Here is a 57,671-nt window from a genome sequence, read left to right as displayed (position 1 = left end):
CACACTGTCCGTCTCGACCGGGCTGTACTGGATGCTGTGGCTCTGGCACGCACCGTTCGTCTGGTGGGCGCTCGTCTCGGTTCTGCTCGGGCTCGGCTTCACCTTCTTCTCCGGCGCCGTGGAGGCCTGGCTCGTCGACGCCCTGACGGTGACCGGGTACACCGGGAGCCTCGAGGCGGTGTTCGGCCGCGGGTTGGTCATCGAGGGCATCGCGATGTTCGCCGGGTCGGTGCTCGGCGGCGTGATCGCCCAGGCGACGAACCTCGGTGTTCCGTTCCTGTTGCGTGCCGGGGTGCTGGTCCTCATGTTCGTGTTCGCCTTCGTGGTGATGAAAGACCTCGGCTTCACCCCGGATCACTCGATGACGCCGATGAAGGCGACCCGGAACATCCTCACCCAGTCGATCGACCACGGTCTCAAGCGCCGCTCCGTGCGCTACGTGATCCTCTCGGCGCCGTTCGCGTCTGGGGTCGGGTTCTACGCCTTCTACGCACTGCAGCCCTACCTGCTCCAGCTCTACGGCGACACGTCGGCGTACTCCATCGCCGGGCTCGCGGCGGCCGTGCTCTCGCTGTCGCAGGTGGGCGGCGGCATCCTTGCGCCGCGCATCCGTGGGCTCTTCGAACGGCGCACCACGATGATGGTCGGGGCGTCGCTCGCCAGCGTCGCTGCGCTCGTGGTGCTAGGGGTGACAAGCCTCTTCTGGCTCGCGATCGTGTTCCTGGTGGTGTGGGGATTCGTCTACGCCGTCGGCGGTCCGGTGCGGCAGGCGTACCTGAACGACATGATCCCGTCGAAGCAGCGCGCGACCGTCCTGTCGTTCGATTCCCTTTTCGGCAGCCTCGGCGGGGTGTTCATCCAGCCGGCCCTCGGTCGCTCAGCGGATGTCTGGGGTTACGGCACCTCGCTCGTCATCGGTGCCGCCGTGGAGCTGATCGGAATCCCGATCCTCCTCGCCAGCCGGCGCCAGCACGACCCCGCCGACACGAAGCACGTGCGTGAGGAGCAGGACTCGAGCGCTCCCGCGGCTCCGTGAGGGTCAACGCCCGTGAGGGGCCAGCTTTTCCCAGTCAATCGACGCTGCGACTAGGAAAAGCCAGCCCCTCACGCGGGTCCGCGTACCAGCGGATGCCGCTGGTGCTACTTGATGACGACGGTTCCGTCGGCCTCCAAGACCTCGAGATCGCCGCCCGTGGCACCCGATGTCTGGATGACCTTGCCCGCGAAGAACTCGGGCCGGACCTTGGCCATGATGAGCATCAGCACCACTCCGAGCAGAATCACGCCCATGCCCAGGATGAAGACCAGGCCGACTCCACCGATCTCAGAGCCGGAGCCGTAGTCCGGGTCAAGGGAGTCGTAGGCCGTCTTGCAGAACATCACGAGCAGGATGACCCCACCGACCAGCGGCGCGAGGAACGTGCACAGGAAAGCCCTCGCCCCGCTGAACGCTTCCGCACGGAAGTACCAGACGCACGCCAGCGCGGTGATGCCGTAGTAGAAGCAAATCATCATGCCCAGGGCGGTGATCGTGTCCCACAACGCATTCTCGGAGACAACGCGGGTGACGACGTAAAAGCCGGCCGCGGCGATCGCCGCCGCGACGGTGGCGTAGCCGGGGGACTGGTGGACCGCGCTGACGCGGCCGAACGTGCGCGGCAGCGCCCGGTAGTGCCCCATCGCCAGCAGCGTGCGCGCCGGGGACACGAAGGTGGACTGCAGTGACGCGGCGGAGCTGCTCAGGATGGCGAGCGACATCAGGATGGCGAACGGGCCCATCACCGGTCCGGCGAGGACCGCGAAGATGCTGGCCTGGTTGTCCGGGTTGCCGGTTCCCAGCCCCTCCGACCCCACGCCGGCGAACGCCAGGGTCGCCAGCGCGACCGTCATGTAGATGACCATGATGACCGCGACGGTGACCATTCCGGCCCGCCCCGGAGTCTTCTCGGGGTTTTTCGTCTCCTCATTCATCGTCAACGTCACGTCCCAGCCCCAGTAGATGAAGATGGACAGCGATACGCCGGCGGCGAATGCGGTGAAGGACCCGACCGCGAAGGGATTGAACCAGTCGGCGCTGATCGCGGTCGCGTCGAACGCGGTGCCGTTGGCCACATGGCTGAACGCCGCGACGGCGAACCAGCCGAGCACCAGCAGCTGGAAGCCCACCAGGATGTACTGGAAGGTCTTTGTGGTCTCCATTCCTCGATAGGAGATCCAACAGGCCAGCGCGATGAAGACCACCGTTGTCGCGATATTCAGCGGCACAATGGTGGTCAGGTCGGCAAGCTCCGGATTTCCCGTGAGCTGGGCCAGCATCAGGTAGAAGAAGTCCACCGCGACGGCGGCGAGATTCGACAGCACGATGATGGTTGCGGCGATCAAGCCCCATCCGCCCATCCAGCCGATCCACGGGCCGAATGCACGGGTGGCCCAGGTGAACGACGTTCCCGCGTCGGGCATGGCGTTGTTCAGTTCGCGGTAGCCCAGCGCCACCAACAGCATCGGGATGAATCCGACGAGGAAGATGGCCGGCAGGTGCACGCCGACCTCCGCGACCGTCGGCCCGAGGGCCGCGGTGAGCGTGTAGGCGGGGGCAATGCACGACACTCCGATGACCACGGCGCCGACCAGGCCGACCGACTCGGCCTTCAGGCCCTTGATGCTGAGGCCGGCCGCGGTCGACTCGCCCTCGGTCACCGCTGGCGCGCTCATCGGTTCACCCCGGCAGCAGCCATCACGCCGGCCGTGTTCATGTCGGTGTCGTCACCGGATGCGGCGGCCACGATCCGTGCGGCCGTGCGCTGTCCCATCCGCACCGCCCCGTCGACATGCTGGTAGCCCTCGGCGGCGAGGTCGGAACTGGACCAGTAGATCGGTCCGACGGGCTCGCGCTGGTCGGCACCGTAACGGTGCAGGCCTCCGAGGTCATAGCTCGAGGCGTAGGCGCCACGGGTCCATTCCTCCGACCCCCAGTCGGACTCGTAGTACACCACGGGGTTCAACGCCTCGTCGCCCAGGAATCCGGCCAGTGACTGCAGGATCTCCCGCCGGCGCTCGTCGCTGCTGAGCGAGAAGGCGTAGTCGGCCTTCTCGTCGGAGATGAAGCCCACGAGGGTGCCGCGGGAATCGTCGTAGTTGGTGTTGTCGTAGACCTCCTGCACGAGCGAGGAGGCGCTGAAGCCGGTGCCGGAGAGCCCGTCCGCCCGCCAGAACGGCGTTTCGTAGACGGCGTGCACCTTGATGACCAGTCCGAGCGACTGGTGCTGGTGCATCTGGTGCTGGCGCCTGGGCAGGGGCGGTTCGAAGGAGACCCGCGAGTACAGGTTCGGTGGCACGGCCATGATCGCGTAGCGCGCGTGGACCGTGGCCGAGTCCGAAATCGCTACGACGCTGCTGCTGCCGTCGCCGGCGTCCGCCGGGTGCCACTGAAGAGTGCGGACCGGGGAATTGAGGATGACGTCCTCGCCCAGTCGTCCGGCCAGGCGCTCCGAGACCTGCTGCATCCCGCCGATGACGCGCTTGTCGAGGATGAAGTCCTCGTCCACCAGGTTGGAGAACGAGCCGGCGGATGCGGCCATCAGCACCGCCTGCAGCGCCGAGAACGCGTGCGCCGGCTTGGTGAGCATGCCGCCGGCAATGAACAGTCCGATGTTGTTGCACGCCTCCTCATCGTCGGAGAGCTGGCGCAGCCAGTGGTGGAACGAGACGGTATCGAGTTCGCGCGCCTTGGGGTGTGCCCAGGGCTCTTCCGCCCCGATTTCCGCGGCCAATCCGTCCAGTTCCTCGATCAGGCGGCTCATCTCGGCGGCGGTGTGCGCTTCCACCGGGAACATCTCTCCCGTGTATCGCGTGCGGGTGCCGTCCGGAGCGATGTAGACGGAATCCCCGGTGCGATAGCGCTCATAGGTCTCCAGTCCGAGCTCATCGAGCAGGCCGATCAGCGCCGTCTGGTCGGGGGAAACCCACTGACCGCCGATTTCGAGCATTGCTCCGTCGATGTTGCTGGTCCAGGTGCGGCCACCGACCCGGTCTCGCGCTTCGAGCACGGCCACACTGAGGCCGGCCTTCTTCAGCTCCCAGGCGGCGGTCAGTCCTGAAGGCCCGGCTCCGATAACAACGATGTCACGTTCCAAGCTGTGCATGTTCAAGTCCTTCATCCGGTATGTGACCGGTTCACTAAATGAATGGCGTTCATTTCGTGAAGACTATAGTGGCATGAACGGCCGTTGCGGAAGTGCCAGCACAGATTTCCTCTCGGGCAATGCGAGAACCGCCCGAGTCCGCACGCAATACGCAGGAGAATGTCGATGGATGCAGGTGCGTCGTCCGCCAGGCGGGACGCGGCGGCGGGCCGAGCGCGCGACTCTCCCCGGCGCGCCGCGGGCCGGCCGCCCCAGGCCGTGCTGAGCAAGGCACAGATCACCCGGGCCGCACTGAAACTCATCGAAGCCGACGGATACAAGGGGCTGACCATGTCGGCCCTGGCCAAACGACTCGGCGTCGCGCCATCCGCTTTGTACAACCATGTCGCCGCGAAGCAGGACGTGCTGGTGCTCCTCGAGGACCACCTGATGGCCATGGTCGACGTGAGCGGTTTCGACGGCGGGCAGTGGGAGCCGGGCGTGCGGCGATGGGCCTGGTCGTACCGCGATGTGTTCGCGCGGCACACGCCGTTGATTCCCGTGATCGCCGTGCTGCCCGTCACCAACGCGCCGCAGACCGTGGCCATGTACGAGGCGGTCACCGCCGGATTCCTGGCCGACGGCTGGCCGCGCGACCGGATCGTGGACGCCATCGTGGCGCTGGAGTCCTTCATCTTTGGCTCCGCCTTCGACGTCATCGCGCCCCCGGACATCTTCGAGACCGGCGGGTTGGCCGCGTCCGCCCCTGAATTCAGTGCGGCCGTCGCCGACCGGTGGGGTGAGGGGGAGACGAGCCGAAGCGATTCGGCCTTCGGTATCGGGCTGGACGCCCTGATCTCCGGTCTCTCCGCACGACGGGCGAGCGGCGGCTTCTGACGAGCCGAGCCGTGCCGTCGTGGCACGCTGGGAGCATGGACCTGGAGGTGTCGCCCGCGCTCACGATTCCCGCGTCGGAACTGGGCTGGCGGTTCTCGCGGTCCTCGGGGCCGGGCGGCCAGCATGTGAACACGTCCGACAGCCGCGTCGAACTCTTCTGGAACGTTGACGAATCGGCGGTGCTCTCCGAAGATCAACGGATGCTGCTGGTCAGCCGCTTGGGGCGCCGGCTCGTCGACGGGGTCGTGACCGTCACCGCCTCCGAGCGTCGCTCCCAGCTGCGCAATCGCGAGATAGCGCTGCGCCGGCTCGCCGAGCTCGTGTCGGCAGGGCTGGCTCCGGGTGCGGCGCGCCGCCGGGCCACGCGACCGACCAGAGGTTCTGCCCGCCGCCACCTCGCCGCGAAGACGCGACGGTCGGAGACGAAGCGGCAACGGCGTCGGCCGAGCGCCGAGTAGCGCAGGCCGGGTCTGGCGCCGAAAGGACGTGGGCCTCCCGAAGGAGGCCCACGTCGAACGGATGCCGATTCCGCTATTTCACGTCGAGAGTCCAGTTTCCGTCCGCCTGAACGGCGATCACCGACGGGCCGGCGCTCAGCGGCACGGTGCCCGAGTAGGCGCCGATCTCGTTGACGAGCAGGCCCATGCTGAACGCTTCGCCGGTCTCTTCCATGACCACGAAATTCCCATCCCCGTCGTGCGAGGCAGCGAGCTTGGCGGCATCGCCGTCGTAGAGGTAGACGGCGTCGCCTGCACCGGAACTCGCGAGTGCCGGTGCGGAAGAGATGGGCGCGATGTTCAGCTTCCAGGCGCCATCAGCCGTGATCTGGATCGTCTTTCCCTCGCCGAACGCGTTGATGCCGTAGATGGTTGTACCGCTGTAGTCGCCGATTGTGTTCACCAGCAGCTCGCCTGTGGAGGCGTTCGAGGCGTCAAGGATGGACATCGAGAAGTTACTCGACCCGGTGTGGGTGGCCGTGACGATGCCGGCGGTCGCGCCAGCCGGAAGTGACACGATGTTGTCGCCCGTACCGGTTTCGGTGACGGGCGCGAAGGTGCCGAAGGTGTCGTCGGCCCACGAGTTCACCGTCGGCGTCTCGGCCTTGGGCGCTTCTGCTGGAGCTTCCGCCGGAGGAGCTTCGGCCGGTGCTTCCGCGGGAGCTGCGTCATCCTTCACCGGATCGGCGGCCGGCTGATCCTGCACGACGGGAGCCGTCGCCACGTTGCCCGTCGCCCCGTTTGCTCCGTTCACGGCCCCCATGACGATCGACAACACGATGACGGCTCCGGTGACGATCCAGGCGATCTTCTTGTGCTCCTTGTAGCCCATGAGGGTTCGTCCGTGTTTGTCCTTCTGGGCTCCGGCCAGCACGAGGATCACGTCGATGAGGGCCCACACGCCGAGGCCGCCGAACGTGATCAGTTTCAGGATGCCCGTGCCGACCTTGCCCAGGTAGAACCGGTCGGCGCCGAAGATGCCGAGCAGCCACGCGAAGAGCCACGTGACGATAAACGACTTGTCGGAGTGGAGTTCAGGGATATCGGTGCGCGCCTCGGTCATGGGAGCGCCGGCCAGCGGGATGCTCTGTTCGCGCTGTCTGTCGGGTGCGGTGAAGGTCGGGGGATTGGTGCTTCCGGTGTCACTCATGGTTGAGCTCCTGTTCTTGGTGCTGAGAGGGATGGATGATGATGGGAAATGCCAGGCTCGTGGCCTGTTACTGCACGACCTCGACGACCATGTCGAGCCCGTCGTCGGGGTGGTAGCCCCACGACGCCGAGAGGTCGTTCCACTCGGCGTTCTGTCGCCCGTCCAACGCGCGGGTGCTGCCCATCCGGCTTGTCACGCTGTCGGGCGTATCGAGCTGGTCGAGCACGCACACGATGTCCTCAAGGTCGGCGCCCTGCGACTCGGCGCCGTCACTCTTCATCGAAATGCTCTGGCCGTCGTCGCCCACGACGATCCAGGGACTGGTCTTCGGGATCTCGCACGCGGTGACGGCATCGTCCATTGGGCTGCCTGCTGCAAGCGACTGCGTTACGTTGACCACCGAGGCCGCGCCGATCGAGAGGACAACGCCGAGGATCAGGCCCAAGGCGGCACATGCGGCGCCGATGGCGACTTCACGTTTGCTGAAAGCGGGTGCGGCATCCGCTTGCCGGTGAGACGGTGATGGCGGCTCGGCAGGCGTTGGCGCCAGTGCGTCGACGTGTGAATCGGTCATGGAAAGGCTCCTTGCGGTGCAAGCTTGAGTGGTGACATGAAGGCGGCAGACGAGAGCGGAACCGCTCCCCCCGGGGGTTGCCGCTTCCCGTCTGCCTGGTGTGCCCGGTCTCGAGTCACCGAACACGACACTGACGGTAGGGTCAAACGCCTGTGCGGGGCGACTCGCACGCTGATAAGAGGGGTTATCGCTCGTGCTGCGAAACGAACGCCGCGCCATGCCCTAACCTGAGGTTCTGCGTGAGGAAGGGAGTTGTGCCGTGTCGGAGCCCTCCCTTTTGATGACGATGTCGGACATCGCGTCACTGGCCCAGGTTCAGCGCCCCGTTGTCTCGGTATGGCGACGCCGGGCCGCTGGCACCCCAGAGCCGTTCCCTGCCGCGGTCGTCCAGCGCGCCGGCCAGGAGCTGTTCGACTCGGACGACGTGGGACGGTGGCTGGCGGCGTCTGGCCGAGGCAACAACCCCGACGCGCGAGCGGATGCGGCAGCGCACGCTGCACTTCAGCTTTCCCTCGGTGGTACCGACGCGTTCCACGCATTGACGGCACTCGTCGCACTGCGCGGAGTTCTCGGCACGCCTCTGGCAGGGCTGTCACGTGACGAGCTGCTCGACGCTGCCGACGAGCGTGATCCGGACGACGACATGTTTTACGGCGAGGTGAAGCGCACCGACTCGGTTGCACTCGATCTGCTGTGCCGGTACGTGGACGCCCTGGTTGAAGCTGCGTACAACGAGCCGGCCGCCTTCGAGAAGCTCATTGCGACCGATGAGCGGCAGGGCGGTCGTGGCCACAGGCAGACCCGGCTGGCCGCAAACGCGCTGCAGCTCATTTCGCAGGTCGCTGCGGCCCTCGCTGCCACCCAGTCCGGTGAGCCGGTGCTCGTGGATGCAACCGGATGCGCGGGTGACGCACTGCTGGCCGTCGTGGAATCCATGCACGGGCTGATCGAGCCGACCGTGTTCACGGCCGGGTTTGACACGCCGGCCTGCCGCCTGCTCCGTCGGCGTCTTCTCGTGCACCGTATTGCCCGGCTGGATCTCGCTGTCGGCGGCGACGGTTCTTTTGCTGTCGATGGCAACGTTGTGCACGTCGTGCAGTACCCCACGCACGACGAACCGGCCATGTCGGGCGCGAAGATGCTCGCGTCGATCGAGAACATCGTTCTGCAGATGGACGACGACCAGCTCGGCGTGGTGCTGGCGCCGGCATCCGTTCTCAGCGACGGCCGGGTGGCGCGGGAGATCGACGACCTGCGCTCGGCGCTGCTGCGGTCGGGTCGGGTTCGTGCAATCGTGCGCTTGCCGACTGGCCTTGTGCCACGCAAACCGCAGCAGGCGCAGGCGCTGTGGGTGCTCGGGGCAGCGCACTCGCACGTGGACCTGGCCGACCGGTGGACGATGGTGGCCGACCTTTCGTCAATCGCCCTCGACGAGGTGGCCATTGATGATCTCGTCAGCGACCTCGTCGCTTCCCTCGGCGATCGTGCGACGGTTCGAGCCCATGCGTTCCGATTCGCACGCCTGGTGCTCACCCGCACACTGCTCGCCAGCCGCGGCTCCCTGGTGGCCGGAGCCCGGCCATCCGCCCACTCGCCGATAGCATCCGACCACGCTGCGCGCGCCGACGCGCTTCTGAGCGCGTTGAATGCTGCAACGGATGCATCGGCCGCGCTGGATCTCGCCATCGAACCCGGGCCGACCGCTGCCACCGCCGGCGCGGCGACGGTCGACACGCTGCTGGCAGACGGGAGCCTGCGCTACATCCCAGGCAACCGCATCGACGAGGCAGATATCGCAGAGGGCGGAACGGAGGCCGACGGCATCCGCCTCATCGGGCCGGCTGAAGTGCTCGGTGACCTCCGGCTTGGTGCTCGACGCATTGACCGGCTGCGCTACGCCGCGGACTACCCCTCGGGACGGGTGACCGAGCCCGGCGACGTGGTCTTCTGCACGGCTCCGCGGCCGTCTGCGGTCGTCGATGAGGAGGGGACCAGCGTGGTCGTCTTCCCCGCACGCATCCTGCGCGTTCATCGGCGTGAGCCGCGTGGATTGGTGAGCCGGGTGATGGCAGCGGATATCAACGCGCTGACGGCAGCCGATAAGACCTGGCGGCGATGGGCTCTTCGGCGGGTCCCGGCGGGGCAGGCATGCGCGCTGAACGACGCCCTCTCCGCCGTGTCGAAGCGTCGCCAGCACGCACTCGAACGACTCTTGCGGTTGGATGAACTGTCCGGCCTGCTCATGGATGGGGTGGCGAGCGGCGGCTTCACCGTCGCATCCGTTGACCCGACCCCACCCAGCCCGGAACGCCCCACGAAAGGAATCGCCTAGTGCCACCCAAGACCAAGGTCGCCCAAGCCCCCTCGACCATGAAGGAGCTGAAGGACACCCTGTGGAAGGCCGCCGATAAGCTGCGCGGCTCGATGGACGCCTCCCAGTACAAAGACGTGATCCTGGGCCTGGTGTTCCTGAAGTACGTGTCCGATGCGTTCGACGAGCGGCGCGAGCAGATCCGCGCCGAGCTCGAGGCGGACGGACTGAACGACGACCAGATCGCGCAGCTCATCGACGACGTCGACGAGTACACCGGCCGCGGCGTGTTCTGGGTGGGCGCCAGTGCCCGCTGGCGCTTCCTGGCTGAGAACGCGAAGGGGCTGCCCGCCGAGCCGGGGGAGGCGCCGAAGTCGATCGGCCTGCTCATCGACGAGGCCATGGACCAGCTGATGACCGACAACCCGTCGCTCGCCGCGACCCTGCCGCGCATCTACAACCGCGACAACGTTGACCAGCGCCGCCTCGGCGAACTGCTCGACCTGCTGAACTCGGCCCGGTTCACCGGCCACGGCGCCACCAAGGCGCGAGATATTCTCGGCGAGGTATACGAGTACTTCCTCGAGAAATTCGCCGCCGCCGAGGGCAAGCGCGGCGGCGAGTTCTACACGCCTGCCGGCGTGGTGCGGGTGCTCGTGGAGGTGCTGGAGCCCGACCATGGCCGCGTCTACGACCCGTGCTGCGGGTCGGGCGGCATGTTCGTGCAGACCGAGAAGTTCCTCGAGGCGCACAAAAAAGAGGGCTCGAACATCTCCGTCTACGGGCAGGAGCTCAACGAGCGCACCTGGCGCATGGCCAAGATGAACCTCGCCATCCACGGGCTGAACGGCAACCTCGCCGGGCGCTGGGGCGACACCTTCGCCCGCGACCAGCACCCCGACATGCAGGCCGACTTTGTGCTCGCTAACCCGCCGTTCAACATCAAGGACTGGGCGCGCAGTGAGAGCGACCCGCGCTGGAAGTACGGCGTGCCGCCGGCCGGCAACGCCAACTACGCGTGGATCCAGCACATCATCTCCAAGCTCGCCCCCGGCGGCAGCGCGGGCGTGGTCATGGCGAACGGGTCGATGTCGTCGAACTCCGGGGGCGAGGGCGACATCCGCGCGCAGCTGGTCGAGGCCGACCTGGTTTCCTGCATGATCGCGCTGCCGACGCAGCTGTTCCGCTCCACCGGCATCCCGGTCTGCACCTGGTTCTTCGCGAAGGACAAGACCGCCGGCGCCCACGGCGGCATCGACCGCACCGGCCAGGTGCTCTTCATCGACGCCCGCAACCTCGGCCACATGGTCGACCGCGCCGAGCGTGCGCTCAGCGACGACGACATCGCCAAGATCGCCGGCACCTACCACGCGTGGCGTGGCACCAAGTCGGCAACGGATGCTGCGCTCACCTACGCGGACGAGCCGGGCTTCGCCTACTCGGCGACTCTCGCTGAGATCAAGGCCGCGGACTACGCACTCACCCCCGGCCGCTACGTCGGCGCGGCGGATGTCGAGGACGACGGCGAGCCGATCGAGGAGAAGATTGCGCGGCTCAGCGCGGAGCTCTTCGCCCAGTTCGACGAGTCGGAGCGCTTGGCGGCGGTTGTCCGCGAGCAGCTGGGGCGCGTTTTATGACTGGATTCACACATGCGCCGCTATCTGATGTGGCAGATGTCAAGTCAGGTTACGCATTCAAGAGTTCTGATTGGAAATCAAGCGGCATACCCGTCATAAAGATCGCTAACGTCCACCCCGGGAACATTGATCTAACCGGCTGTTCGTTTGTAGATGAGACGGTCGCTATGTCGGCGAGTGCTTTTAGAGTCCGCCGAGGCGATCCCCTTATCGCAATGTCGGGAGCATCGGTTGGTGAAATCGGAAGAGTTCGATTCACCGATAAGGCCCTTGTGAATCAACGGGTCGGTGTTTTTCGTGTCAAGGATCCGAATCTACTGGACGAAGACTTTTTGTATCACTTCCTTCAACTGCCCGACACCGTGGGCTATTTCGTTTCCTCGGCGTATGGGTCGGCCCAGCCCAACATAAGTCCGTCCCTAATTTTGAGCGTGGACATTCCGTTACCTCCCATCGCAGAACAGCGGGCAATCGGGGAGGTGCTGGGCGCGCTCGACGACAAGATCGCCGCCAATTCCAGACTCGCAAATCAGTCATTTCATCTCGCAGAGTCCCTGTTCGCCTCGGTTCTATCCCGTGCAGATGCGTACGCAAGTCTGAGTGAACTTGCGATTACTGTGCTTGGGGGCACGCCATCAAGAGATGTCGCCGAATATTGGACGGGCGGGACAGTACCGTGGCTGAATTCCGGCAAGGCGAATGAAGACCGGATCGTCTCACCGTCGGAATACATAACTGAAACGGCGCTCGCGAAAAGCGCGGCAAAGCTTATGCCTGCCGGAGCCACGCTTATCGCCATCACGGGCGCTACTCTCGGCCAAGTTGCCCGGCTAGAGATTCCGGCGTCTGGAAATCAATCACTTGTCGGCATCTGGTCGGAAGACTCGAAGATGACTGATTGGCTGCACTTCGCTGTACGGGCCCAGATCCCAGAGTTGCTCAAGAGAGCGACGGGGGCCGCCCAGCAGCACGTGAACAAGCGGGATGTCGATTCATTGCAAGTCCCACTCGTCTCTGCTGTCGAGCTGGGATCTTTTTCTCGACGGGCCAGTCCTCTACTTGAACTGGCCGCTGTAGCCGACAGAGAAAACGAGAGTCTGGCCGCAACCCGCGACGCCCTCCTCCCGCAGCTCATGTCGGGCAAGCTTCGCGTGAAAGACGCCGAACAACTCGTCGAAAAGGTGGCGTAGCCAATGCCGTACGAACTCGACAACCGGCTCGTTATCGGAGTTGCGTCCAGTGCACTCTTTGATTTGGAAGAGTCGGACGCGTACTTTCTAGAGCACGGCGAGGATGCCTACCGTGTCTATCAAGACGAGCGCATCGACGACCAGTTGCGGCCCGGCGTCGCGTTCCCCTTCATTCAGCGCTTGCTCGGACTCAATGACCTGCGCCCCGAAGACCCACTTGTCGAGGTGATCGTCCTCTCAAAGAACGATCCCAACACCGGTCTGCGGGTCATGCGTTCCATCGCTTCGCACGGTCTACCGATGACTCGAGCGGTGTTTACTAGGGGAAGGTCTCCGCACGAATACATTCCCGCCTTCGACATGTCGCTCTTCCTCTCTGGAAGTGAGCGGGATGTGCGTTCAGCAATAGCTGCCGGTTTTCCGGCTGGTCAGGTCTTGCCCTCTGCAATGAACGATGACGAAGAAGATGGCGGCACCCTTCGCGTCGCATTCGACTTCGATGGTGTGCTTGGCGACGACGAGTCGGAGAAGGTCTTCCAGGGCGCGGGTGGCCTTGACGCTTTCCAGAAACACGAAGTGGAGCATCGCGGTGAGCCGGTCGGCCCCGGGCCGTTGAAGGAGCTCCTCGTCGACTTGACTATGATCCAACAGCTCGAGCGTCGGCGATTGGATTCCAATCCGCAATACCTGCCTCGGCTGCGGATTTCCATAGTTACGGCGCGAAACGCGCCCGCCCATGATCGCGCGGTCTTCACGTTGATGTGCTGGGGCGTCACGGTCGACGATGCATTCTTCCTCGGAGGGATCGACAAAGCGCGAGTGCTCAAGGTGATGAAACCGCACCTGTACTTCGATGACCAACATGGCCACCTCACCTCGGCCGCGCAGCATGCGGCCAGCGTGCATGTGCCGTACGGCATCTCGAATGCGGGGGAGTCGGACGTACCGGAGGCGCCCGCCCTTGAAGTGGACGCTGCCTGAACCAGTCGGTCCAGAACCGAGTGACTCGCATTGAGCAAGGTGACATCGAGCCCGCGCAGATGGACACGCTGCGCAACTACATCGAAGCTATCGGCGGCAAACTTCACATCGAGGTTGAGTTCGGCGACGAGCGATTTCGACTCGCTTGAACCTTCAGGCTCGGCGTCCGGCCCTTTCGGCAAATCGGTCGAGGGCCTGCAGTACGTCGTCGGCCCGCCACACCTGGCCGATCTTGTGCTCTGACTTCTGCTTGAGGATGCCGAGCTCGGCAAGTTTCCGTAGGTGCGGATATACGTTGGGCGCGGCGATCGCGAGCGCCGCGGCAAGGGTACCGGCGGTGAACACCGGCTGCCGCGCGGCATACGAAAGCACGCGTTCGAGTTGGGACCCGGGGCGCGGCTTTGCCCGATTCGCCCAGGCCGCCGCCGTCTCACGGAGTTCGCCGATCAGCACGTTGGAATTGCTGATCGCGTCGGCAGAAGCCTCGGCGAATTGCCGCACGATCGGTTCGAGGTCGCCGCGTCGGTAGGAGGTGAGTGCTTCGTGGTAGCCGCTCACGTCCGTCAGGAGGCCCGCCGATACCGGCACCGTCACGGCTCGCGTGAGGTCTTTTCCGCGCAGCATCGCCTGTACGAGGGCGCGGCCGGTCCGTCCGTTCCCGTCGCTGAACGGGTGGATCGTCTCGAATTGGGCGTGGGCGACTGCGATCTGTGTAAGAACGGGTAGGTCGTCACGACGCGCGAACACCATGAGATCTTCCATGAGCCCGGGAACGCGCTCGTGCGCGGGAGCGACGAAGGTCGCGCCCGCCGGGCTGCGAGCGCTGGTGCCTATCCATACGGGTTCCCCGCGCCACTGGCCCGGAGTGTGGTTCGTCCCCTCGAGAAGCACGCGATGCATCGCCTGCACCGAGTCGGTTGTCAGTTCGTTCGCAAGATCCAGCGCCGATTGCATGGCTCGTGTGTTGCCCACGATTTCTGCCGCGTTGCGTTTGCCCGTGTCGCCGAGCTCGGCGGTGAGGATTGCCCGGGCACTGGCGGTGAGGTGCTCGATTTGCGAAGACGCGGCGGCTTCCGAACGCAGCAGGAGAGGAGCGAATCCTGATAACTCGCTACCCAGTGAGGCGTCGAAGCGGATGAGATCGGTCTCGGCTGCGCGTGCGAGCGAGGCGACCTGGGAGCCGAGCGGCAGCATCCGCTGAGCAATAAAGGGGGGAACGGCAGCCTCGTACCGCGTTGGGCGTGACGTGAATCGGTCGACCGCGAGTCGTTCGGCATGGCGGCTGCTCCACTCGAGAGACTCGAATGCGATGGCGGGCCACTCCTCTGGGGTGACTCGCGGCGGTTGTGGGGCTGTCATTCCTTTCTCTCCTGATTCCAAAAGTCATAACTCGATGGCCGCGATTTATTAGTCGTGGCTTGTTTGCATAAACTATCGCATGTTTGTTATTGGATAACGTGTTTCTTCATAATTCCCGCGCAAAGACTTATGAAGAGAATGCGCCGCGGTCAGCACTGATAACACCGCTTATAGAGCCGGATGCCACGGTCGCTGGAATCCAACCCATACGATGCAAAGAGGCATCCGTCGTAGTCGTGACGGTCAAGGGGGAGACACATGACCGGATTCAGTGAGGCGCAATGGGAGGAAGTCGCCCTCGATCTGCTCGGCGAGCCGCTCGGCTGGCACCCGAAACGCGGCGACGAGATCGCGCCGGGCCGCGGCGAACGCGACAGCTGGGATGAGCTGCTCATCCGCCCCCGCCTGCTCGACGCGCTGCGCAAGCTGAACCCGACGGTGCCGGGGGAGTACCTGCAGCAGGCGCTCGCCGAGATCGCCGCACCCACCTCGCAAGACGCCATCACCGAGAACCACCGCATCCACGACTACCTCGTCGACGGCTTCCGCCTCAGCTACATCGGCGCCGATGGCAACGAGGTCAATGCGAGCATCCGTCTGCTGAGCGCCGAGCCGTCGGAGAACGACTGGCTCGCCGTCAACCAGGTCACCCTCGTGCGCGGCGACGACAAGCGCCGCTTCGACCTGGTGCTCTACTGCAACGGCATGCCGGTCAGCATCATCGAGCTCAAGAAGGCAGGCAGCCAGGCAGCGGATGTCGCAGCCGCCCACGCGCAACTCCAGACCTACCTGCGCGAATTCCCCCTCGCGTTCCGCTTCTGCGTTTTCACCCTCGCCAGCGACGGGGTCACCGCCAAGTACGGCACGCCGTTCACCCCGCTCAACCATTTCTCGCCCTGGAACGTCGACGAAGACGGCGAGCCGATGAAGCCAGGCGATGCCAACGACTGGGATGCGACCACCGCCATGGAGATCGCGCTCCTGGGCCTCTACAACCAGGAGCGCTTCCTGCAGCTGCTGCGCTCGTTCACGGCGTTCGACGAGAACGCCGACGGCCTCACCAAGCGCATCGCCAAGCCGCACCAGTACTTCGCCGTCACAAAGGCTGTCGGCAGCACCGTGCAGGCGGTGGAGAGTAACGGCAAGGCCGGCGTCGTCTGGCACACCCAGGGCTCCGGCAAGTCGATGGAGATGGAGCTGTACGCGGGGCTGGTGTCACGGCACCCGAAGCTCAAGAACCCCACGATCGTCGTCATCACCGACCGCAACGAGCTCGACGGGCAGCTCTACGAGACGTTCGCTCAGAGCCTGCTGCTGGCCGAGAAGCCGCGGCAAATCAAGAAACGCAGCGAACTGCGCGATGAGCTCACCAACCGCACCACCGGCGGTATCTACTTCACCACCCTGCAGAAGTTCGGCATCAGCCAGGCCGAGAAGCACGCCGGCACGGAGCATCCGCTGCTCTCCGACCGGCGCAACATCATCGTGGTCGTCGACGAGGCGCACCGCAGCCACTACGACGACCTCGACGGCTACGCGCGGCACCTGCGCGACGCGCTGCCGCACGCCACCCTCATCGCGTTCACCGGCACCCCGATCTCGTTCGACGACCGCAACACCAAAGACGTCTTCGGCGAGTACATCGACATCTACGACCTCTCGCGTGCCGTCGACGACGGCGCGACGGTGCCGGTCTACTTCGAGCCTCGCCTGATCAAGGTGGGTTTGGCAGCGGATGTCACGGAGGACGCCCTCGACGCATCCGCCGACGAGGCGACGGTCGGGCTCGATGACACGGAGCGGGCGCGCATCGAGGCATCCGTGGCCGTCGTCAACGCCGTGTACGGCGCGCCGGAACGGATCGCGGCGCTGGCCGAAGACCTCGTGTCGCACTGGGAGAATCGTCGCGCGCAGCTGACGAAGTTCATCGAGTCGCCCGGCAAGGCGATGATCGTGGGCGGCACGCGCGAGATCTGCGCGAAGCTCTACGACGCGATCGTGGCGCTCCGGCCCGACTGGCACTCCGACGACCTCGACAAGGGCGTGATCAAGGTCGTCTACTCCGGGTCGGCGTCAGACGTTCCGCCCGTCTCGAAGCACGTGCGCCGCGACTCGGCGAACGCGGTGATCAAGGAACGCCTGAAGAACGTCGACGACGAGCTCCAACTCGTGATCGTGAAAGACATGATGCTCACCGGCTACGATTCACCGCCGCTGCACACGCTCTACCTCGACCGGCCGCTGAAGGGCGCGCTGCTGATGCAGACGCTCGCGCGGGTGAACCGCACGTTCCGCGGCAAGGAGGACGGCCTGCTCGTCGCGTTCGCGCCGCTCGCCGACAACCTCGCCAAGGCACTCAGCGAGTACTCGAAGACCGACCAGCATGAGAAGCCGATAGGCCGCGACATCGATGAGGCCGTCGCGCTCACGCTGTCGCTCATCGACACGCTGCGCGGGCTCCTCTCCGGGTACGACTGGCGGGCCGTGCTGAACGCGGGCGGACCAAAGCGGTTCCTGAACGCGGTGAGTGGTGCCACGAACTACCTGCGCGACGTCGCGAACCCCGGCAACCAGGTCGCCGAGGGGGAGGAGACCCTGGCTGCCGCCTACCGGCGTTACTCGGGCCAGCTCTCGCGCGCCTGGGCGCTCAGCAGCGGCTCGGCGAATCTGGCGGAGTTGCGGCCCGAGATCCAGATCTATGAGGAGATCAGGGTGTGGATGGCCAAGTACGACGCGGCTGACCGGCAGGCGAAGGGGGAGCCGGTGCCGGAGGAGGTGCAGCGCCTGCTCGGCGAGTTGATCGCGTCCGCCACCGCCACTGGCGACGTGCTCGACATCTATGAGGCGGCCGGAATGCCGAAGCCGTCGCTCGACGACCTGACGCCGGAGTTCATCGCAAAGACCCAGAAGGCGCGCAACCCGCAGCTCGCGATCGAGGCGCTGCGGAAGCTGCTCACCGAGGAGTCGGCCCGCTCGACGCGCAACAACCTGGTGCGGCAGCGGGCGTTCTCCGAGCGCATCACCGAGCTGATGAACAAGTACACGAACCAGCAGCTGACCTCGGCGGAGATCATCGCCGCGATGGTCGAGCTTGCCCGCGAGATTGGAGCGGAGCGTAATCGTGGTGCCGCCTTCAAACCGCCGCTGAATCCCGACGAGCTGGCCTTCTACGACGCGGTGACGCAGAACGAGTCGGCGGTGGAGGTGCAGGGGCGTGGGGTCCTGGCCGACATCGCCCGGGAACTGGTCGCGGTGATGCGACGCGACGTCCGCACCGACTGGACGGTGCGCGACGATGTGCGGGCGAAGCTGCGGTCCTCGATCAAGCGGCTGCTCGTGAAGCACGGGTATCCGCCGGACCGTCAGCCGGTCGCGATCAAGCTCGTGATGGAGCAGATGGAGTCGATGGCGCCCCGCTACAGCGAGGAGCGCGCGGCGTAGCGGGGCCACCTGACTCGTGTCGCTATGCGGCAGCGGTCGTCGCCTTCACCTCGGCGCGTGCCGTGGCGTGGGCAGCCGGGCGGGCGATGGCGACGATGATCGGCGCGAAGGTGGGCGCAGGCCGATGGCGAGAACGGTCGGGCCGAGCGAGAAGCAGATGAGGAACACCAGCAGCAGCAGATTCGACAACGCAACGCCTGGATATCGTGAAAGAAGTCCTTCCCGAATTCGTATGCGTGTTCTATACTTGGGGTACAGAATCCACTCGTGCCGGGTGAATGTCTGGAGAATATCGGATGCCTTCCACATCCCCGCACGAAAAATCTGAATCAACTGAGTCTGGAACGAGCGATTCTCTTCTGCCGGGCGGGTCACCGCCGCGCGGGGTGCCGCAGGTTCCACCGGGAACGGCTGTTGCGACCGGCATGGACCTGATCGTCGACCGGCTCGACGAGGCCGCCATCGCGGAGGCCGACGCGAATCGCGCGCACGCCCGCAGCTGGACCGCGCTCGCTGAGGTGATGCGCCTGGCGCGTGCGAACCCGCACCTCTACCTGCGGCCCGCGGGGCTCGCCCAGCCCGACATGCTCGAGCTCGCCGAAGATGCGGCAGCGTTCGACGCAGGTCTTCGGCTGCACCTCTCCGCGAGGCAGGTGCGCAGTCGTGCGCACCAGGCACAGGCTCTCGAAGACCGGCTCCCACTGCTCCGGGCGGTCTTCGCGGCCGGCGGCGCGAGTGTCGCGCACGTGACGGCGGCGCTGGAACTTCTGGTTGGCTGGGACGACGACGCGGCGGTGCACGACTTCGACGCCGAAGTCGCGAAGTCAGTGGGCACCCTCATCCCGGCCCAGTTCCGGGCCCGGTCCCGTCGGCTGAAAGAGAAGTTGCTGGCCGAACCTTCCGAAATCCGCCATGCGCGTGCGTTCGCGGAGCGCCGAGTCGCGATGGAACCCGCCGAAGACGGCATGGCGTGGATCAGCGTGCTCGTGTCCGCGCCCGACGCGGTGAGGATCATCGCCCGGCTGAACGCCACCGCTCGTGCTGAGCAGAAGAAGACCAAGCACGGCGAGCCGGGCTGGCGGTCCCGTGACCAGCTTCGCTCAGACCTGGCGGCGGCCTGGTTGGCCGGCGACGGTACCCCCACCGCCGCCATCGTCCGTCCGGTGGTTCTGGTGCCTCTGCTGACGCTCCTCGGGCAGGGATCGGAACCCGTCGAGCTGCGAGGCTACGGCACTATCGATCCCGGCACCGCTCAGGACCTGTTCAGCCGCGCACCGTCATTCCGCCGCGTCGGCACCGATCCCTTCACCGGAGAGAAACTTGTCTACGACCGTACGCGGTACCGGCCCACGCAAGCGCAACGGGACTGGATCGCGATGCGGTTCGAGGAGTGCATCGACCCCACCTGCTCCAGGCCGGTCGACGACACCGACGTCGATCACCTCGAGGAATGGGTGCGTGACCAGGGCGCGACCAACGACGACAATCTCTTTCCGCTCTGCGAGACCAGCAATCGCCGCAAGAACCTCAGCACGCATGATTACCGACGAGAAGATGACGGTCGCGTGACGATCACCACGCCGACAGGGCTCACCGTCACCACCGAAGCGCCGCCGTTCTAACGCGCCGACGTTGCCCACGGGAACGCGTTATGCGAGCCGGGCTGCATGAACTCCCCTCGATCGGGGGAGTCGAGAGAAATTCAGCACCGGATACAATCGAGGTCACCCGAGCGACTGACTCGACAGTCGCTGTTTGACCGAACCGAGGCGCCATGGGTATTGCCCCAGTCAGCCGGGCGCCGGGTGTGCTCGCGCACGAGCACGAGCGTGGCCAGCTGAGGGCCACAGCTTCGGCGTGGGTGGTCGGTGCGGGTGTGACCGCGCTCATTCTGTGGACGCCCCTCCTTGTCGCCGGCTACCGGAGCCCACCGGCCCACCTCGCCCTCGATACGGTCGACGCCTGCGCCGCACTCCTGCTGGCGTATCTCGTCTTCGGCAGGTTCTCGAGAAGTCGCCGGCTTTCCGACCTGATCCTCGCCAACGGCCTGCTCCTGCTGGCCGTGCCCGGGCTGGGGCTGACCTTCGCCGCCGAGGCGCTCAGCGGCCCGCTGCCCGGCACCCTCGACATCTGGGTTCCGGTCACCGTCCGCGTCATCGGCGCGCTGCTGGTGGCTGTGGCGGCGATCGCCCATCTCAGTCCGAGCGATGGTGCTCGGCGGGGCGTCTCCTCTCTCGTCGTCCAGTTTGCGGTGAGCGGGCTCGTCGTGCTCATCTGCGTGGCGCTGTGGGCGGCCCGGCTTCACCTGCCCGTCGCGCTCGACCCCGCATACGTCCCGTCGTCGGCGACCTACGCGATCGGCACGTGGCATCCGCTGCTGCCCCTCGCCCAGGGCATTGCGGCAGCATGCTTCTTCGTCGCCTCGATCGCCTGCACCCTGCGGCCGGGCCACGGCGACGCGCTGCTGCGCTGGCTCGGTCCCGCCTGGGCGCTCGCCGCGTTCGCCCGCCTGAACTACATGCTCTTCCCGTCGCTGTACAGCGACTGGCTCTACACCGGTGACCTGCTCCGGGCCGGATGCTACGTGCTGCTCCTGGTGGGCGGGGCCGGTGAATTACGCCAATACTGGACAGCGCAATCCCGAGCGGCCGTGCTCGATGACCGTCGACGGCTGGCCCGGGAACTGCACGACGGCGTCATCCAGGAGCTGGCCTACATCCGGATGGAAAGCCACGTGCTGGGCGGCGACCCGGACGCGAGCGCCCGGCGCATCATCGCCGCCTGCGACCGGGCGCTCGACGAGACACGCGCTGCGGTCAACGCCCTCGGCCACGCGGATGACGAACCGCTCGGCTTCATGCTGCACCGCACGGCCCGGGAACTCGCCGAGCGCTACACGGTAAAGCTCGAGGTCGATCTCGACGACTCGGTCACGGCGAGCCACGAGCAGCGGCACGCGCTCATGCGGATCACGCGCGAGGCCGTGTCGAACGCGGTACGTCACGGCGAGGCGGAGAAGGTGTCGGTGCGACTGAGCCAGGACGGCGGGCAACGGCAGTTGACGATTCAGGATGACGGTCGGGGCTTCGACGTCGCCGCCACCGTCGGCGGTCATGCGGGATACGGCCTCGTCAGCATGCGGGAACGCGCGCGTGCCCTGCCCGGATCCTTCGCCGTGGCGGCCTCGAGCTGGGGCGCCGAGGTGAGGGTCACATGGTAGGGGAGAGCCGCATCCGAGTGGTGCTCGCCGACGACCACGCCCACGTGCGCGCGCAGATCCGGGCGGCCCTCGAGGCCGGCGGCTGCGAGATCTGCGGCGAGGGCGCGAGCGCCGCCGACGCTGTGCAGCTCGCGCGGGAGAACCGACCCGACGTGGTCCTGCTCGATATCCACATGCCCGGCAACGGCATCCGCGCCGCAGGCGAGATCAGCCGCGACCTGCCCGAGACCGCCATCGTCATGCTCACCCAGTCGACGGAGGACGACGACCTCTTCGACTCGCTGCGGGCGGGCGCCTCGGGCTACCTCCTCAAGAACACCGACCCCGCCGAGCTGCCGGATGCGCTGAGGCGGGTTCTGGCCGGCGAACCCGCAATGAGCCCGCGCCTGGTCACCCGCATTCTCGCCGAGTTCCAGGGGCCGTCCCGGCGGCACCTGCGGCGCTCCTCGGCGGCCGCGAAGCTGAGCGCCCGGGAGTGGGAGGTGATGGAGCTGCTCGGTTCGGGCAGCTCCACCGAGCAGGTCGCCCAACGGCTGTTCCTCTCGCCCACGACGGTGCGGGTGCACGTCTCGACCGTTCTGCGCAAGCTCGCGGTCAAAGACCGTGAGGCGGCCCTGCGGATGCTGCGCGACGAGTGACAGGGCTGGCGCGGCCGGCCGTCGGTCAGCGCAGCCCGATGTTGACGTAGTAGGTCTGTCCGTCATCGAGGGTCACCCCGATCCGCCAGTAGTTGCCGCTCGCGTTGCCGGTCTTCCAGTTGTACTGGTACTGCCGGGCGGTCGCGTCGTACTTGTAGGTGCTGCCGCTGTCGGCTGCGGTCGGGTACACCGACTCGTCCACCGGGGCGCTCATGGCCGCGCCCTTGACCGGCGTCACCCAGGCCGGCGCGGAGGCGGCCTGCACGACGCTCCCGCTCGCGTTCTTGAGCTGGAACTTCACCGGCACGTTGCTGCCGGCCTTGAAGACGCTCGTCGAGACACCTACCTGGTGTGCGGTGTCGTTGATCGGCTGCAGGAAGCCGTCGAAACGGTAGATCACGGTGAAGGTTCCGGTGATCACGGCGGTGTTGCCGGCCTTGTCGGCCGCTGTGGCCGAGTAGGTGAAGGTGCCGACTCCATTGGCGTTGCCGCCAGCGACCGTCACCGTGCAGGAGACAACGCCCGAGAAACTGTCGGTCGCCGAGCAGCCGGCCGCCGGGACGGCGCCGAGCGTGTAGATGGCGCCGGCCACGTTCACGTCCTTCGTGGTCAGCGTCGGCTTCTCCCGGTCGATGCGGATGCCGTCGACCACCGCCTCGGCCGTGTTGCCCGCGTTGTCGGTCGCCGTGCCGCTGGCCGTGTTGGCGCCGTTCGCGGTGAGAACCATGGGGTCGGGGCAGGTCGCGATGCCCGACAGGCCGTCGGCGCAGGTGAACGTCACCGTGACAGGCCCGTTGTACCAGCCGCTCGCGGTCAGGGTTCCGCTCGTCACGGCGCCGGTGATGCGCGGCGCCGTCTTGTCGAGTCTGACGGTGACGGCGTCCGTGCCCACGTTCCCGGCGGTGTCCTTCGCCGTGCCGGTGACGACCCGGCCCGAGGTCTCGGTGGACACTGTGACCGGTGCGGTGACCTTCACGACGCCGGAGCCCTTGTCGTCATCCTTCGCCGTGAAGGTCACGGTGACGTCCGCCTTGTTCCACTCGGCGGCGTTGGGCTTCGGGGACAGGGCGTGGTCGACGGTCGGGGCGATGTTGTCCCACTTGAGGGCCACACCGTTCGCGCTCTCGACGTTGCCGGCCTTGTCGACCGCGTAATACCGCACGCTGCCGGCGCCGCTGCCGGTGAGCGGAACCGCGACCGTCGCCGTTGTTCCCGGCGCCACCTGCTCGGTGCCGCCGTCGACGCTGTAGTGGATCTCCTTCACCCCCGACAGCCCGGCCTGGTCCGTCGCCGTCAGCAGCACGGTGGCCGTGTCGCCGGTGCAGAAGTCGTTCACGGCCGAGCATGTGTTGTTGCTCGTCGTGCTGGGCGCAGTGCCGTCGATGTTGATGCCGGAGACGGTGGCGCCCGCGCTCGCGTTGCCCGCGACATCCGTCGCCGGGTCGCTGGTGACGCTCTGGTTCGCGCCGTCGCCCGCGACCAGCCGGCTGGTCGGGCAGCTCGCGACGCCGGAGAGCGCGTCGGTGCAGGTGAAGTTCACCGTGACGTCGCTCGTGAACCAGCCCGCGCCGTTGGGGCGCTGCACCGGGGCGCCGGTGATGGTCGGGGCGGTGCGGTCGATCTTCACGCCCGAGACCCTGGCCTCGGCGCTGATGTTGCCGGCGTTGTCGGTGATGGTCACCGGGCCGGCGCCCAGGTTCGCACCCTCGCCGGTGATCAGGCTCGGGCCGGGCTGGGAGGCGGCGTCGATACCCGACAGGCCGTCGTCGCCCACCCAGGTGACGGGCACATCGTCGTTGTGCCAGCCGGCGCCGTTGCCGTCGGCGGGGACGCCGGTGAGCGTCGGCTTGGTCTGGTCGATATTGACCGGCCCGTAACTGGTGCTGCTGCGGTTGCCCGCAACGTCCACGGCGTCGCCGCGCACGCTCTGGCCGGCACCGTCGTTGCTGAGCACGGCGTCGCCGGCGCAGCCCGCCACCCCGGACGGCAGGCCCGAGCCCACGTCGTCACAGCTGAAGGTGACGGCGACGTCGGTGTTGTTCCAGCCGCGGCCGTTGGCGGCCGGGCGCGCCGCACCCGAGATCGTCGGGGCGTCGGTGTCGACGTTCACGGCGACGGTGTTGGTGCTCTCGCGCGCCTCGCGGTTGTCTGCGAGGTCGACGCTCCAGTAGCTGATGGTGTGCGTGCCCGTCGAGAGATCGGCGGTGAACGGGCGGCCGTAGACCTGGGGGGCGCCGCCGTCGATCGTGTAATAGGTGGCGGCGACGCCGGAGCCGGCGTCGGCCGCGTCGAAGGCGACCGGGATGCCGCTTGTCACGAACCAGCCGGTGGCGGGGGTCGTCGGGTCGACCAGGGTGGTCGTCGGGGCCACCGTGTCGACCTTCACCGTGAGCGGCGCACCGGCCGTCTCCATGTTGCCTGCTGCGTCGATGCTCCAGAACACGATGCGGTGCACGCCATCGGCGCTGAGCGTGAACGGGCCCTTGTAGGTCTGCGGGTCGCCGCCGTCGATCGTGTAACGGGTGGTCACGGTTTCGGAGAGATTGTCGCTGCCGGCGAGGGTAACCGGAACCGCGGCGCCGTGCCATCCGCTGGCCAGCGCGGCGGGGACATCCGCTGTGGTGGTGGGCGCGGAGCGGTCGATGCGGATGCCGCTGACGGTCTTCGTGGTGACGTTGCCGGCCCGGTCGGTGCAGCTGGCGGTCGCAGACAGGTTGTCGCCCTCACCGGTCACGACGTCGTCGGCGGGCTGGTCGGCAGGACCGGACAACACGTCGGTGCAGGTCCACGCCACGGTCACGTCGTCGGTGTGCCAGCCGTCCGGCACGGTCGCCGTGAGTGTGGGCGGCGTCTTGTCGATGTTGATGCCGGTCACGCCCGCGGTGGCGGCGTTGCCGGCCGCGTCGGTGGCGGTGGCGCTGGCCGCCTGACCCGCGCCCTCGCCCAGGGTGTCGTTGTCCGGCGCTCGGGTAACGCCGGACACGTCATCGGTCGCCGTGTAGGTCACGGTGACGTCGTCGTTGTACCAGCCGGCGGCGTTCCGCACACCGGAGGCCACGGCGCTGATGCTCGGCGCCGTCTTGTCGATCCGCACGCTCACGCTGTCGGTGGCGGTATTGCCGGCGCCGTCGGTCGCGGTGCCGTTCACCGTGCGGGTGCCCTCGGCGCTGGTGGTCACCGGGGCGGTGCAGTCGGCGACGCCGGAGCCGCCCTGGTCGGTGCAGGTGAAGGTCACGGTGACGTCGGTGTTGGTCCAGGCGCCATCCCGGTAGCTGGTCGGGGTGAATTCGTGGCCGATGCCCGGGGCGGCGCGGTCGATGCGCACCTGGGCGCTCTGCGTGGCTTCGGCGTTGCCGGCCTTGTCGACGCTGCGGAAGGTGATGGTGTGGTCGCCGTCGTCGGTGAGGGTGAAGCGGCTGCCGGCCTGCGTGGCGCCGCCGTCGACGGTGTACTCGGTGCGGGCGACACCGGAGAGGTTGTCGGTGGCCGAGAGCTCGACGGTGACGGAGCCGTTCACCCAGCTGTTCGACGCGCCCGTGATGCTCGTGGCCGGCGCGGTGCGGTCGATGTTCACGGCGGTGCTGGTGGCGGTGGTCGACAGACCCGCACCGTTTGCGACCGTCGTCGTGCTGGTGAGCCCGGCGCCCTCGCCCGTGATAACGGTGTCGGCGACGGATGCGGGGATGCCGGATTCGGGGTCGGCCGCGCTCCAGCGCACGGTGACGTCGCCGGAGTACCAGCCGCCGCTGCCCGGCGCCATGGTGGGAGCGCCGCTGAGCGTGGGGGCCGTGGTGTCGCCCGCCGCGACGGTGACGGAGGTCTTCGCGACGTTGCCCGCGGCATCCGTTGCCGTGCCGCCGACGGTGGTGCCGGGCTGGACGGTCTTCACGTTGGTGGTCGCGCCGTCGGCGAGGCAGCTGCTGATCCCGGAGCCCGAGCCCGGGTCGGCGCAGGTGAAGGTGACGGTGGTGGTGCCGTCGGCGTTCTTGGCCTGGCTGCCGGTGATCGTGGGCGCCGATTTGTCGATGCGCACCGTGACGGAACCCGTGCCGGTGTTGCCGAGCCGGTCGGTGGCCGTGGAGGTGCGGGTCACCGTGCCGTTGGCCGACTCGGTGGAACCGGACGGCGTGGGACCGCTCGCCACGCCGGAGCCGGCGTCGGCGGCGGTCCAGGCCACCGTGGTCGTGGCCTTGTTCCAGCCGGCGCCGTTCGCCACCGGCGTGAGGGCGGCCGTGACGGTCGGGCCGGTGTTGTCGAGCGTGTAGCTGCCCTGCAGCGACCGAGACGGCCCCGTGCACGCGTCGTTCTTGTTGAACGAGGCGGCGGCGAGGGCCGTGATGCCCTGCGCACCGTCGCCCGTGCCCGCCGTCGTGGTGAACGTCCACACGGACTTCGCCGTCGCCGACGTCTGGTGGCCGGCGAAGGCGCCGGACACATCGACGCACTTGGTGTCGCTCGACGTGGTCACCGTCAGTGTCACGGCCGCGCCGTTCTTGGCGTAGAGCGTGCCGGCGACCGACACGGTACCGGCGCCGCCGGAGAAGCTCGTGCCGGTGACGTCGGCCGCCAGGGCGGCCGGGGCGTTCACACCGCCCACGATCACGGCCAGGACGGCCGCCAGGGCGGTCCAGGCCAGGCGCCTGCTCGGGTGCAGGGCGCCGCGCGCGGAAGCCGGCTGGTCGGGGAGTGAACGGGCGGGCAAGGCGTTCATCGGGTGTCCTTTTGTTGCTGCATGGCGCACAAGGCGGCGGGTCCACGTCTGACGGTAAATGCGGCGGTGCACCGGCGACTAGGGCCGACGCGTTCAAATGTCTGAACACCGGCCGATTCGTGTCTTATGATTTCCCTGACATCACCGATGCCCTCGCACCACCCGTCCCTTGGGGCTCTCCCGCGGACCGTTAGAAAGATCAGCTCGCCCGTGGACATCACCGGTCTCCTCACCAACGGCATCGGCTTCGTCGCCACCCTGTTCTCGATCGTCATGTGGATGCCGCAGGCGCGCATCACCTGGCGCAATCGAAACGACGCGGTGCGGCTCGCCGGGGTCTCCGAGACGACGCAATGGCTCTCGATGATCGGCTACCTGCTCTGGGGCGTCTTCGGCATGCTGATCGGCTCGTTCTGGGTCGCCGCGCCGAGCGTGGTGAGCTTCCCGCTGTCGCTCGCCACCATCGTGGTGGTGAGGCGGGCCCGGCGCATGTCGGTGCCGGCGGCATCCGTTTCGATCATCAGCATGTCGGAGCCGCTGTCGGAGACCAACCCGACGGATGCCGTGCCGATCCTCACCACCGGATCCATTCCGGTCATCGCCGCCGGCAGCGACCACTCGACCGTCACGGTGCCGATCCTCTCGTCGCCCGCGACCCCCGACACCGCCGGCGCGCCGCGCCATGTCGCCGACGAACGCACCCCGACGACGCCCGTTCCGGTCCTCGCATAGCGGCACGGCATCGCCGCTTCGCCGGCGGTTGTGCCCCTGTCGGCGCCCGGCACGGCGTGGGTATCATGCGGAAGGGGGGCGGCGCCCGGCGCCAGCAGATCGACGACATCGACGAACAGGCTGGAGACACCACATGCTTTCGACAGGCACGACCGACGCACCCACGCTGGCCACTCGCGTGCTCGGCGGCCTCGCCGCCGGCGCCGCGGCGACGACCGCGCTGAACCTCGCGACCTACCTCGACATGACGGTGCGCGGCCGGCCGGCGAGCCAGATGCCCGCCAAGACCGCCGCCGACCTCGCCCACAAGGCCGGGATCGACCTGGGCGAGGGGTCCACCGCCGACAACCGCAAGACCGGCCTCGGCGCCGTGATGGGCATCGCGACGGGCATCACCGTCGGCGTCGGTTATGCCCTGCTCATCGGTGGCCGGCGGCCGCCGCTGGCCCTGGCCGGCGCAGGGATCGGCCTCGGCGCGATGGCCATGGGCGACGGCCCGATGACCATGCTGGGCCTCACCGACCCGCGCAGCTGGAAGCCGGTCGAGTGGGCGGCGGACATCGTGCCGCACCTCGTCTTCGGACTGGTGGCGGCCTCGACCTACCGGCGATTCCGCAACCGCTGACCGCGGCGGCCGCAGGCACCGTTCAGGCGGCGCCCGGGCCGAGCCAGGCGAGCGCGGCGACCACTGCGGCGGCGGTTCCCGTTGTGAGGGTCGGCTCCATCACCCGACTCAGCCTGAGGGCCGACGGATGCGTACCTCTGTTGGGAGAATCCACCGGTAACGCCGGGCCAGCAATGAGAGCCCGGCGCCGCTCAGGAGCGCGGCCGCCGACCCGATGGCCGGCAGCCCGAGTTCGCTGAAGATCACCATGACGACGCTGGCGAGCACGGCACTCGTGGCGTAGAGCGTGTTGCCGCCGAAGATGGACGGCACGCGCAACAGGAAGACGTCACGCACCATTCCGCCGCCCACGGCGGTGATGACGCCGAGCATCACGGCCGGAAGCCACCCGAGGTCCGCCTCCAGCGCCTTCTGCGCGCCGACGGCGGCCCAGCATCCGACGGCCAGCGCGTCGATGAGCGTGAGCACGCGGTGGGTCCAGCGCCCCCGGATGTGCACCACGAACGCGATGGCGGCACCTGTGACGGCCAGGATCAGGTAGTACGGGTCGGTGAGGGCCACGGGCGTTCCGCGCTGCAGCAGGGTGTCGCGGATCATCCCGCCGCCGAGGCCCGACAGAATCGCCAGGCAGACGAACCCGACGAGATCGAGTTTGGCGCTGCGCGCCGCGATGCCCCCGAGGGTGGCGTTGCCGAGGACACCGGCGAGGTCGACCACCCGGATGACGTCGTTCACGGTCTCGGTGGGGTCGGTCACGATGCCACGATACTCGTCGCCGCACCGTGGCCGGCGTGCGCCGCAGGCCTGTTTCCGCCGCGTGATCCGGGGTTAGTGTCGATGAAGTGAGCACGCCTGAACTCCCCGCCGACGACGCGCCGGATCCCCGCCGCTGGCGGGTGCTCGCGGTGCTCATCGTGGCGCTGTTCATGTCGCTTGTCGGCGTGAGCATCGTCAACGTCGCCCTGCCGTCGATCCAGTCGGCACTCGACGCCACCCAGTCCCAGCTGCAGTGGGTGCTCTCCGGCTACGCCCTCACCTTCGGTGTCGGCCTGGTCGCCGCCGGGCGCGCGGGCGACATCTTCGGCCGTGGCCCGCTCTTCATCGCCGGCGTGGCGTTGTTCACGGCGTCATCGATCGCCGCGGGGCTGGCTCCCGACCCGCTGTCGCTCAACATCGCGCGCGCCGTGCAGGGAATCGGCTCGGGCCTCCTGAGTCCGCAGGCCGTCGGCATGATCCAGCACTACTTCCGCGGAGCGGAACGGGGCAGGGCCTTCGGCATCTTCGGCAGTGCCGTGGGCGTGTCCGTCGCGGTCGGGCCGCTCCTCGGCGGCCTGCTCATCGAGGCCGCCGGGCCGGAGCAGGGGTGGCGGTGGACCTTCCTCATCAACATCCCGGTCGGCGTCATCGCCATCATCCTCGCCTGGGTGTGGATCCCGCGTCCGCTGTTCAACCGGCACCTCCCCGACGGCCCCGGCCTCCCGCGCCCCCGCCACGACCTGGACCCGGTGGGGGCCGTGCTGCTCGGCCTCGCGGTGCTCGCCGTCCTCCTCCCGTTCGTCGAGGCGGAGAGCCACCCGGCCGTCTGGTTCGCGCTCCCGCTCGGCATCCTCCTGGTGGCGCTGTGGCTCTGGTGGGAACGCCGGTACAAGGAGCGCGGCAACAGCCCCATGGTCGACCTCGCCATCTTCCGCACACCGAGCTTTGCCAACGGATCCCTGTTGATCACCTTGTATTTCATGGGTGTCACCAGCGTCTGGGTCCTGGTGGCCCTCTACATGCAGGACGGCCTGGACCACAGCGCGTTCGAGTCGGGCTTTGTCGGCCTGCCCAGCTCGGTTCTCGCAGCCGTCACCGCGCTCTGGAGCGGTCGCAATGTCGCCCGGCTCGGCCGAAAGGTCGTCATCGCCGGCATGTACAGTGCCATCCTGGGGCTGCTGCTGAGCATCCTCGTGGTCTGGCTGCACGCCGGCGGCCACGCCAGCGAATGGTGGCTGCTGCTCTCCCTCTCCTTCGTCGGCATCGCCCAGGGCTCGGTGATCAGCCCCAACCAGACGCTCACTCTCGCCGACGTTCCGCTGCGCTACGCGGGCAGCTCAGGCGGGATCATGCAGACCGGGCAGCGGATCGGGACGTCCGTCGGCATTGCCGTCATCACCGCGGTGACGTTCGGCGTTCTGAGCGCATCGAACTGGACAGTCGCCTTCAGCACCGGGTTCGCCGTGATCATCGTGGTCGTGATGCTCGCCCTGCTGATCGCCTACGCCGACCTGCGCCAGCGCCGCCGCTGAGCGGTTTCGCGGCGAGGAACGACGGATGCCGGAAAGGAGTCGCTCAGCAGCAGGCCTCGCCTCCGCAGGGTACGACCGAGGGCAGCGGACGCGGATGCGTCGTCCACCGTGTGACGAGCACCCGGCGGGCCCGCTGGAGGGCCGCCCTGGCGCGCCGCGAGGCTGGGGGATGCGACTCCGACCGCTCACGGGCGACGCGCCTGCGCTCGAGCAGCAGGGCATACCGGCGTTCCTCTGCCTCACGAAGCGAGGGAAACAGGGAGGGGTGGATGTACATGGCCGTGCTTTCGTTCGTGAACGGATGGGACACGACCAACGTTAGGGACGCTCCCACCCCACGACCAGTGGCAGGAATAACGCGCTTCGCGCATATTCTGCCACAGCTCGGCCGGCGGTTCAGAGCGCCCCGGCCGCTGACCGATTCGTCCGTTCCCGCCCTCGGAAAAGGCGGCGGTACGCAGCGGGACTGGTTCCCAGGGCTCGCTGGAAGTGGTGGCGGAGTAGGACTGCCTGCCCGAAGCCGGAGAGGCGAGCGACCTCGTCCACGCTCGCCTCGGTGTCTTCGAGGAGGCTTCTGGCCCTGAGGAGTCGTTGCGAGACCACCCACGCGGCCGGCGTGGCCCCGGTCTCGGCCTTGAACCGCCGCGCGAAGTTCCGTTCTGACATGTGCATCCGGTCAGCGAGTTCCGCGACGCCGAGGTCTTGGGTGAGGTGGCCGGACATCCAACTGAGCAGCGGGCCCATGCCGGCGTCGCCCGGGGCGTGGACCGGGCGGTCGATGAATTGCAGCTGGCCGCCCTCCCGGTGCGGAGGAACCACCATGCCCCTCGCGATCGCCGACGCAGCCTTGGTGCCGAACTCGCTTCGAATGAGATGGAGGCAGGCGTCGATGCCGGCGGCCGTGCCCGCACTGGTGATGATGTTGCCGTCTTCCACGTAGAGCACGTTCTCGTCCACCTCGATGAGCGGGAAGTCGGCAGCCATCCGCTGTGAGTGCATCCAGTGCGTCGTCGCGCGCCGCCCGTCGAGGATGCCGGCGGCGGCGAGCGTCAGCGCCCCCTCGCAGACCGAGAGGATGCGACCGCCCCGGGCATCCGTCTCGCGCAATAGGTCGATCACGGGCTGTGGCGGCGGTGACGCGGTGTGGAACGGGGCCATGACGAGGAGGTCGACGCCGCGGGCGGCCGAGAGGTCATGCTCGACCGACACCGAGAAGCCGGCACTGGTCGGCAGCAGCCCCGGCTCCGGTGTGCACACCCGGAAGTCGAACGCGGGAAGTCCCACACCGAGGCCGGAGCGGTCGAGGGCGAAGACCTCGCAGACCACGCCGAACTCGAACGGCGAGAGTCCGGGTAGGACTATGACGGCGACAGAAGTGATCACCCGGCCAGTGTGGCAGATAATGAGCGCTTATGATCAAGTCTGCCAGCAGTGTCCTGCGGCGTCGTTTGCGGAAACGACGTGGGGGAGTCGGTGCGGGACATCGTCATCGACGGCGCTCCGCGACGCCGTCGACCGGCACGGCGACGCGGCGTCAGTGGTCTCGCCCGGAATGAGAGAATGCCGACATGACGATGTACCTCACCGGCGACCCGGCCGCCGACGCCCTGCTCGCCGAGGACGATCTCGCCCTGCTGCTCGGGATGCTCCTGGACCAGCAGGTCACCATGGAGTCCGCGTTCGCCGGACCCGCCAAGATCCGGGACCGCACCGGCTCGCTCGATGCCGCGGCGATCGCCGAGTATGAGCCCGAGGCGTTCGTGGCGGTCTTCCGCGAGGCGCCCGCGGTCCACCGCTTTCCCGGCTCGATGGCCGCCCGGGTGCAGGCCGTCTGCCAGGCGGTGCGGGACGACTGGCACGACGACGCCACCGCGATCTGGACCGAGGGCGACCCCGACGGCGCGGAAGTGCTGCGCAGGCTGAAATCACTGCCCGGCTTCGGCGAGCAGAAGGCCCGCATCTTCCTGGCCCTGCTCGGCAAACAGCGGGCGCTCGCGGCGCCCGGCTGGCGCGAGGCATCCGCCCCATACGGCGAGGAGGGCAGCCTGATGTCGGTGGCCGACATCGTCGACCCGGAGTCGCTCGCCCGCGTGCGGGAGGCGAAGAAGGCGGCGAAGGCGGCGGCGAAGGCCGCACCGCGCCCCAAGACAGCGAACTGAGGCCGGGGTCATCGGGCGCCGCGGAACACCTGCAGGACAAACGCACAGCCGCCGTGCAGGATGTGTGGAACACCCGGCACCACAATGGGGTTGTACCCGACGCGGGCTGAGCTGCTCAGCCCGGACGAGACGAAGGAGACCATGATGACCGCTGCAACGGAAACGGCAATTCTCGCCGGAGGCTGCTTCTGGGGCGCGCAGCAGTTGCTGCGCCGGCGTCCGGGCGTGATCTCGACCCGGGTCGGCTACTCAGGCGGGGAGACGCCGAACGCGACGTATCGCCACCACGGCAATCACGCCGAATCCGTCGAGATCGTGTTCGACCCCGAGCAGATCTCGTTCCGCGACCTGCTCGAGTTCTTCTTCCAGATCCACGACCCGTCGACGAAGAACCGGCAGGGCAACGATATCGGCGCCAGCTACCGGTCGGCCATCTTCTACACCAGCGACGAGCAGAAGCGCGTGGCGGAAGAGACCATCGCCGATGTCGACGCTTCCGGCCTCTGGCCCGGCAAGGTCGTGACCGAGGTCGCCCCTGCCGGGGACTTCTGGGAGGCCGAAGAGGAGCACCAGGACTACCTCGAGAAGTACCCGAACGGCTACACGTGCCACTTCGTGCGACCGGGCTGGAAGCTGCCCCACCGCGTCGGCTCCGCCAGCTGAGTTCTCGGCGAGCCCAGCCGTGAGAGATTGATTGGGGGAATGGCGGCTCACACCCGTGTAATGTTGCGCCGTGCTCGGTCTCCGTAACACCAGCCGTCTTACACGGCCGACCCTCCGTCTCCATCCCGCGCAGGTCATTCTCGCCGGTTTCCTTGCCGCGATCGTCGTGGGCACCGGGCTGCTGATGCTGCCCATGGCGAAATCGGGCCCGGGCGGCGCCCCCCTGATCGACGCGCTGTTCACCGCGGTTTCCTCCGTCTGCGTGACCGGGCTCGTCGTGGTCGACACCCCCACCTACTGGACCGGCTTCGGCGAGGCCGTCATCCTGGTGCTCATCCAGGTCGGCGGGTTCGGCGTGATGACCCTGGCCTCCGTGATCGGCCTGGCCGTGATCAGGCGGATGTCGCTGCGGTCCAAGCTCACGACATCCGTCGAGGTGAAGAGTGCCGGGCTCGAAGACATCGGCGTGCTGCTGCTCGGGGTGGTGCGCGTCTCGTTCGTGATCGAAGCCGCGGTGATGCTGCTGCTCACGGCGCGGTTCTGGCTCGGTTACGGGCGGCCGCTGCCCGAGGCCGCCTGGCTCGGTCTCTTCCACGCGGTGTCGTCGTTCAACAACGCCGGGTTCGCGCTCTTCAGCGACAACATCGTGTCGTACGCGACCGACCCGTTCATCTGCCTCCCGCTGTGCGCGGCGACGATCATCGGCGGTCTCGGGTTCCCGGTCATCAACCAGCTGCGCAAGCACGCCCACAACCCGCTCCGATGGACAATGAACACCCGGCTGGTGCTGTGGGGGACCGTTACGCTGCTGACCCTCGGCACGCTCTACATCACGGTGCTGGAATGGAGCAACCCGCAGACGCTCGGGCCGCTCGACTGGCCGTCGAAGATCCTGGTCGGCTTCTTCCAGTCGGTGCAGACGCGCACCTCGGGCTTCAACAGCGTCGACATCGGCCAGCTCGACGGCGCCACCCTGCTCGGCATGGACATCCTGATGTTCATCGGCGGCGGCCCGGCCGGCACCGCCGGCGGCATCAAGATCACCACCTTCGCGGTGCTCTTCTTCATCATCCTCGCCGAGGTGCGTGGCGAAGCGGTCGTGAACGTGTTCGGCAAGCGCCTGTCGCGCGCCGTGCACCGCCAGGCCATCGCTGTCGCGCTGCTGTCGGTCGCCGTCGTCGTGGCCGCGACGGCCGGCATCATCCTCATGACCGACTACGACCTCGGGCCGAGTCTCTTCGAAGCGATCTCGGCCTTCGCCACGGTGGGCCTGTCCACGGGCATCACCCCCCACCTGCCGATCGGCGGCCAGCTCATCCTCATCGCCCTGATGATCGTCGGGCGGCTCGGCCCGACCACGTTCGCGACCGCCCTCGCATTGCGGGAGCGCCAGCTGTCCTACCAACTCCCCAAGGAAAGGCCGATCATTGGCTAAGTTTCACATGTTCGGGGGCGACCCCACGCGGGTCGCCGAAGCGAATTCGGTCGCGGTGATCGGCCTCGGCCGGTTCGGGCAGTCGCTGGCCCTGGAGCTGATGGCGAAAGGCACGGAGGTGCTCGGCATTGACGGCGATGAGGAGATCGTGCAGAGCCTCAACGGCCAGCTGACCCACGTCGTGATGGGCGACTCCACCAAGGAGCAGACCCTGCGACAGCTGGGGCTGCCCGAATTCGACCGCGTCGTGGTGGCCATCGGCAGCGACATCCAGGCCAGCATCCTCACGACCTCGCTCCTGCTGCGATTCGACATCGAGCACGTCTGGGCCAAGGCCGTGAGCGACGCGCACGGCACCATCCTCGAGCAGCTCGGGGTGAAGCACGTCATCTACCCGGAGAAGGACATGGGCAAGCGCGTGGCCCACCTCGTGCGCGGAGCCATGCAGGACTACATCGAGATCGGCGAGAACTTCGCGCTCGTCAAGACCCGCCCGGGCCAGGCGGTGATCGGCAAGCCACTCGGCGAGGCGCAGATCCGCTCGCGGTACGGCGTCACGATCACGGCCTACCGGCCCGCCGGCCAGGACTGGAACTACACCACGGCCGACACGGTGATCCAGGCGGACGACACCATCCTCGTCGCCGGGCCCACGCAGAAGGCGGAAGCGTTCAGCCAGCTCACCTAGGAGCGCGCCGCCGCGGGGGCGAGGCGTTCGACGGCTCGGCGAGAGCCGGCGCGCCCGAGACTTTGCCGGTAATGGGCGGTAACAGGAATACGGGCCGGAGCCGGGCGCTTGTTAGCCTGTGCAAGCTTTCGGCGGCCAGCCGGATCCGTTCACCAGAGGAGCACGATGAAGACCAGACTTGTTGCAGCAGGAGTACTCGCGGCGGTAGCCCTCGCCCTGACCGGGTGCTCCGCCGACAACGGGTCCGGCGCAGCGGATGCCGCGAGCTCGGCTCCCGCATCCGGCGACGCCCTCGCCGCGGTGAAGGACGCCGGCGTGCTGACGATCGGCACCGAGGGAACCTACCGCCCGTTCTCCTACCACGAGGGCGGCTCCGGCCCGCTGACCGGCTACGACGTGGAGGTCGCGCGCGCCGTGGCCGACAAGCTCGGCGTCAAGGCCGAGTTCAAGGAGACGCAGTGGGACGGCATCTTCGCGGGCCTCGAGGCCGGGCGCTTCGACACCATCGCGAACCAGGTGTCGATCACCCCGGAGCGCAAGGCGAAGTACGAGTTCTCCGAGCCGTACACCGTGTCCAAGGGCGTGATCGTCGTCAAGGACGACAACACCTCGATCGGCTCCTTCGCCGACCTGAAGGGCAAGACCACGGCGCAGTCACTCACCAGCAACTGGTACACGCTGGCGCAGGACAGCGGCGCCACCGTGCAGCCGGTCGAAGGATGGGCGCAGTCTGTGGCCCTCGTCGAACAGGGCCGCGTGGACGCGACGATCAACGACCAGCTCACCTACCTCGACTACAAGAAGCAGAAGGGGGCCGAGGGGCTGAAGGTGGCCGCGACCACCGATGATTCCTCCCAGAGCGCCTTCGCATTCGCCGAGGGCAGCAGTAGCCTCGTCGATGCAGTGAACAAGGCGTTGGACGAGTTGCGTGCGGACGGAACTCTGGCCAAGCTGTCCGAGAAGTACTTCGGAGCCGACGTCAGTAAATAGGCCGGCCGGCTGAGCAAGCGGGGAATCGATGAATCCAACCGGATGGGACCTGTTCCTCAGCTCCCTCTGGCCGATCATCGGCGGGGCCATCGCCGGCACCATCCCGCTCGCGGTGGTCTCGTTCGTCATCGGCCTGGCCATCGCCGTCGTCATAGCGCTCATGCGCCTGTCCAAGGTGCGCGCGGTGTCGGCCGTCGCCGGCGTCTACATCTCGATCGTGCGGGGAACCCCGCTCCTGGTGCAGTTGTTCGTGATCTTCTACGGGCTGCCTTCGATCGGCGTCGTGATCCCGCCATGGCCGAGCGCCGTGGTCGCCTTCTCGATCAACGTCGGCGGTTACGCCGCCGAGGTGATCCGGGCGGCGATCCTCTCGGTGCCCAAGGGGCAGTGGGAGGCCGCGTACATGATCGGGATGTCGCACGGGCGGGCCCTGACCCGCATCATCCTGCCCCAGGCCGCGCGCGTCTCGGTGCCTCCGTTGTCGAACACCTTCATCAGCCTGGTCAAGGACACGTCGCTGGCATCGCTGATCCTCGTCACCGACCTGTTCCGGCAGGCGCAGAAGGTCGCGGCATTCAGCCAGGAATTCATGCTGCTCTACCTGGAGGCCGCCTTGGTCTACTGGGTGATCTGCCTGGTGCTCTCGTCGGGCCAGGGACTGCTGGAGAAGCGATTGGACCGCTATGTCGCCCACTGACGCATCCGCCCTGCTCACCGTGCGCGGGCTCCAGAAGAGCTTCGGCGACAACTCAGTGCTCGCATCCATCGACGTCACCCTCGGCGCGGGCAATGTCCTGGCGCTGATCGGGCCGTCGGGCTCGGGAAAGACCACGCTGCTGCGCTGCCTGAACGGGCTCGAGCTGGCCGACGGTGGCACCATCGATGTGGCGGGGGAACGGCGCCTGGACTTCGGCTCGCCGGTCGGCAAGAAGGACCTGCTCGCCCTGCGCGACCAGTCCGCCATGGTGTTCCAGCACTACAACCTGTTCCCGCACAAGACTGTGCTCGAGAACGTCATCGAGGGTCCGGTTGTGGTGCAGAAACGGCCGCGTGCCGAAGCGGCCGCCGACGCTCTCGCGCTCCTGGAGCGCGTCGGACTCACCGAGAAGAAGAACGACTATCCCTTCGAACTCTCCGGCGGGCAACAGCAGCGGGTGGGTATCGTGCGGGCGCTCGCGCTGAAACCCCGGCTGCTGCTCTTCGACGAGCCCACGTCGGCCCTGGACCCCGAACTCGTCGGCGATGTGCTGGGGCTCATCAAGGAGCTCGCCGGCGAGGGGTGGAGCATGGTCATCGCCACCCACGAGCTCGAATTCGCCCGGGAGGTGGCGAACGAGGTGGCCTTCGTCGACGGCGGCGTGATCGTCGAGCGTGGCGACCCCGAGCAGATGCTGCGCCACCCGCGGGAGGAACGCACGCGCCAGTTCCTGCACCGGCTGCTCTTCCCGTTCTAGCCCCCGTTTCTGCACTGTCACCGAAACTGTGCAAGAATGCACTCTATGACGGATGGTGCAACGGGCGGGCTTCGTGAGCGACGGATGGCGGACACCCGCCGCCAGCTGAGCGACACCGCGCGGCGCCTGACCGCCGAGCGCGGACTGGCCGGCTTCACCGTCGAGGAGGTCTGTGAGCACGTCGGCGTATCCCGGCGCACCTTCTTCAACTACTTCCATTCCAAGGAGGAAGCCATCGTCGGCCACGCCGACGACATGCTCGACCAGGCAGCCCGCGACGCGTTCGTCGCCGGGGGAGGCGGTGAGCATGCCGGCCTCACACCCACCCTCCTCGACGACCTCGCGGCTCTCGCCGTCTCGCACGTCGAACTCGTCGCACACGACCCGGAGCAGATGCGCAGCCTCGCCGCGGCCATCGGCAAGGAGCCGCAGCTCCTCGGCGTGTTCATGCGCTCGGGCGCCGAGAACGAGCGGATGCTGCGTGAGCTGGTGACCCGCCGCGAAGGCCTGGCCGAGGACGACCCGGCCGCCGCCATGGCTGTTGTCGTCTTCCTGGCCGTCGTGCGCCACACCTCCCACCAGTTCTTCGCGGCCGGCAATGCGCATCCGTTCGCCGACCTGCTCCACGCCAACCTCGACGCCCTGCGAAGCGTCTTCGCCGCTGAGCGCCCCGCGCGCCCCTGACCCACCCCAAGCCAAGGAACAAACCGTGAACTCCTCACTCGGCACCATCGAGCCCGCCGCGCCCCAGCTGCTGCTGACCCAACGGCGTATCTGGATCATCTTCTCGGCGCTCATCGCCGGCATGGTGCTCTCGAGCCTCGATCAGACCATCGTCTCCACCGCCATGCCCACGATCGTCGGGCAGCTCGGCGGCGTCGAGCACCAGGCCTGGATCACGACGGCCTACCTGCTCGCCACCACCATCGTCATGCCGATCTACGGAAAGTTCGGTGACGTGCTCGGCCGGCGCACCCTGTTCCTGGTGGCGATCGCCCTGTTCACGGTGGCTTCGGTCGGCTGCGCCTTCGCGGGCGACTTCTGGGCGTTCGTCGTCTTCCGTTCCATCCAGGGCCTCGGCGGCGGCGGCCTGATGATCCTGTCGCAGGCGATCATCGCCGACGTCGTGCCGGCCTCCGAGCGCGGGAAGTACCTCGGCCCCCTCGGCGGCATCTTCGGGCTGTCGGCCGTCGGCGGCCCGCTCCTCGGCGGCTACTTCGTGGACCACCTCACCTGGCAGTGGGCGTTCTACATCAACATCCCGGTGGGCATCGCGGCGTTCGCCATCGCCTGGTTCGCGCTCACCCTGCCGAACAAGCGGGCCACGAGCCGTATCGACCTGGCCGGGGTGCTGCTGCTGTCCACGGCCACCGCGTGCCTGATCTTCTTCACCGACTTCGGCGGCAACGCCGGCCACGGCTGGGGCGCCGTCGAGACCTGGCTGTGGGGCGCCGGCCTGGTGGCCGCGGCATCCGCGTTCGTGTGGGTGGAATCCCGGGCCGAGGACCCGATCATCCCGCTCGGCCTGTTCCGCAATCGCATCTTCGTGAACGCCACCGCCATCGGATTCACCCTCGGCCTCGGCATGTTCGCCGCGATCGCCTTCGTCCCTACCTTCCTGCAGATGTCGTCCGGAACCTCGGCGGCGGTCTCGGGCCTGCTGATGCTGCCGATGATGGTCGGCCTCATGGGCACCTCGATCTGGTCGGGCATCACCATCAGCCGCACCGGGCGGTACAGGCTCTACCCCATCGTCGGTACCCTGGTGACGGCCGTCGCGATGCTCGCCATGACCACCCTCGCCGCCGACACCCCGATCTGGCTGATCTGCGTCTACCTGTTCGTCTTCGGCGCCGGTCTCGGCCTCATCATGCAGGTGGTCGTGCTCGTCGTGCAGAACGCGGTGGACCCGCGCATGATCGGCACCGCCACCAGCACGAACAACTACTTCCGCGAGGTCGGGGCGGCGCTCGGCGTCGCGATCTTCGGCGTGATCTTCACCAACCGGCTCTCCGACAACCTGATCTCGGTGTTCACCGCGGCGGGCGCCTCGGCCCAGGACGCCGGCGCCGCGACCGCGACGCTCGACCCGCAAACCATGAACGACCTGCCGGAGTCCGTGCGGCAGGGCATCGTCACCGCGTACGCCGACTCGCTGGCTCCGGTGTTCTGGTACCTGATCCCGTTCATCCTGCTGGCATTCCTGCTGGCGCTGTTCCTCAAGCAGATCCCGCTCTCGGACACGGCCGGGATGGTGGCGCGCGGCGAGGCGATCGGTGGCGAGGAGGCCGAAGCGCTCGAAGCGGCCATGCGGCCGAAGACGTCCCGGTCCGCGCGCGACACGGCCGCGCGCGAGACACGCGACTGAACCAACGGGCGGTGTCGTGCCCCTCACTGGGGGGAAGCGCCGCTGGATGCGTGCTCCTGTGTGCAGGTAGCGTGGGCGGTAAGCGGATTCCTCGACACGACGAAGAACCAGGCCGAGGCATCCGCGCTGCACCAACCTCATTGTAAATAGCAAACCCGGCGCAAGCCGGGGACGCAAAGCCACGGGACCCTCTGGGTTAGCCGGGTTGCCGAACCGAGAGAAGTAGCACCCATGCGTACTCACGCCACGGGACGCCCTGTGTCCGCCGATGCCCGAGGCATCGACGCGAACGCGCCAGGCCGAGCCCACATCACCGTCGTCACGTCCGCCGCCCAGGCCGTGATGGGCTCGCGCCTCTCCTGACGCCCACCCACCTTCACCCGCACTGCATGGCGGCCGCGCCGGCACTGCCGGTCGCGTAGCGACCCGGCCAGACGTCGGTCGACCGTTGCGGGCGAGGGCGGGGTCCGTCGGACCTGCCGAAGACACCACATCATGCGTACCTTGCGTGAGGGAAGCACACAGGCGATCGTCGCGCCCCTGACAGCGGATGTCGTGGCGCGCGCCGGCACCGACAAGCTGCGCGCCCTGCAGGGCGCCGCCGGTCTCCTGGTCAGCGCCGGGACGCTTGAGGACGTCCTCGACCGGATCGTCGCCGCCGTCGATGACGCGGTCCCCGCTCCCGGCCATGTCCTCGCCGTGCAACTGCCCGGCGGGTCGACGCACACGCGCTGGCGCGGAGACGCCGAGGCGGCCGCGGAAGCGCTCGTGAGCGGTCGACGGGAGGCCCTCGCCGAGGCCTGCGGCGGGAGGTTCCTGGCCGCGCCGGTCGCGTCACAGACCCGGACCTACGGCACCTTGGTCGCCCTCGCCCCGCAGCGCGGTCATTTCACCGCCGACGACGCCGCGATGCTCACCGCCTACGCCAACCATGCCGCCGCCGGCATCGAGATGAAGCTGTTGCTCGCGGAGGCACGCGAACAGTACGAGACGGCGCAGTTGCTGCTCGACGTCGCGCGGGCGCTGTCGGGACAATGCACCGTCGACGCGGTCTCCCAGGCCGTGGCGGAGGCGGCGCTCACGCTGTCCGGCGCCGATCGGTCCGGGGTGGCCCTGTGGGACACCGCGAGCGGTGAGCTGCGGTTCAACGCCTGGAGCGGATGGGACGGCGTCCTGGCCCGGAAGCTCGCTGACTTCGTGCTGATGGAGCACGAGAGTCCCGAATTGCGGGACCTCGTGGCGAACCGCTCTCCGCTGCTCATCAACGCCGACTCCTCCGAGTGGGCGCAGGGGATGCTCGAGCACTTCGAGCTGGAGGCATTGGCGGCCGTTCCCATCGTGGTGAACGGCGATCTCGGCGGCCTCGTCGTCGTGCATTGGGGGCAGGATGCCCCCAATGCTGTCGAGGAGGCCCTGTCGGAGCGGCTCTCCGGCCTTGCCGGCCTCACGTCCGTGGCGTTGGAGAACGCCCGGTTGATGGAAGAGGCTCGCTGGAAGAACCTTCACGACCCCCTCACGGGCCTGGCCAACCGCACCCTCTTCGAGGAGCGACTCCAGGCGGCCCTGTACGGCGCCGTCGACACCCGGGATGCCGTGGGCGTGCTGTTCTGCGACATCAACCGGTTCAAGCGGGTCAACGACAGCCTGGGGCACGGCGCGGGCGACGAGGTGCTGCGCCAGGTCGCTGCCCGGCTTCTCGCGGCGGTCGGCGACGACGAGACGGTGGCGCGCATCAGCGGCGACGAGTTCGTCATACTCGTTCCGGGCGCGGAGGTGCTCGACCGCATCGACGCCATCGTGGGCCGGGTGCGGGAGCAGCTGGCGCATCCGCTGCTCATCGCCGGCGAGAAGCTGTTCGTCGACGTCGCCATCGGCGTGGCCACCAGCGACGGCCCGTCGAGCGAGGAGGCCGGGGCCTTCGGCGAACCCACCAAGCGGATGATCGAGCTGGCCGACCTGCGCATGTACCAGTCCAAGGCCCGCATGCTCGGCCGGCTCGGGAACGAGGCGGTCGGCGTCGACACCCTCCGGCTGGAGACCGAGCTGCGCGGCGCGGCCGGCCGCGGCGAACTGCGCGTGCACTACCAGCCGCAGTTCGACCTCGGCACCGACCGGATCGTCGGCGTCGAGGCCCTCGTGCGGTGGGCGCACCCGGAGATCGGCATGATCTCCCCGGCGACGTTCATCCCCCTCGCCGAGGAATCCGGGCTGATCCGCGAGGTCGGCGCATTCGTGCTCGGCGAGGCCCTCCGCGTCGGGGCCGGCTGGCACGCCGTGGGCTTTCCCATCGACGTCGCCGTCAACGTCTCGGTGGCGCAGCTGAGCGACCCGGAGTTCCTCCCGCAGCTCAAGGGCGTCCTGGCCGATAGCCGCTTCCCCGCGGCGTCGCTCACGATCGAGCTCACCGAGAGCCAGGTCGTCACCGACCACACCGTCATCGCCGGGCTGCTCCGCGAACTGCGCGGGCTCGGCGTGGCGATCTCCATCGACGACTTCGGCACCGGGTTCTCATCGCTGGCACAGCTGCAACGGATGCCGGTAACCGAGATCAAGATCGACCAGGCCTTCACCGCGGAACTGACGAGCACGAGCACCTCGCCGTTCGTCTCCGGAATCGTGGGGCTGGGCCGCGGGCTCGCCCTGCGCGTGATCGCCGAGGGCGTGGAGACCGACGAGCAACTCCAGGCCCTGCGGCGCGCCGGATGCGATCGCGCCCAGGGCTACCTGCTCGGCCGCCCCACCGATGCCGCCACCATCCTGCACCGACTGAAGGAGTCAGCATGAGCACCGCACGCACTCTCACCGGCCGAGCCGGCGCGAAGGAACGAGCGAAGGCTGAACCGACGTGCGGCCGATGCGGCTACCGCACCCGACTGGTGCCGAACCCGTACTACGGCGCCGGGCTCGCCGTGCACCGTTACCTCCGGGTGTGCCGACGCTGCCCATGGACGGTCATCGTCAAGGAGAACCCGCTACCGCTCACGGTGCCCGTGAACGTGACCGAGGAGACCATCGACGACAAGCCGGTGCAGCAGCCGTCCCGGCGGTGGCCGTCGCTCTGGTCGCATCGCGAAGCCAGCTGACGCGGGGCGTATGCCCCCGAAGGTGGTGCATCGCGCGTGCGCCGGTTCCGCTAGTGTCTCGATCATGAAGTCATTTGCGTGCGGTGATGTCGTTCCGGGCTGCGAAGCCCGCTGGGTGTGCTCGACCGACGATGAGATCCTGTTCGAGGTGATGGCGCACGCCGCCTCTGTGCACGGCGTGACCGAGGTCCCGCCGTCGATGGCCGACGCGGTGCGCGGCGCCATCGTCCCGGTCTCCTAACCGGTGCCCCCGGCCCACGCGCCCGAAACCGGGCTCGACTGGCCGGGAATGCTCGATTCGGCGTGCTCGGGGGCGGGCGTCTCGAGCGTCTTCCAACCCATCGTCGACACGGCCCGTGGTTCCGTCGTCGGATACGAGGCGCTGGCCCGCTTCGACGGCTACCCGGAGCGCAACCCGGAGGCCTGGTTCGCCGCCGCCCGCCGGTACGGATGCGCCGAGCAGCTCGAGGTCGTCGCCCTGCGTTCGGCGCTCGCGGCACGCCCCGACCTGCCGCAGAACTGCTTCCTCACGGTGAACGTGTCACCCGACCTTCTTGTCACCGACAGCGTGCGCGCGATCTGGCGCGACCAGGGGGACCTGGGCGGACTGATCATCGAGCTCACCGAACAGACCCCGATCGAGTCATACCTGGCCCTGGAGCCCGATCTCAACCGGCTGCGCGCCGCCGGGGCGCTCATCGCCGTCGACGACGCGGGCGCCGGATACGCGGGCCTCGGACACCTGCTCGCGCTGCGACCGGCGCTGATCAAACTCGACCGCGCCCTCGTGCAGGACGTCGACCGTGATGAAGCCAAGCGGGCCCTCATCGAGATGATCGGCACGTTCGCGAGCCGCATCGACGCGTGGCTGCTCGCCGAGGGCGTCGAGCGCGTGGACGAGCTCGACACCCTCGTGCAGCTCGGCGTACCGCTTGTGCAGGGCTACTGCCTGGCCCGGCCCGCACCGGCCTGGGCGGGCATCGACCCGGATGTCGGTCTCCGGCTGGCCGCCCGGCTGGATCAGGGGCAGAAACTCACGATCCGCGACATCGTGGAGCGCGTTCCGACGGTGGCGGACACCGCCGAGGCATCCGCCGCCTTCGTCGCCGACCCGAACCTCGCATCCGTGGTGCTCATCGACCGGCATCACCGGCCGCTCGCGGTGCTCGAGAGCGACGCGTCGCACCTCGGCGTCACGAGCCCCGGCCTCCGAGCCAACCTCGACACCGGGATCGCCGACGCGCTGCGGCGGGCCCTCACGCGCGAGCGGGGCAGTCGCTTCGAGCCCGTGCTCGCCACAGACAACGCCGGGCGCTACGTGGGCCTTGTGCGCCTGGAGCGCATGATCGAGGCCGCCTTGGCGGCAAACGGCGCGCCCGGCGCCTGAGCGGGTCGCCGCGAGGCGGGGTCTACCCTCGAAGAGCGGAACGAGGAGGAACAGGTGCGCACTGCGGTCACCGGGGTCCTGCTCATCGTCGTCGGGGTGGTCGCGATCCTGTCCGGCGTCCTCACGCCCGGTGCCGCCGCGGCGCTCGGGGAACGCGTCTGGCCCATCCTCGCCTTCGTCGTCGCCATCACCGTGGTCACCGAACTGGCCTCCGAGGCCGGGCTCTTCCGGGTGCTCGCGGAGCAGGCGGCGCGGTGGGGCCGGGGGAGGGCGTGGCTGCTCTGGTTGCTCGTCGTCGTCCTCGCCGTGCTCAGTACCGTGTTCCTCTCTCTCGACACCACGGCGGTGCTGCTCACGCCCGTGGTCATCGTGCTGGCTCGGCATGTCGGGCTCAGCCCGCTCCCGTTCGCGCTGACGACGGTGTGGCTGGCCAACACCGCATCGCTGCTGCTGCCGGTGTCGAACCTCACGAACCTTCTCGCCCAGCACCGGCTCGGCGGCCCGAGCCCGCTCGACTTCGCCCGCCTCACCTGGGCGGCCGCCCTCGTCGCTGTCATCGTGCCCGTCGTCGTCATCTTCGTGCTGTTCCGGCGCGCGCTCCTCGTGTCGTACCAGCCCGAGGTGCGGGCGCCCGTCGACGACGTGCCGCTGCTCGTGTTCACGGCGGCCGTGGTCGCCCTGCTCCTGCCCGCCCTGGTCTCAGGCCTGCCGGTGTGGATCCCCGCGAGCGTGGCCGCCGTGCTCCTGGCGGGCGCGTTCCTGATCCGGCGGCCCCGCGCGCTTGCGGTGTCGCTCGTGCCCTGGCAGCTGGTGCTGCTGGCCGCCGGACTGTTCCTCGTCGTGGAGGCTGCCCACGCCCTCGGCCTCGAGGCCCTCCTGGCCACCGTGGCCGGCTCCGGCGAGGACACCGGCGCCCTGCTGCGGCTGGCCGGTGTCGGGGCGGTCGGGGCCAACGCGATCGACAACCTGCCCGCCTACCTCGCGGTGGAGCCGGTGGCCGATTCGCCGGCGCGTCTCGTCGCACTGCTCATCGGCGTGAATGCGGGCCCGCTGGTCACGCCGTGGGCGTCGCTGGCGACCCTGCTCTGGCACCAGCGGCTCACTGCGATGGGCGTCGAAATCTCCTGGGCGCGCTACATGCTGCTGGGCCTCGTCGTGGCTCCGGTCGTCGTCACCCTGGCCACCCTCGCATCCGTGCTCTGACGCGCCGGCCCCGCCCGGGTGGAACGGCGGGGACGTGGGGCGTCGGCCGCATCGGGCGCAAGATGGGGGAATGGACCCCGTCGACGCACTGAACGAGATCGCATTCTGGCTGGAACGGGAGCTCGCCCCCGTGTTCAAGGTGCAGGCGTTCCGCAAGGCCGCCGCCGCGATCGGCAAACTCGACTCGGCAGACGTCGCCGACCGTGCCCGCGACGGACGGTTGAAGGCCATGAAGGGTATCGGCGGCCGCACGTTCGAGGTCATCAGCGAGACCGTCGACGGGCAGGTTCCGGACTACCTGCTGGCCCTCCGGAAACGCGGCTCCGCGCCGCTGGCCGAGGGGACCGGTGATGTGCTGCCACTGCTCCGCGGTGACCTGCACAGCCACAGCGACTGGTCAGACGGGGGAACCTCGATCGAACTCATGGCCGACGCGGCACGGCTGCTCGGCCGGGAGTACCTGGCACTCACCGATCACTCGCCGAACCTCACCGTGGCCAACGGCCTCTCCGCAGAGCGCCTGGCCGAGGAGCTCGACGTCGTGGCCGGAATCAACGCCGGCGAAGGCGCTTTCCGGCTGCTGGCCGGCATCGAGGTCGACATCCTCGAAAGCGGTGAACTCGACCAGACGCCACAGATGCTCGACCGGCTCGATGTCGTCGTCGCGAGCGTGCACTCCAAGCTCCGGTCCGACTCGCGCACCATGACCCAGCGGATGCTCCGGGGCATCGCCGACCCGCACACCAACGTGCTCGGGCACTGCACCGGCCGCCTCGTGCAAGGGTCGCGCGCGCCGCGGCCGCCCTCGGACTTCGACGCCCCGCGCGTGTTCGCGGCCTGCGCCGAGAACGACGTCGCTGTCGAGATCAACTCCCGTCCCGAGCGGCAGGACCCGCCCGACGAGCTCATCGCGCTCGCGCTCGAGGCGGGGTGCCTGTTCAGCATCGACACCGACGCGCACGCGCCGGGACAGCTCGACTTCCTGCAGTACGGCGCCGCCCGGGCGTCGCGGAACGGCGTGCCGCCCGAGCGCATCATCACCACATGGCCGCTGGACCGGCTCCTGGACTGGACGCGCGCCAGGCGGTGACGACTACCGCTTCTGGAAGTCCTCCGGGAATCCGTTGAACTCGTCCGGGTGGAAGCCGGTGCGCTCGCCGCGGTCCAGCCCGGCGATCTGGGCCATCGCCTGCTCGTCGAGCTCGAAATCGAACACGTCGATGTTCTCGGCCTGGCGTGCGGGTGTGACCGACTTCGGAATCACGACGGTGCCCAGCTGGATGTGCCAGCGCAGCACGACCTGGGCGGGGGAGCGGCCGAGTCGCTCGGCGATTCCGACGATCACCGGGTCGTTCAGCACAGCGCCCTGGGCCAGCGGGCTCCACGCCTCGGTGAGAATGCCGTGCTCGGCGTGGAAGGTTCGCAGCTCCTGCTGCTGAAGGTAGGGGTGCAGCTCGATCTGGTTCACCGCCGGCACCGTGTGCGCGTTCTCAAGCAGGCGCTCCAGGTGCGGCACGAGGAAGTTGGAGACGCCGATCGCACGGGCTCGTCCGGCCCGGTGGAACTCCTCGAAGGCGCGCCAGCAGTTGAGGTACTCGCCGCGCTTGGGCGCCGGCCAGTGGATGAGATACAGGTCCACCGCGTCGAGCCCGAGCTCCTCCAGGCTGTCATTGAACGCGACGTGCGCCTGGTCGTACCCCTGGTCGTCGTTGGCGAGTTTGGTCGTCACGAACACCTCGTCCCGTGGCACGGACGACTCGGCGATCGCCTCGCCCACGCCGGCCTCGTTCTGGTACCGCGCCGCCGTGTCGATGCTCCGGTACCCTGCCGAAAGACCGGCTGTGACCACGCCGCGGGTGTCCTCCGGCGGCACCTGGAAGACGCCGAGGCCGAGCTGGGGAATCGACGCCCCGGTGTTCAGGGTGAGGCGGGGGACGGTCGCACCGCTGGTGGAGGCAGGGGTCATGTCGTGTGCTCCTTGGTCGTCGACGGGTGCCGGCGTCAGCCGGACTCCTGCCAGCGTACGGCGACCAGTCGTAACAGGCGACCAGTCGTAACAAACGAGAACGCGGTCGTGAGTCGGTGAAACAATCAACGGATGCTGACCTCACTCCCCATCCTCGACCTTTCCCGCCTCGACGCCGGGCCCGCGGAAGCTGCCGCCTTCCGTGACGAGCTCCGCGAGATCACCCACGACGTGGGCTTCTTCTACCTGGTGGGGCACGGGGTGGAGCAGGAGCTCATCGACGAGATGCTGTCGATCTCGCAGCGCTTCTTCGAGCTGCCCGCCGAGGAGAAGCTCGCGATCGAGAACACCCGCAGCCCGCAGTTCCGCGGCTACACCCGGATGGGCGGGGAACGCACCCACGGCGACGTCGACTGGCGGGAGCAGATCGACATCGGCGTCGAGCGCGAGGCCGTCGAGCCCGGCCCGGGCGTGGCCGACTACTGGCGGCTGGAAGGGCCGAACCTGTGGCCCGCTGCCCTGCCCGGCCTCGAGGCCGCGGCCAACGAGTGGACCGAGAAGCTCTCCGCGGTGTCCCTGCGCCTGCTGCGCGCCTGGGCCCTGTCGCTCGGGGCGCCCGAGGACGTCTTCGACGACGCATTCGCGCGCAGTCCGTTCCCGTCGATCAAGATCGTGCGCTACCCGGGCGAGACCGGCTCGGAGGAGCGGCAGGGTGTCGGTGCGCATCGCGACGGCGGCGTGCTGACCCTCCTGCTCGTCGAGCCCGGCAAGGGCGGCCTGCAGGTCGAACACGAGGGGGAGTGGATCGAAGCCCCGTCGGTGCCCGGGGCCTTCGTGGTGAACGTCGGCGAGATGCTCGAGTTGGCCACCGGTGGGTACCTGAAGGCGACCCTGCACCGGGTGGTCTCGCCCCGGGTGCGCACCGACCGCATCTCCATCCCGTTCTTCTTCAACCCGGCGCTCGACACCGTGATGCCCGCGCTGCAGCTGCCTCCGGAACTCGCCGAACGCGCCAGGGGCCTGTCGGTCGACCCGACGAACAGCCCGATCCTGCAGACCTACGGCGACAACGCGCTCCGGTACCGCCTCCGCGCCCACCCGAACGTGGCGGCCGAGCACCACCTGGACCTCATCGGCTGACCCTTCGGCGCCCCGGCGCGCCCGTCACACTCCGCAACATCGATGCACGCGTGCCCCGCGCGGGTGGATCGTTGAAGGACGAACGGAGTGGGGAGGGTGACATGGGAGCCAACCAGGCGATCAGCCGGGAGCAGCCGGAGGTGCGGTTCGCCGGCGGCGGCGTCGGCCGCGGCCTCGACGCCGCGGACTTCACGCAGGCGTTCCGCAACCACCCGGCCGGGGTGGCCGTCATCACAGCGGATGCCGGGGACGGGCCGGTCGCACTGACCGCGACATCCGTCTTCTCGGTCAGCGTCGACCCGCCCCTGCTCGTCTTCTCGCTCTCCGACCAGTCATCCAGCGCGGGCAGCATCCAGCGTGCGGGCAGCCTGGTCGTCCACCTCCTGGGGGCGGACCAGCTGCACCTGGCGAGGCTCTGCGCCACGAGCGGAGTGGACCGCTTCGCCGACCGCGGCAGCTGGGACCGGCTGGCGTCGGGTGAGCCGTACTTCACCGGCGTGGACACCTGGATCCGCGGCACGATCGTGGGGCGCATGCGCGCCGGTGCGTCCACCGTGATCGCGCTGCACGCCCTCGAGGCCCGGCTGCCGGACGACAGCGCGGCAGCGCCCCTCGTGTACCACAACCGTTCCTGGCACGGCCTCGGCGACCACTCCCGGGTCGGCGGCTGACAACCGGCCGATATGCCCCCACTTCGGGGGTGAAATCGCGGCGGATGTCCGCGAGGAGCGATTCCTCCGTAGACGCGGCGAGGGCCAGGCGGCACACTAATGAGTGTTGCTCACCCAACATGCATTCCACTTGCTGACCCGAACGTAACTGGAGCATTCCGTGTACCAAGCCGTCTTCATCGCCATCGACCTCGTCGCCGTCAGCCTGCTGACGTTCGCGCTCTACTTTCCCCGGCACCACCGCCGAGATCTCGTCGTGGCGTTCCTGGGGGTGAACGTCGGAGTTCTCGCCGTCGCCATCGTGCTCGGGTCGGCGCCCATCGGCGCGGGCCTCGGCCTCGGGCTGTTCGGCGTGCTCTCCATCATCCGGCTGCGTTCCGACGAGATCACCCAGCATGAGGTGGCGTACTACTTCGCCTCCCTCGCACTCGGGCTCATCGCGGGGCTGAACTCCATCATGAACATCATGGCCATCTGCCTCATGGCCCTCATCATCCTGGTGCTGTTCGTCGGCGACCACCCCCGGCTCTTTCGCCGGTACCGCCAGCAGACGCTGGTGCTCGACAGCGCGTTCACCAATGAGGACGAACTGACCGGTCATGTCGCGGTGCTGCTCGGCGCGCGGGTGCGCTCCATCCAGGTGCGCCGCCTCGACCTGGTCAACGACACCACGGTCGTCGACGTGCGGTACCAGGTCGGTGAGAGCCTGTCGCTCGCCCGCGAAGCGCTTCCGGTTCGGCAGGAACTCGCGCGATGACCATCGCGGACGAGCGCGTCGGCGTCCCCGGTGTCGATGCGGCGCCCCTCCTCGACGAGTACACGGATGCGGTAGTCGACGAGCAGGTGCGGCCGGGCGACGTCATCGCCGGGCTCGCCGCGATCAGCCTCGACGAGATCATCGCGCAGGCGAGCCTGCAGACGCGGGTGGACCGCAAGTACGTGGTTCCCGTCCCGGAGCTGGGCGCCGTGCTGGCCGGCGTCGAGGACGACGCGCGCGTGGTCGAGATCGCGGGCCTTCGCGGCCTCGGCTACGAGTCGGTGTACTTCGACACCCCCGACCTCCGCAGCTATTGGCTCGCCGAGCACGGCCGGCGGCGCCGGTTCAAGATCCGCACCCGCACCTACCTCGAGTCGGCGCAGAGCTACCTCGAGGTGAAGACGCGCGGGGGGCGCAGCAGCACGGTGAAGGATCGCGTGCCGTACCTGGGCGCTGACGTGCGCCTGCTCACCGACGAGGGGCGCGGATACGTGCAGGCGGTCTTCACCGAAACGGGCGTGCCCGGCGTCGATCCCGGCAGTCTCATCCCGGTCCTCACGACGCGCTACACCCGCACGACCCTGTTCCTGCCCTCGTCGGGCAGTCGCGCCACGATCGACACCCAGCTGTCGTGGGAGCTCGACACGGGCAAGCGCCTGGAGCGGCTGGCCATGGCGATCGTCGAGACCAAATCGGGACAACGGGCATCCGCCGTCGACCGCCTGCTCTGGTCGCACGGGCACCGGCCCGCTGTCATCTCCAAGTACGGCACGGGGATGGCAGCGCTCAATCCCGAGCTGCCGGCGAACAAGTGGGGGCGGGTGCTGCAGCAGCACTTCGGCCGGCCGGGACGACCGCAGCGGGCGGCACTGGACCGGGGTGCCGGACGGTCTTAATATGGCGCCAGGAGCACACCAAGGACGGTGTGCTGAAGGGTCCATCATGAACGCAGGAAGCTCTGGAAACGACGGACGGGAGCAGTCCCGGGGGCGCGAGGCCGATCTCCATCACGTCGAGGGCGTGCAGCACTACGTGCGACAGGTGGGGAAGGTCGCGGAGGCACTCTCGGGCGACGACGACCTCACGAAGAAGGTGATCGACGCCGTCCACCGCGGCAGCAGCTCCAGTGTGGAGAAGCTGTTCGGCGAACTCGGCGTGGAGAGCGTCGTCACCATCACGGCCGTCGACGGCCCCTCCGGAAGCGAGGGCACCCCCGGCACCCTGGCCCGCAGCAACACCGGCGGCACCAAGACCAAGACCATCACGATCGAGATCGGCATCGGCCCGTTCAGCGTATCGGTGACCGTGAAGAAGGAGTCCAAGTAGCGCACCCGTGCCTGCCCCAGCGGCCCGTCCGCATGCCACCTTGCCTCACTTACCCCCCGGGGGTATAGTGTCAGGTACGGACGGGCCCGCTGGCGCCCGCAGGAGAGGAGCCGACGTGACCGTTCCCGCAGCGACGTCCGCGCAGGAGCCACGCGCCGCCGTCACCGGTGACCGCGTGGAACTGCTCATCGGCGGCATGACCTGCGCGTCGTGCTCGGCGAGGATCGAGAAGAAGCTCAACCGGATGCCGGGGGTGCAGGCGAGCGTCAACTACGCCACCGAGAAGGCGCATGTCACGCTGCCGGCCGGCACGGCGGTCGCCGATGCGATCGCCACCGTCGAAGCGGCCGGCTACACGGCCACGCTGCCCGAACCATCGGCATCAGGCGATGCGCAGCCGGAGGATGCGGAGACCCTGAGGCTGCGGCAGCGACTGCTGGTCTCGGCGGCACTCGCGCTGCCGGTCGCCCTGCTGTCGATGATCCCGGCCCTGCAGTTCACGAACTGGCAGTGGCTGGCCCTCGTTCTCGCCGCCCCCGTCGCCGTGTGGGGCGCGTGGCCGTTCCATCGTGCCGCCTGGGTCAACGCCCGGCACGGCGCCGCCACGATGGACACCCTCGTGAGCGTGGGGGTGCTCGCCGCGCTCGGCTGGTCGCTGTACGCGCTGTTCTTCGGCACCGCCGGTGAGCCCGGGATGGGCATGAGCTTCAGCGTCGTCGCGCGCCCGGGCTCCGGCACCGACGAGATCTACCTCGAAGTCGCGTCGGCCGTGACGGTCTTCATCCTCGCGGGTCGCTACGCCGAGGCCCGCGCGAAGAAGCGCTCCGGCGCGGCACTGCGGGCCCTGCTCGACCTCGGCCCGAAAATGGCCTCCCTGCTTCGGGACGGAGTCGAGACCCGGGTGGCCGCGGCGTCCCTCGCCGTCGGCGACCGGTTCGTGGTGCGGCCGGGGGAGAAGGTCGCGGCCGACGGCCACATCGTCGACGGCGCCTCCGCGATCGACGCCGGCATGCTCACGGGTGAGGCGGTGCCGGTCGAAGTGCACCCGGGGGAGCCGGTCACCGGAGGAACCATCAACGTGCACGGCCGGCTCGTGGTGCAGGCCGACCGGGTGGGTGCCGACACCGAGATCGCCCGCATGGGGTGGCTCATGGAACAGGCCCAGTCCGGGAAGGCGGAGGTGCAGCGCCTCGCCGACCGCGTCGCCGCCGTCTTCGTCCCCGTCGTGCTCGGCCTCTCCGTTCTCACGCTCATCGGGTGGCTCGTCGCCGGCGCCGGCGCCGCGCCGGCCTTCACGGCGGCCGTCGCGACACTCATCATCGCCTGCCCGTGCGCGCTGGGGCTCGCCACACCGACCGCGCTGCTGGTCGGCACCGGCCGCGGTGCCGGCCTCGGCATCCTGATCAAGGGTCCGCAGGTGTTGGAATCGACCCGTCGGGTCGACACCATCGTGATCGACAAGACCGGAACCATCACTGACGGGCGCATGGCGCTGGCCCGGCTGGCGGCCCTCGACGGCGAGGACGAGGCTGATGTGCTGCGGTTGGCGGGCGCCGCCGAGAACGGCTCAGAGCATCCGATCGCCGCCGCCATCGTCGACGCCGCACGCGGCCGGGATGAGGAGCTCCCCCCGGCCGAGGCCTTCGAATCCATGCAGGGTTTCGGGGTGCAGGCCGTCGTCGACGGGCACCTCGTGCTCGTGGGCCGGCTCCCGTGGCTCGTCGGCCACTGGCAGGTGCCGGTGACCGACGAGGCCGCCCGGCTCCACCACGACCAGGAGCAGGCCGGACTGACGAGCGTCGCGGTGGCCTGGGACGGCCGCCTCCGCGGCCTCATCGCCATCGGCGACACCGTGAAACCGACCAGCGCCGCTGCCGTGCGCCGCCTCCGTGCCCTCGGGCTCCACCCGGTCCTGCTCACGGGCGACAACGCGGGGGTCGCCCGCGCTGTCGCCGACCTGGTCGGCATCGACGACGTCATCGCCGGTGCGCTGCCGGCGGACAAAGCGGATGTCGTCCGCCGGCTCCAGGGCGACGGCCGGGTCGTGGCCATGGTCGGCGACGGGGTGAACGACGCGATCGCCCTCGCCACGGCAGACCTCGGCATCGCCATGGGAACCGGCACCGACGTGGCCATCGAGGCCAGCGACATCACCCTCGTGCACGGTGACCTGCAGACGGCCGTCGACGCCATCCGGCTCGCCCGGCGCACCCTCGGCACCATCAAGGGGAACCTGTTCTGGGCGTTCGCCTACAACACGGCAGCCATCCCACTGGCGATGGCGGGACTGCTGAATCCGCTCGTGGCGGGCGCAGCGATGGCGCTCTCGTCGGTGTTCGTGGTGACGAACAGCCTCCGGCTCCGGAGGTTCCAGCCCTCAGCCGCCTGAGCCCGGCCGCCTAGATCGACTGGGGCAGGCCGTGCTCAGAGCGGTTGCGGCCGAGCGCCTTCGCCCGGTACAGCGCGGAATCCGCGGAGGCGATCACGCTGTTCAGGTCGGTGATCCCGTGGCCGAACGAGGCGATGCCGTAACTCGCGGTCGGGTCGAGACGCGGATCGTCCGCGTGCGCGGCGGTGAGCTTGCGACTGATCTCGGCGACCACCTCCTGCGCCCGATCCGGACCGGCCGTGGGCAGGAGCAGGATGAACTCCTCGCCGCCGTACCGGCCCACGACATCCGTCGCCCGGATGCTGCCCATGCAGGCGCCGGCGAACACCTGCAGCACGTCGTCGCCGGCCGGGTGGCCGTAGGTGTCGTTGATGGACTTGAAGTGATCGAGGTCGGCGAGGATCAGCGACCCATAGCTCTTCTCGCGCTGCATCTGACGCACCGTGTCGGTGGCCGCCTCGATGAACCCGGCACGGTTGAGGAGCCCGGTCAGGCTGTCGTGCATGGCCCGGGCGTTCAGGTCCCGGGTGCGCTGCTCGTTGCTGAGCGCCGCCATGCTGAACGAGACCACGACCAGGAGCACCATGGTGACGAGCGTGGTGACCGCCGATCCGAAGTAGGCGCGGAAGGTGGCGCCGTCCGGTCCCTCGGCCATGAAGGCGACCAGCCGCAGGAAGTAGTACGCGGAGAACGTCGCCGACGCGAAGAACATCGGCCGGCGCACCCGGGAATAGCTCCGGGGAAGCGCGGAGAGCTCGTACGAGGCCAGCCCGATCATGAGGCTCATCAGGGCGAGGAAGGCGGCCCCGCCGGACCACACGTTGGTGGCCGGGTGGTCGAGGGAGGCCACGCCGAAGGCCACGACGGGGGCGGCGACGAGGGGCCAGACCTCCGGCCTCGGCAGTCGCAGCGATCGGGCGCCCGCCCACACGTCTGCGGCGCCGGCCACCAGCAGGGCGTTGCCGAGCGGGTTGGCCCAGACCTGGTGCGGCGTTCCATTGAACAGATAGGCGGCCGAGCCCGCCAGGAAGAGGATGAGCGCCAGGCTCCACCATCGGCTGTAGGCCGAGCGGGGGCCGCGGTGGGTGGTCACGGTGAAAAGGAAGACCAGGGTGAGTGCCACCACACCGAACGCGACCCGTAGTGTCGCAACGTCGAGCATTGTGTGTTCCGCTCCGCCCATCCTGCCTAGCCGCTTATCTGAGAGATGAGTGTATGGCACGAGTAGAGTGATCTTCAGCAACGACGGCGCGTCCGTCCGGCGCGCCCTGACAAGGAAGTACAGACAATGACGACTCGCTTGAACCCGTACCTGAGCTTCCGGGACACCGCCCGCGACGCCATGACGTTCTACCAGTCGGTGTTCGGCGGTGACCTCACGGTCAGCACCTTCGGCGACTTCCAGGCGTCGGAAGACCCGGCCGAGGCCGACAAGGTCATGCACTCGATGCTCACGTCGAGCAATGAGTTCGTCCTGATGGCGTCGGACACGCCGAACAGCATGGACGCCCCGTCGGGCGGCTACTCCCTCTCCGTCAGCGGCGAGGACGAGCAGGAGCTGCGCGCCTACTGGGACAAGCTCGTGGAGGGCGGCAGCGTCACGATGCCGCTGGAGCAGGCGCCCTGGGGCGACACCTTCGGCATGTGCACCGACAAGTTCGGCGTGAACTGGATGCTCAACGTCGCCGGGCAGGGCGGTGCGACACAGCCCTAGTGCACCCCGGTCACGCCGGCTGTTCGGGCACCGGTGTCACCAGCGCGCCCGTCTGACGGAAGCGCTGGATGTTCGCCAGCACGAGGTCGGCCATCGCCCGACGGCTCTCCACGGTCCCGCTGCCGATGTGCGGCGTCAGCACCACATTGTCCAGACCTGTGAGCGCCTCGGGAACGTTCGGCTCGTCGGCGAAGACGTCGAGCCCGGCGCCGGCGATCGTGCCGTCCATGAGCGCTTGCACGAGGGCGGGCTCGTCGACGACGGATCCCCGTGCGATGTTGACGAGGTAGCCGGCGGGGCCAAGCGCGCGAAGGACGTCGGCGGAGATGAGCCCTCGTGAGTCGGGGCCGCCCGGCGCGGTGACGATGAGCACGTCGCACCACGCGGCGAGCTCCTCGACGGAGGCCAGGTAGTCGTAGGCGACGTCGTTCTTCGGGCGCCGGTTGTGGTACGAGATGGCCACGTCGAAGCCCCGCAGGCGGTGGGCGATCGCCAGGCCGATGCGGCCGAGTCCGACGATGCCGATCCGCTTGCCCGTCACCCGCGCGGCGAGCGGAAAGGGGCCGTTCGCCCAGTGGCCGGCTCGCAGGAACCGGTCAGCGAGACTCACACGACGCAGCGTGTCGATGACCAGGCCGACGGCGAGGTCGGCGACGCAGTCCGTCAGCACGTCGGGGGTGTTGCTCACGACGACGCCCTGCCGGCGCGCCGTTGCGATGTCGCTCGAGTCGTACCCGGCGCCGAAGTTCACGATCGCGCGGAGGTCGGGAAGCGCGCGGAGCTGCTCGGCGCCCAGGCCCGCCTCTCCGGTGGTGACCGCGATGGCGACGCCCCGGCCGCGCTCGGCGAGGTCGGCCGCGGAGTCGGTCGCCGTGAACGGTACGACAAAGTAGTCGCGCGCGAGGTCATCCTGCAGCATCGACATCATCGGCTGGGCCTGAAGGATGCGGGTGGTCGGCTCGCTCATGAGGCGGCCGTGAGCAGGGCGAGCCGGCGGATCTGCTCCGGGTCGGCGAAGGCGGAGCCCACGGCCACGGCGCGCACGCCGGCATCGAGGAACGACTGGGCATTGCCGGCGTTGATGCCACCGGTGGCGACGAACTGCACCTCTGGGAAGGGCCCGTGCTGGGCGGCCGCCCAGTCGGCGCCGAGCTGTGCCGCCGGGAACATCTTCTGCCAGACGAGTCCGAGGCCGAGCGCCTTGCCGATCTCGGTCGAGGTGGCGACGCCGGGCAGGTGGGCGACACCCAGCCGGTCGGCCTCGCGGGCCACCTCCTCGTTCAGGTCGGGCGCCACCGTGAAGCGCGCGCCCGCCTCCGCGGCCGCGCGCACCAGCGCGGGGGAGGTGACCGTGCCCGCCCCGACCAGCTTGCCGCGGTCGGCGCCGGCCGCGATCACGGCACGGAGCGTCGCGATCGCGTCGTCGCTCTGGATCGGGACCTCGATCAGCTGCACGCCGGCCGCCCAGGCCTTCTCGCACAGCTCGACGGTCTGCGTCGCAGAGAGTCCGCGGAAGATGCCCATGACGGGATGCTTCGACAGGTGCTCGTCGAAGAAGGCGGTGGTGTCCATGCGTGTTCCTTTCGGTTGGGATGGTGCAGCCGCGGCGGCGGCCGGTTGAGGATGGTCGGTCAGTCCCGGGCTGCGCGCGCCGCCGCCTCCGACGACTCCAGCAGCAGGGTCGTGTCCGTGTGCGAGATCACGAAGTCCACGCCGTAGTCGCGCCAGTGCCCGATCTCCGCCGTGCCGTTGCAGTCCACACCCACGGCGATGCCGGCCTCGTGGGCCGCGTCGACGATCCGTTCGATGACGGCCTGCAGTTCGGGGGATTCCGGGTATCGCACCCGTCCGAAGCCCAGGCTCAGGGCGAGGTCGTTCGGGCCGACGTAGATCGCATGCAGGCCGT

Annotated in this window: 50 protein-coding genes and 1 riboswitch (2 of these 51 cut by a window edge); of the genes, 37 read left to right on the top strand and 13 right to left on the bottom strand. The window is 68.5% G+C overall.

Annotated features, from left to right (window positions below; all coding sequences use genetic code 11):
• Positions 1-1,036, top strand: the 3' portion of a protein-coding gene (locus tag EEJ31_RS02900; RefSeq protein ID WP_123044787.1) for an MFS transporter. It extends 239 nt beyond the left edge of the window; only the last 1,036 of its 1,275 coding nucleotides appear in the window; the start codon falls outside the window, past its left edge; its stop codon occupies positions 1,034-1,036.
• Between the two features lie 104 nt (positions 1,037-1,140).
• Here EEJ31_RS02900 and EEJ31_RS02895 read toward each other — a convergent pair whose 3' ends face one another.
• Positions 1,141-2,712 (bottom strand): APC family permease, encoded by a 1,572-nt coding sequence (locus EEJ31_RS02895; protein ID WP_123044786.1) that lies wholly within the window; start codon positions 2,710-2,712, stop codon positions 1,141-1,143.
• A complete protein-coding gene (locus EEJ31_RS02890; protein WP_267897605.1) occupies positions 2,709-4,157 on the bottom strand; it encodes a flavin monoamine oxidase family protein in 1,449 nt (482 codons plus the stop codon). Before EEJ31_RS02890 ends, EEJ31_RS02895 begins: the two co-directional genes overlap by 4 nt.
• A gap of 150 nt (positions 4,158-4,307) precedes the next feature.
• Here EEJ31_RS02890 and EEJ31_RS02885 point away from each other — a divergent pair, with 150 nt between their 5' ends.
• Both EEJ31_RS02885 and arfB read left to right on the top strand, forming a co-directional pair.
• Complete coding sequence (locus EEJ31_RS02885; RefSeq protein WP_199727257.1) at positions 4,308-5,018, top strand: TetR/AcrR family transcriptional regulator; 711 nt, start codon at positions 4,308-4,310, stop codon at positions 5,016-5,018.
• A 35-nt stretch (positions 5,019-5,053) separates the two neighbouring features.
• Complete coding sequence (gene arfB / locus EEJ31_RS02880) at positions 5,054-5,476, top strand: alternative ribosome rescue aminoacyl-tRNA hydrolase ArfB (RefSeq protein WP_123044784.1); 423 nt, start codon at positions 5,054-5,056, stop codon at positions 5,474-5,476.
• Positions 5,477-5,549: 73 nt separating this feature from the next.
• Here arfB and EEJ31_RS02875 read toward each other — a convergent pair whose 3' ends face one another.
• Both EEJ31_RS02875 and EEJ31_RS13720 read right to left on the bottom strand, forming a co-directional pair.
• Positions 5,550-6,665, bottom strand: coding sequence for a TM2 domain-containing protein (locus EEJ31_RS02875; protein ID WP_233563695.1), 1,116 nt, complete (start codon positions 6,663-6,665; stop codon positions 5,550-5,552).
• 67 nt (positions 6,666-6,732) lie between these two features.
• Positions 6,733-7,239 carry a hypothetical protein gene (locus EEJ31_RS13720; protein ID WP_148040113.1) on the bottom strand — a complete coding sequence of 169 codons (507 nt, stop codon included), beginning with the start codon at positions 7,237-7,239 and terminating at the stop codon, positions 6,733-6,735.
• A 259-nt stretch (positions 7,240-7,498) separates the two neighbouring features.
• Between EEJ31_RS13720 and EEJ31_RS02865 the strand changes: the two genes are divergently transcribed.
• Genes EEJ31_RS02865 through EEJ31_RS14205 form a run of 5 tightly spaced genes read left to right on the top strand, consistent with a single transcriptional unit; the run spans position 7,499 to position 13,507 of the window.
• Entirely contained in the window at positions 7,499-9,571 is a 2,073-nt protein-coding gene (locus tag EEJ31_RS02865; RefSeq protein ID WP_123044782.1) for a hypothetical protein, read from the top strand.
• Positions 9,571-11,187, top strand: coding sequence for a class I SAM-dependent DNA methyltransferase (locus tag EEJ31_RS02860; RefSeq protein WP_123044781.1), 1,617 nt, complete (start codon positions 9,571-9,573; stop codon positions 11,185-11,187). The genes EEJ31_RS02865 and EEJ31_RS02860 overlap by 1 nt, the downstream gene beginning before the upstream one ends.
• Entirely contained in the window at positions 11,184-12,377 is a 1,194-nt protein-coding gene (locus EEJ31_RS02855) for a restriction endonuclease subunit S (RefSeq protein ID WP_123044780.1), read from the top strand. The genes EEJ31_RS02860 and EEJ31_RS02855 overlap by 4 nt, the downstream gene beginning before the upstream one ends.
• Before the next feature lie 3 nt (positions 12,378-12,380).
• Positions 12,381-13,358: a 5'-nucleotidase gene (locus EEJ31_RS02850; RefSeq protein ID WP_123044779.1), complete on the top strand. Its 978-nt coding sequence runs from the start codon at positions 12,381-12,383 to the stop codon at positions 13,356-13,358.
• Between the two features lie 20 nt (positions 13,359-13,378).
• Complete coding sequence (locus EEJ31_RS14205) at positions 13,379-13,507, top strand: hypothetical protein (protein ID WP_267897604.1); 129 nt, start codon at positions 13,379-13,381, stop codon at positions 13,505-13,507.
• Positions 13,508-13,511: 4 nt separating this feature from the next.
• Here EEJ31_RS14205 and EEJ31_RS02845 read toward each other — a convergent pair whose 3' ends face one another.
• Complete coding sequence (locus EEJ31_RS02845) at positions 13,512-14,552, bottom strand: Fic family protein (RefSeq protein ID WP_233563694.1); 1,041 nt, start codon at positions 14,550-14,552, stop codon at positions 13,512-13,514.
• Between the two features lie 423 nt (positions 14,553-14,975).
• On the opposite strand from EEJ31_RS02845, the gene EEJ31_RS02840 reads away from it, so the two are divergent.
• The 4 genes from EEJ31_RS02840 to EEJ31_RS02825 all read left to right on the top strand — a co-directional run bounded on the left by EEJ31_RS02840 (position 14,976) and on the right by EEJ31_RS02825 (position 22,016).
• Complete coding sequence (locus EEJ31_RS02840) at positions 14,976-18,158, top strand: type I restriction endonuclease subunit R (protein ID WP_123044777.1); 3,183 nt, start codon at positions 14,976-14,978, stop codon at positions 18,156-18,158.
• A gap of 425 nt (positions 18,159-18,583) precedes the next feature.
• Complete coding sequence (locus EEJ31_RS02835) at positions 18,584-19,780, top strand: HNH endonuclease signature motif containing protein (RefSeq protein WP_158603884.1); 1,197 nt, start codon at positions 18,584-18,586, stop codon at positions 19,778-19,780.
• 152 nt (positions 19,781-19,932) lie between these two features.
• The gene (locus tag EEJ31_RS02830; protein ID WP_123044775.1) at positions 19,933-21,378 is read left to right on the top strand and encodes a sensor histidine kinase; all 1,446 of its coding nucleotides are present in this window, start codon (positions 19,933-19,935) and stop codon (positions 21,376-21,378) included.
• Positions 21,372-22,016, top strand: coding sequence for a response regulator (locus EEJ31_RS02825; protein ID WP_123044774.1), 645 nt, complete (start codon positions 21,372-21,374; stop codon positions 22,014-22,016). Before EEJ31_RS02830 ends, EEJ31_RS02825 begins: the two co-directional genes overlap by 7 nt.
• 25 nt (positions 22,017-22,041) lie before the next feature.
• On the opposite strand, the gene EEJ31_RS02820 is transcribed toward EEJ31_RS02825, so the two are convergent.
• On the bottom strand, positions 22,042-26,727 hold the full coding sequence (locus EEJ31_RS02820; RefSeq protein WP_123044773.1) for an OmpL47-type beta-barrel domain-containing protein: 4,686 nt from the start codon (positions 26,725-26,727) through the stop codon (positions 22,042-22,044).
• 210 nt (positions 26,728-26,937) lie between these two features.
• Here EEJ31_RS02820 and EEJ31_RS02815 point away from each other — a divergent pair, with 210 nt between their 5' ends.
• A complete protein-coding gene (locus EEJ31_RS02815) occupies positions 26,938-27,459 on the top strand; it encodes a PQ-loop repeat-containing protein (RefSeq protein ID WP_123044772.1) in 522 nt (173 codons plus the stop codon).
• A 133-nt stretch (positions 27,460-27,592) separates the two neighbouring features.
• Positions 27,593-28,084: a hypothetical protein gene (locus tag EEJ31_RS02810; RefSeq protein ID WP_199727250.1), complete on the top strand. Its 492-nt coding sequence runs from the start codon at positions 27,593-27,595 to the stop codon at positions 28,082-28,084.
• A 108-nt stretch (positions 28,085-28,192) separates the two neighbouring features.
• Here the strand turns inward: EEJ31_RS02810 and EEJ31_RS02805 are convergent, their stop codons facing one another.
• Complete coding sequence (locus EEJ31_RS02805; RefSeq protein WP_123044771.1) at positions 28,193-28,840, bottom strand: trimeric intracellular cation channel family protein; 648 nt, start codon at positions 28,838-28,840, stop codon at positions 28,193-28,195.
• Positions 28,841-28,926: 86 nt separating this feature from the next.
• On the opposite strand from EEJ31_RS02805, the gene EEJ31_RS02800 reads away from it, so the two are divergent.
• The gene (locus EEJ31_RS02800) at positions 28,927-30,372 is read left to right on the top strand and encodes an MFS transporter (protein WP_233563693.1); all 1,446 of its coding nucleotides are present in this window, start codon (positions 28,927-28,929) and stop codon (positions 30,370-30,372) included.
• 396 nt (positions 30,373-30,768) lie between these two features.
• Here EEJ31_RS02800 and EEJ31_RS02795 read toward each other — a convergent pair whose 3' ends face one another.
• Complete coding sequence (locus EEJ31_RS02795; RefSeq protein WP_123044770.1) at positions 30,769-31,755, bottom strand: GlxA family transcriptional regulator; 987 nt, start codon at positions 31,753-31,755, stop codon at positions 30,769-30,771.
• Positions 31,756-31,940: 185 nt separating this feature from the next.
• On the opposite strand from EEJ31_RS02795, the gene EEJ31_RS02790 reads away from it, so the two are divergent.
• From EEJ31_RS02790 to EEJ31_RS02720, 15 genes are all read left to right on the top strand, one after another.
• Entirely contained in the window at positions 31,941-32,531 is a 591-nt protein-coding gene (locus EEJ31_RS02790) for an HhH-GPD-type base excision DNA repair protein (RefSeq protein ID WP_123044769.1), read from the top strand.
• Between the two features lie 144 nt (positions 32,532-32,675).
• Positions 32,676-33,194 carry a peptide-methionine (S)-S-oxide reductase MsrA gene (gene msrA, locus EEJ31_RS02785; protein WP_123044866.1) on the top strand — a complete coding sequence of 173 codons (519 nt, stop codon included), beginning with the start codon at positions 32,676-32,678 and terminating at the stop codon, positions 33,192-33,194.
• Positions 33,195-33,264: 70 nt separating this feature from the next.
• Positions 33,265-34,629 (top strand): TrkH family potassium uptake protein, encoded by a 1,365-nt coding sequence (locus tag EEJ31_RS02780; RefSeq protein WP_233563692.1) that lies wholly within the window; start codon positions 33,265-33,267, stop codon positions 34,627-34,629.
• Positions 34,622-35,317 (top strand): potassium channel family protein, encoded by a 696-nt coding sequence (locus tag EEJ31_RS02775; RefSeq protein ID WP_233563691.1) that lies wholly within the window; start codon positions 34,622-34,624, stop codon positions 35,315-35,317. Before EEJ31_RS02780 ends, EEJ31_RS02775 begins: the two co-directional genes overlap by 8 nt.
• Positions 35,318-35,482: 165 nt before the next feature.
• Positions 35,483-36,307, top strand: coding sequence for an amino acid ABC transporter substrate-binding protein (locus tag EEJ31_RS02770; protein WP_123044767.1), 825 nt, complete (start codon positions 35,483-35,485; stop codon positions 36,305-36,307).
• Between the two features lie 28 nt (positions 36,308-36,335).
• Positions 36,336-37,004 (top strand): amino acid ABC transporter permease, encoded by a 669-nt coding sequence (locus EEJ31_RS02765; protein ID WP_123044766.1) that lies wholly within the window; start codon positions 36,336-36,338, stop codon positions 37,002-37,004.
• Positions 36,991-37,761 carry an amino acid ABC transporter ATP-binding protein gene (locus tag EEJ31_RS02760; protein ID WP_123044765.1) on the top strand — a complete coding sequence of 257 codons (771 nt, stop codon included), beginning with the start codon at positions 36,991-36,993 and terminating at the stop codon, positions 37,759-37,761. Before EEJ31_RS02765 ends, EEJ31_RS02760 begins: the two co-directional genes overlap by 14 nt.
• 45 nt (positions 37,762-37,806) lie before the next feature.
• Positions 37,807-38,445, top strand: coding sequence for a TetR/AcrR family transcriptional regulator (locus EEJ31_RS02755; RefSeq protein WP_158603883.1), 639 nt, complete (start codon positions 37,807-37,809; stop codon positions 38,443-38,445).
• 25 nt (positions 38,446-38,470) lie between these two features.
• Complete coding sequence (locus tag EEJ31_RS02750) at positions 38,471-40,129, top strand: MDR family MFS transporter (RefSeq protein WP_233563690.1); 1,659 nt, start codon at positions 38,471-38,473, stop codon at positions 40,127-40,129.
• 138 nt (positions 40,130-40,267) lie between these two features.
• Positions 40,268-40,342: riboswitch (cyclic di-GMP riboswitch) on the top strand.
• 282 nt (positions 40,343-40,624) lie between these two features.
• A complete protein-coding gene (locus EEJ31_RS02745) occupies positions 40,625-42,913 on the top strand; it encodes a putative bifunctional diguanylate cyclase/phosphodiesterase (protein WP_123044762.1) in 2,289 nt (762 codons plus the stop codon).
• Positions 42,910-43,212, top strand: coding sequence for a hypothetical protein (locus tag EEJ31_RS02740; protein ID WP_123044761.1), 303 nt, complete (start codon positions 42,910-42,912; stop codon positions 43,210-43,212). The genes EEJ31_RS02745 and EEJ31_RS02740 overlap by 4 nt, the downstream gene beginning before the upstream one ends.
• Before the next feature lie 64 nt (positions 43,213-43,276).
• Entirely contained in the window at positions 43,277-43,453 is a 177-nt protein-coding gene (locus tag EEJ31_RS02735; RefSeq protein WP_123044864.1) for a DUF1059 domain-containing protein, read from the top strand.
• A gap of 48 nt (positions 43,454-43,501) precedes the next feature.
• A complete protein-coding gene (locus tag EEJ31_RS02730; RefSeq protein WP_123044760.1) occupies positions 43,502-44,599 on the top strand; it encodes an EAL domain-containing protein in 1,098 nt (365 codons plus the stop codon).
• 54 nt (positions 44,600-44,653) lie between these two features.
• Complete coding sequence (locus EEJ31_RS02725) at positions 44,654-45,802, top strand: SLC13 family permease (RefSeq protein WP_123044759.1); 1,149 nt, start codon at positions 44,654-44,656, stop codon at positions 45,800-45,802.
• A gap of 70 nt (positions 45,803-45,872) precedes the next feature.
• Entirely contained in the window at positions 45,873-46,892 is a 1,020-nt protein-coding gene (locus tag EEJ31_RS02720; RefSeq protein WP_123044758.1) for a PHP domain-containing protein, read from the top strand.
• 3 nt (positions 46,893-46,895) lie between these two features.
• Here the strand turns inward: EEJ31_RS02720 and EEJ31_RS02715 are convergent, their stop codons facing one another.
• On the bottom strand, positions 46,896-47,768 hold the full coding sequence (locus EEJ31_RS02715; protein ID WP_123044757.1) for an aldo/keto reductase: 873 nt from the start codon (positions 47,766-47,768) through the stop codon (positions 46,896-46,898).
• A 132-nt stretch (positions 47,769-47,900) separates the two neighbouring features.
• On the opposite strand from EEJ31_RS02715, the gene EEJ31_RS02710 reads away from it, so the two are divergent.
• From EEJ31_RS02710 to EEJ31_RS02685, 6 genes are all read left to right on the top strand, one after another.
• Positions 47,901-48,908: an isopenicillin N synthase family dioxygenase gene (locus tag EEJ31_RS02710; RefSeq protein ID WP_123044756.1), complete on the top strand. Its 1,008-nt coding sequence runs from the start codon at positions 47,901-47,903 to the stop codon at positions 48,906-48,908.
• A gap of 101 nt (positions 48,909-49,009) precedes the next feature.
• Positions 49,010-49,579, top strand: a complete 570-nt coding sequence (locus tag EEJ31_RS02705; RefSeq protein ID WP_123044755.1) for a flavin reductase family protein — start codon at positions 49,010-49,012, stop codon at positions 49,577-49,579.
• Positions 49,580-49,739: 160 nt separating this feature from the next.
• The gene (locus EEJ31_RS02700) at positions 49,740-50,336 is read left to right on the top strand and encodes a DUF4956 domain-containing protein (protein ID WP_123044754.1); all 597 of its coding nucleotides are present in this window, start codon (positions 49,740-49,742) and stop codon (positions 50,334-50,336) included.
• On the top strand, positions 50,333-51,232 hold the full coding sequence (locus tag EEJ31_RS02695; protein WP_123044753.1) for a VTC domain-containing protein: 900 nt from the start codon (positions 50,333-50,335) through the stop codon (positions 51,230-51,232). Before EEJ31_RS02700 ends, EEJ31_RS02695 begins: the two co-directional genes overlap by 4 nt.
• A 46-nt stretch (positions 51,233-51,278) precedes the next feature.
• Positions 51,279-51,662, top strand: a complete 384-nt coding sequence (locus EEJ31_RS02690) for a hypothetical protein (RefSeq protein ID WP_123044752.1) — start codon at positions 51,279-51,281, stop codon at positions 51,660-51,662.
• Between the two features lie 196 nt (positions 51,663-51,858).
• Complete coding sequence (locus EEJ31_RS02685) at positions 51,859-54,051, top strand: heavy metal translocating P-type ATPase (protein WP_123044863.1); 2,193 nt, start codon at positions 51,859-51,861, stop codon at positions 54,049-54,051.
• A 10-nt stretch (positions 54,052-54,061) separates the two neighbouring features.
• Here EEJ31_RS02685 and EEJ31_RS02680 read toward each other — a convergent pair whose 3' ends face one another.
• Positions 54,062-55,213: a GGDEF domain-containing protein gene (locus tag EEJ31_RS02680; RefSeq protein ID WP_123044751.1), complete on the bottom strand. Its 1,152-nt coding sequence runs from the start codon at positions 55,211-55,213 to the stop codon at positions 54,062-54,064.
• A 126-nt stretch (positions 55,214-55,339) separates the two neighbouring features.
• On the opposite strand from EEJ31_RS02680, the gene EEJ31_RS02675 reads away from it, so the two are divergent.
• Complete coding sequence (locus EEJ31_RS02675) at positions 55,340-55,765, top strand: VOC family protein (protein WP_123044750.1); 426 nt, start codon at positions 55,340-55,342, stop codon at positions 55,763-55,765.
• A 10-nt stretch (positions 55,766-55,775) separates the two neighbouring features.
• On the opposite strand, the gene EEJ31_RS02670 is transcribed toward EEJ31_RS02675, so the two are convergent.
• The 3 genes in view from EEJ31_RS02670 to EEJ31_RS02660 are tightly spaced (at most 59 nt apart) and all read right to left on the bottom strand, a layout consistent with a single transcriptional unit that may run on beyond the window.
• Positions 55,776-56,732 carry a 2-hydroxyacid dehydrogenase gene (locus tag EEJ31_RS02670; protein WP_123044749.1) on the bottom strand — a complete coding sequence of 319 codons (957 nt, stop codon included), beginning with the start codon at positions 56,730-56,732 and terminating at the stop codon, positions 55,776-55,778.
• Positions 56,729-57,337 (bottom strand): bifunctional 4-hydroxy-2-oxoglutarate aldolase/2-dehydro-3-deoxy-phosphogluconate aldolase, encoded by a 609-nt coding sequence (locus tag EEJ31_RS02665; RefSeq protein ID WP_123044748.1) that lies wholly within the window; start codon positions 57,335-57,337, stop codon positions 56,729-56,731. The genes EEJ31_RS02670 and EEJ31_RS02665 overlap by 4 nt, the downstream gene beginning before the upstream one ends.
• A 59-nt stretch (positions 57,338-57,396) precedes the next feature.
• On the bottom strand, positions 57,397-57,671 hold the 3' end of the coding sequence (locus EEJ31_RS02660; protein ID WP_123044747.1) for an HpcH/HpaI aldolase family protein. It continues 478 nt past the right edge of the window; 275 of the gene's 753 nt are visible here — the last part of the coding sequence; its start codon lies off the right edge, out of view; it ends in the stop codon at positions 57,397-57,399.

Origin of the sequence: Cryobacterium tepidiphilum, from assembly GCF_003716325.1 — a bacterium.
Taxonomy (GTDB): Bacteria; Actinomycetota; Actinomycetes; order Actinomycetales; family Microbacteriaceae; genus Cryobacterium; species Cryobacterium tepidiphilum.
Note: the sequence above shows the minus strand (reverse complement) of the source record. Positions and strands in the feature narration are given on the sequence as shown.

Coding starts and splice junctions, on each gene's coding strand:
- EEJ31_RS02895 (WP_123044786.1), bottom strand. CDS start 2,712: ATGAGCGCGCCAGCGGTGACCGAGGGCGAGTCGACCGCGGCCGGCCTC.
- EEJ31_RS02890 (WP_267897605.1), bottom strand. CDS start 4,157: ATGAAGGACTTGAACATGCACAGCTTGGAACGTGACATCGTTGTTATC.
- EEJ31_RS02885 (WP_199727257.1), top strand. CDS start 4,308: ATGGATGCAGGTGCGTCGTCCGCCAGGCGGGACGCGGCGGCGGGCCGA.
- arfB (WP_123044784.1), top strand. CDS start 5,054: ATGGACCTGGAGGTGTCGCCCGCGCTCACGATTCCCGCGTCGGAACTG.
- EEJ31_RS02875 (WP_233563695.1), bottom strand. CDS start 6,665: ATGAGTGACACCGGAAGCACCAATCCCCCGACCTTCACCGCACCCGAC.
- EEJ31_RS13720 (WP_148040113.1), bottom strand. CDS start 7,239: ATGACCGATTCACACGTCGACGCACTGGCGCCAACGCCTGCCGAGCCG.
- EEJ31_RS02855 (WP_123044780.1), top strand. CDS start 11,184: ATGACTGGATTCACACATGCGCCGCTATCTGATGTGGCAGATGTCAAG.
- EEJ31_RS02850 (WP_123044779.1), top strand. CDS start 12,381: ATGCCGTACGAACTCGACAACCGGCTCGTTATCGGAGTTGCGTCCAGT.
- EEJ31_RS02845 (WP_233563694.1), bottom strand. CDS start 14,552: ATGCTGCCGCTCGGCTCCCAGGTCGCCTCGCTCGCACGCGCAGCCGAG.
- EEJ31_RS02840 (WP_123044777.1), top strand. CDS start 14,976: ATGACCGGATTCAGTGAGGCGCAATGGGAGGAAGTCGCCCTCGATCTG.
- EEJ31_RS02835 (WP_158603884.1), top strand. CDS start 18,584: ATGGACCTGATCGTCGACCGGCTCGACGAGGCCGCCATCGCGGAGGCC.
- EEJ31_RS02830 (WP_123044775.1), top strand. CDS start 19,933: ATGGGTATTGCCCCAGTCAGCCGGGCGCCGGGTGTGCTCGCGCACGAG.
- EEJ31_RS02825 (WP_123044774.1), top strand. CDS start 21,372: ATGGTAGGGGAGAGCCGCATCCGAGTGGTGCTCGCCGACGACCACGCC.
- EEJ31_RS02820 (WP_123044773.1), bottom strand. CDS start 26,727: ATGAACGCCTTGCCCGCCCGTTCACTCCCCGACCAGCCGGCTTCCGCG.
- EEJ31_RS02810 (WP_199727250.1), top strand. CDS start 27,593: ATGCTTTCGACAGGCACGACCGACGCACCCACGCTGGCCACTCGCGTG.
- EEJ31_RS02790 (WP_123044769.1), top strand. CDS start 31,941: ATGACGATGTACCTCACCGGCGACCCGGCCGCCGACGCCCTGCTCGCC.
- msrA (WP_123044866.1), top strand. CDS start 32,676: ATGACCGCTGCAACGGAAACGGCAATTCTCGCCGGAGGCTGCTTCTGG.
- EEJ31_RS02770 (WP_123044767.1), top strand. CDS start 35,483: ATGAAGACCAGACTTGTTGCAGCAGGAGTACTCGCGGCGGTAGCCCTC.
- EEJ31_RS02765 (WP_123044766.1), top strand. CDS start 36,336: ATGAATCCAACCGGATGGGACCTGTTCCTCAGCTCCCTCTGGCCGATC.
- EEJ31_RS02760 (WP_123044765.1), top strand. CDS start 36,991: ATGTCGCCCACTGACGCATCCGCCCTGCTCACCGTGCGCGGGCTCCAG.
- EEJ31_RS02755 (WP_158603883.1), top strand. CDS start 37,807: ATGACGGATGGTGCAACGGGCGGGCTTCGTGAGCGACGGATGGCGGAC.
- EEJ31_RS02745 (WP_123044762.1), top strand. CDS start 40,625: ATGCGTACCTTGCGTGAGGGAAGCACACAGGCGATCGTCGCGCCCCTG.
- EEJ31_RS02740 (WP_123044761.1), top strand. CDS start 42,910: ATGAGCACCGCACGCACTCTCACCGGCCGAGCCGGCGCGAAGGAACGA.
- EEJ31_RS02735 (WP_123044864.1), top strand. CDS start 43,277: ATGAAGTCATTTGCGTGCGGTGATGTCGTTCCGGGCTGCGAAGCCCGC.
- EEJ31_RS02730 (WP_123044760.1), top strand. CDS start 43,502: ATGCTCGATTCGGCGTGCTCGGGGGCGGGCGTCTCGAGCGTCTTCCAA.
- EEJ31_RS02720 (WP_123044758.1), top strand. CDS start 45,873: ATGGACCCCGTCGACGCACTGAACGAGATCGCATTCTGGCTGGAACGG.
- EEJ31_RS02715 (WP_123044757.1), bottom strand. CDS start 47,768: ATGACCCCTGCCTCCACCAGCGGTGCGACCGTCCCCCGCCTCACCCTG.
- EEJ31_RS02710 (WP_123044756.1), top strand. CDS start 47,901: ATGCTGACCTCACTCCCCATCCTCGACCTTTCCCGCCTCGACGCCGGG.
- EEJ31_RS02705 (WP_123044755.1), top strand. CDS start 49,010: ATGGGAGCCAACCAGGCGATCAGCCGGGAGCAGCCGGAGGTGCGGTTC.
- EEJ31_RS02695 (WP_123044753.1), top strand. CDS start 50,333: ATGACCATCGCGGACGAGCGCGTCGGCGTCCCCGGTGTCGATGCGGCG.
- EEJ31_RS02690 (WP_123044752.1), top strand. CDS start 51,279: ATGAACGCAGGAAGCTCTGGAAACGACGGACGGGAGCAGTCCCGGGGG.
- EEJ31_RS02685 (WP_123044863.1), top strand. CDS start 51,859: ATGACCTGCGCGTCGTGCTCGGCGAGGATCGAGAAGAAGCTCAACCGG.
- EEJ31_RS02680 (WP_123044751.1), bottom strand. CDS start 55,213: ATGCTCGACGTTGCGACACTACGGGTCGCGTTCGGTGTGGTGGCACTC.
- EEJ31_RS02675 (WP_123044750.1), top strand. CDS start 55,340: ATGACGACTCGCTTGAACCCGTACCTGAGCTTCCGGGACACCGCCCGC.
- EEJ31_RS02670 (WP_123044749.1), bottom strand. CDS start 56,732: ATGAGCGAGCCGACCACCCGCATCCTTCAGGCCCAGCCGATGATGTCG.
- EEJ31_RS02665 (WP_123044748.1), bottom strand. CDS start 57,337: ATGGACACCACCGCCTTCTTCGACGAGCACCTGTCGAAGCATCCCGTC.